Source organism: Pseudophaeobacter sp. C1-32P7 (assembly GCF_041008775.1).
In the GTDB taxonomy this organism is placed as follows: Bacteria; Pseudomonadota; Alphaproteobacteria; order Rhodobacterales; family Rhodobacteraceae; genus Phycobacter; species Phycobacter gallaeciensis_A.
The window spans coordinates 170,173-225,972 of record NZ_JAXGFR010000006.1; the positions used below are offsets into that span (position 1 = coordinate 170,173).

54 protein-coding genes (2 of these 54 cut by a window edge) are annotated in these 55,800 nt (G+C 62.5%); 28 read left to right on the top strand and 26 right to left on the bottom strand.

Translation table 11 applies throughout. From position 1 onward, the window contains the following. From rbbA to carB, 6 genes are all read right to left on the bottom strand, one after another. Positions 1-315 carry the beginning of a ribosome-associated ATPase/putative transporter RbbA gene (gene rbbA, locus SM763_RS10775; protein WP_368998526.1) on the bottom strand. Its footprint begins 2,427 nt before the window's first position, so only the first 315 of its 2,742 coding nucleotides appear in the window; its start codon is at positions 313-315; its stop codon lies off the left edge, out of view. 10 nt (positions 316-325) lie between these two features. Continuing rightward, on the bottom strand, positions 326-1,324 hold the full coding sequence (locus tag SM763_RS10780; protein ID WP_368998527.1) for an HlyD family secretion protein: 999 nt from the start codon (positions 1,322-1,324) through the stop codon (positions 326-328). Beyond that, complete coding sequence (locus SM763_RS10785) at positions 1,314-2,534, bottom strand: acetate/propionate family kinase (RefSeq protein WP_368998529.1); 1,221 nt, start codon at positions 2,532-2,534, stop codon at positions 1,314-1,316. Before SM763_RS10785 ends, SM763_RS10780 begins: the two co-directional genes overlap by 11 nt. Next, positions 2,531-3,898 carry a bifunctional enoyl-CoA hydratase/phosphate acetyltransferase gene (locus SM763_RS10790; RefSeq protein WP_368998531.1) on the bottom strand — a complete coding sequence of 456 codons (1,368 nt, stop codon included), beginning with the start codon at positions 3,896-3,898 and terminating at the stop codon, positions 2,531-2,533. The genes SM763_RS10785 and SM763_RS10790 overlap by 4 nt, the downstream gene beginning before the upstream one ends. Before the next feature lie 91 nt (positions 3,899-3,989). Then, a complete protein-coding gene (locus SM763_RS10795; protein ID WP_368998533.1) occupies positions 3,990-5,810 on the bottom strand; it encodes a PHA/PHB synthase family protein in 1,821 nt (606 codons plus the stop codon). Between the two features lie 281 nt (positions 5,811-6,091). Next, on the bottom strand, positions 6,092-9,454 hold the full coding sequence (carB, locus tag SM763_RS10800; RefSeq protein WP_368998535.1) for a carbamoyl-phosphate synthase large subunit: 3,363 nt from the start codon (positions 9,452-9,454) through the stop codon (positions 6,092-6,094). Positions 9,455-9,657: 203 nt separating this feature from the next. On the opposite strand from carB, the gene SM763_RS10805 reads away from it, so the two are divergent. From SM763_RS10805 to SM763_RS10825, 5 genes are all read left to right on the top strand, one after another. Further along, complete coding sequence (locus SM763_RS10805) at positions 9,658-10,875, top strand: aminodeoxychorismate synthase component I (protein WP_368998537.1); 1,218 nt, start codon at positions 9,658-9,660, stop codon at positions 10,873-10,875. Further along, a complete protein-coding gene (locus SM763_RS10810; protein WP_368998539.1) occupies positions 10,794-11,471 on the top strand; it encodes an aminotransferase class IV family protein in 678 nt (225 codons plus the stop codon). Before SM763_RS10805 ends, SM763_RS10810 begins: the two co-directional genes overlap by 82 nt. Positions 11,472-11,823: 352 nt before the next feature. Next, a complete protein-coding gene (aspS, locus tag SM763_RS10815; protein WP_065273765.1) occupies positions 11,824-13,677 on the top strand; it encodes an aspartate--tRNA ligase in 1,854 nt (617 codons plus the stop codon). Between the two features lie 196 nt (positions 13,678-13,873). Next, on the top strand, positions 13,874-15,259 hold the full coding sequence (locus SM763_RS10820) for a DUF1800 domain-containing protein (RefSeq protein WP_368998541.1): 1,386 nt from the start codon (positions 13,874-13,876) through the stop codon (positions 15,257-15,259). Positions 15,260-15,273: 14 nt separating this feature from the next. Then, the gene (locus SM763_RS10825; protein WP_368998543.1) at positions 15,274-16,485 is read left to right on the top strand and encodes a DUF1501 domain-containing protein; all 1,212 of its coding nucleotides are present in this window, start codon (positions 15,274-15,276) and stop codon (positions 16,483-16,485) included. A gap of 99 nt (positions 16,486-16,584) precedes the next feature. Here SM763_RS10825 and SM763_RS10830 read toward each other — a convergent pair whose 3' ends face one another. Both SM763_RS10830 and SM763_RS10835 read right to left on the bottom strand, forming a co-directional pair. Next, on the bottom strand, positions 16,585-16,725 hold the full coding sequence (locus SM763_RS10830) for a hypothetical protein (protein WP_156767926.1): 141 nt from the start codon (positions 16,723-16,725) through the stop codon (positions 16,585-16,587). Position 16,726: 1 nt separating this feature from the next. Further along, entirely contained in the window at positions 16,727-17,446 is a 720-nt protein-coding gene (locus tag SM763_RS10835; RefSeq protein WP_065272932.1) for a response regulator, read from the bottom strand. Positions 17,447-17,677: 231 nt separating this feature from the next. Between SM763_RS10835 and mce the strand changes: the two genes are divergently transcribed. Both mce and SM763_RS10845 read left to right on the top strand, forming a co-directional pair. Further along, entirely contained in the window at positions 17,678-18,082 is a 405-nt protein-coding gene (gene mce / locus SM763_RS10840) for a methylmalonyl-CoA epimerase (RefSeq protein ID WP_065272933.1), read from the top strand. A 56-nt stretch (positions 18,083-18,138) separates the two neighbouring features. Then, positions 18,139-18,414 carry a DUF1467 family protein gene (locus SM763_RS10845; protein ID WP_065272934.1) on the top strand — a complete coding sequence of 92 codons (276 nt, stop codon included), beginning with the start codon at positions 18,139-18,141 and terminating at the stop codon, positions 18,412-18,414. A 58-nt stretch (positions 18,415-18,472) separates the two neighbouring features. Here the strand turns inward: SM763_RS10845 and SM763_RS10850 are convergent, their stop codons facing one another. From SM763_RS10850 to SM763_RS10860, 3 genes are all read right to left on the bottom strand, one after another. Next, positions 18,473-19,165: an EI24 domain-containing protein gene (locus SM763_RS10850; protein ID WP_368998545.1), complete on the bottom strand. Its 693-nt coding sequence runs from the start codon at positions 19,163-19,165 to the stop codon at positions 18,473-18,475. Continuing rightward, positions 19,162-19,740 (bottom strand): nitroreductase family protein, encoded by a 579-nt coding sequence (locus tag SM763_RS10855; protein WP_368998547.1) that lies wholly within the window; start codon positions 19,738-19,740, stop codon positions 19,162-19,164. Before SM763_RS10855 ends, SM763_RS10850 begins: the two co-directional genes overlap by 4 nt. Before the next feature lie 97 nt (positions 19,741-19,837). Continuing rightward, positions 19,838-20,272 (bottom strand): hypothetical protein, encoded by a 435-nt coding sequence (locus SM763_RS10860; protein WP_368998549.1) that lies wholly within the window; start codon positions 20,270-20,272, stop codon positions 19,838-19,840. Positions 20,273-20,461: 189 nt separating this feature from the next. On the opposite strand from SM763_RS10860, the gene SM763_RS10865 reads away from it, so the two are divergent. Further along, positions 20,462-20,740, top strand: coding sequence for a DUF167 domain-containing protein (locus tag SM763_RS10865; protein ID WP_065272938.1), 279 nt, complete (start codon positions 20,462-20,464; stop codon positions 20,738-20,740). Here SM763_RS10865 and SM763_RS10870 read toward each other — a convergent pair. Next, a complete protein-coding gene (locus tag SM763_RS10870) occupies positions 20,735-21,001 on the bottom strand; it encodes a DUF8831 family protein (protein ID WP_065272939.1) in 267 nt (88 codons plus the stop codon). The genes SM763_RS10865 and SM763_RS10870 overlap by 6 nt on opposite strands. Before the next feature lie 173 nt (positions 21,002-21,174). Here SM763_RS10870 and SM763_RS10875 point away from each other — a divergent pair, with 173 nt between their 5' ends. From SM763_RS10875 to SM763_RS10900, 6 genes are all read left to right on the top strand, one after another. After that, positions 21,175-21,909: a M48 family metalloprotease gene (locus tag SM763_RS10875; protein ID WP_274832938.1), complete on the top strand. Its 735-nt coding sequence runs from the start codon at positions 21,175-21,177 to the stop codon at positions 21,907-21,909. 2 nt (positions 21,910-21,911) lie between these two features. Next, a complete protein-coding gene (locus SM763_RS10880) occupies positions 21,912-22,292 on the top strand; it encodes a YigZ family protein (RefSeq protein ID WP_368998551.1) in 381 nt (126 codons plus the stop codon). A gap of 102 nt (positions 22,293-22,394) precedes the next feature. Next, positions 22,395-22,664 carry a DUF6455 family protein gene (locus tag SM763_RS10885; RefSeq protein ID WP_368998614.1) on the top strand — a complete coding sequence of 90 codons (270 nt, stop codon included), beginning with the start codon at positions 22,395-22,397 and terminating at the stop codon, positions 22,662-22,664. A gap of 28 nt (positions 22,665-22,692) precedes the next feature. Next, a complete protein-coding gene (locus tag SM763_RS10890) occupies positions 22,693-22,965 on the top strand; it encodes a DUF6455 family protein (protein ID WP_368998553.1) in 273 nt (90 codons plus the stop codon). Positions 22,966-23,082: 117 nt separating this feature from the next. Next, a complete protein-coding gene (rimO, locus tag SM763_RS10895) occupies positions 23,083-24,495 on the top strand; it encodes a 30S ribosomal protein S12 methylthiotransferase RimO (protein ID WP_065272943.1) in 1,413 nt (470 codons plus the stop codon). Positions 24,496-24,683: 188 nt separating this feature from the next. Further along, the gene (locus tag SM763_RS10900; RefSeq protein ID WP_368998554.1) at positions 24,684-26,615 is read left to right on the top strand and encodes an AsmA family protein; all 1,932 of its coding nucleotides are present in this window, start codon (positions 24,684-24,686) and stop codon (positions 26,613-26,615) included. Between the two features lie 117 nt (positions 26,616-26,732). Here SM763_RS10900 and SM763_RS10905 read toward each other — a convergent pair whose 3' ends face one another. The 4 genes from SM763_RS10905 to SM763_RS10920 are packed head-to-tail and all read right to left on the bottom strand — an operon-like array spanning position 26,733 to position 31,417. Continuing rightward, positions 26,733-28,229: a phosphomannomutase/phosphoglucomutase gene (locus SM763_RS10905; protein ID WP_368998555.1), complete on the bottom strand. Its 1,497-nt coding sequence runs from the start codon at positions 28,227-28,229 to the stop codon at positions 26,733-26,735. A gap of 18 nt (positions 28,230-28,247) precedes the next feature. Continuing rightward, the gene (gene kdsA, locus SM763_RS10910) at positions 28,248-29,081 is read right to left on the bottom strand and encodes a 3-deoxy-8-phosphooctulonate synthase (protein WP_065272946.1); all 834 of its coding nucleotides are present in this window, start codon (positions 29,079-29,081) and stop codon (positions 28,248-28,250) included. A 4-nt stretch (positions 29,082-29,085) separates the two neighbouring features. Beyond that, complete coding sequence (locus SM763_RS10915; protein WP_368998556.1) at positions 29,086-30,780, bottom strand: KpsE/RkpR family capsule polysaccharide export protein; 1,695 nt, start codon at positions 30,778-30,780, stop codon at positions 29,086-29,088. Further along, on the bottom strand, positions 30,758-31,417 hold the full coding sequence (locus SM763_RS10920; RefSeq protein ID WP_065272948.1) for an ABC transporter ATP-binding protein: 660 nt from the start codon (positions 31,415-31,417) through the stop codon (positions 30,758-30,760). Before SM763_RS10920 ends, SM763_RS10915 begins: the two co-directional genes overlap by 23 nt. A gap of 299 nt (positions 31,418-31,716) precedes the next feature. Between SM763_RS10920 and SM763_RS10925 the strand changes: the two genes are divergently transcribed. After that, the gene (locus tag SM763_RS10925; RefSeq protein WP_368998557.1) at positions 31,717-32,319 is read left to right on the top strand and encodes a uracil-DNA glycosylase family protein; all 603 of its coding nucleotides are present in this window, start codon (positions 31,717-31,719) and stop codon (positions 32,317-32,319) included. Continuing rightward, positions 32,319-33,110: an SseB family protein gene (locus SM763_RS10930; protein ID WP_065272949.1), complete on the top strand. Its 792-nt coding sequence runs from the start codon at positions 32,319-32,321 to the stop codon at positions 33,108-33,110. The genes SM763_RS10925 and SM763_RS10930 overlap by 1 nt, the downstream gene beginning before the upstream one ends. 87 nt (positions 33,111-33,197) lie before the next feature. Here the strand turns inward: SM763_RS10930 and yghU are convergent, their stop codons facing one another. Beyond that, positions 33,198-34,073 (bottom strand): glutathione-dependent disulfide-bond oxidoreductase, encoded by an 876-nt coding sequence (gene yghU, locus SM763_RS10935; protein WP_368998558.1) that lies wholly within the window; start codon positions 34,071-34,073, stop codon positions 33,198-33,200. A gap of 310 nt (positions 34,074-34,383) precedes the next feature. Here yghU and SM763_RS10940 point away from each other — a divergent pair, with 310 nt between their 5' ends. After that, positions 34,384-34,902 carry a YHS domain-containing (seleno)protein gene (locus SM763_RS10940; RefSeq protein WP_274832949.1) on the top strand — a complete coding sequence of 173 codons (519 nt, stop codon included), beginning with the start codon at positions 34,384-34,386 and terminating at the stop codon, positions 34,900-34,902. A gap of 133 nt (positions 34,903-35,035) precedes the next feature. Here SM763_RS10940 and SM763_RS10945 read toward each other — a convergent pair whose 3' ends face one another. Next, the gene (locus SM763_RS10945; RefSeq protein WP_065272952.1) at positions 35,036-35,632 is read right to left on the bottom strand and encodes a GcrA family cell cycle regulator; all 597 of its coding nucleotides are present in this window, start codon (positions 35,630-35,632) and stop codon (positions 35,036-35,038) included. A gap of 188 nt (positions 35,633-35,820) precedes the next feature. Here SM763_RS10945 and SM763_RS10950 point away from each other — a divergent pair, with 188 nt between their 5' ends. Next, positions 35,821-36,639 carry an ABC transporter permease gene (locus tag SM763_RS10950; RefSeq protein WP_368998559.1) on the top strand — a complete coding sequence of 273 codons (819 nt, stop codon included), beginning with the start codon at positions 35,821-35,823 and terminating at the stop codon, positions 36,637-36,639. 9 nt (positions 36,640-36,648) lie between these two features. On the opposite strand, the gene SM763_RS10955 is transcribed toward SM763_RS10950, so the two are convergent. After that, positions 36,649-37,536, bottom strand: coding sequence for a DMT family transporter (locus tag SM763_RS10955; protein ID WP_065272954.1), 888 nt, complete (start codon positions 37,534-37,536; stop codon positions 36,649-36,651). Positions 37,537-37,901: 365 nt separating this feature from the next. Here SM763_RS10955 and SM763_RS10960 point away from each other — a divergent pair, with 365 nt between their 5' ends. Further along, entirely contained in the window at positions 37,902-39,077 is a 1,176-nt protein-coding gene (locus SM763_RS10960; RefSeq protein ID WP_368998560.1) for an aspartate aminotransferase family protein, read from the top strand. A gap of 73 nt (positions 39,078-39,150) precedes the next feature. Further along, positions 39,151-40,077, top strand: a complete 927-nt coding sequence (gene argF, locus SM763_RS10965) for an ornithine carbamoyltransferase (RefSeq protein ID WP_368998561.1) — start codon at positions 39,151-39,153, stop codon at positions 40,075-40,077. A gap of 88 nt (positions 40,078-40,165) precedes the next feature. Here argF and SM763_RS10970 read toward each other — a convergent pair whose 3' ends face one another. Together SM763_RS10970 and SM763_RS10975 are read right to left on the bottom strand one after the other, a co-directional pair. After that, positions 40,166-41,647 (bottom strand): inorganic phosphate transporter, encoded by a 1,482-nt coding sequence (locus tag SM763_RS10970; protein WP_274830100.1) that lies wholly within the window; start codon positions 41,645-41,647, stop codon positions 40,166-40,168. A gap of 118 nt (positions 41,648-41,765) precedes the next feature. Further along, complete coding sequence (locus SM763_RS10975) at positions 41,766-42,224, bottom strand: NUDIX hydrolase (RefSeq protein WP_065272956.1); 459 nt, start codon at positions 42,222-42,224, stop codon at positions 41,766-41,768. A 244-nt stretch (positions 42,225-42,468) separates the two neighbouring features. Here SM763_RS10975 and SM763_RS10980 point away from each other — a divergent pair, with 244 nt between their 5' ends. Then, complete coding sequence (locus SM763_RS10980; protein ID WP_065272957.1) at positions 42,469-43,233, top strand: SDR family NAD(P)-dependent oxidoreductase; 765 nt, start codon at positions 42,469-42,471, stop codon at positions 43,231-43,233. A gap of 137 nt (positions 43,234-43,370) precedes the next feature. Here SM763_RS10980 and hrpB read toward each other — a convergent pair whose 3' ends face one another. Next, a complete protein-coding gene (gene hrpB, locus SM763_RS10985; RefSeq protein ID WP_368998562.1) occupies positions 43,371-45,851 on the bottom strand; it encodes an ATP-dependent helicase HrpB in 2,481 nt (826 codons plus the stop codon). Between the two features lie 158 nt (positions 45,852-46,009). On the opposite strand from hrpB, the gene meaB reads away from it, so the two are divergent. The 4 genes from meaB to SM763_RS11005 all read left to right on the top strand — a co-directional run bounded on the left by meaB (position 46,010) and on the right by SM763_RS11005 (position 48,543). After that, positions 46,010-46,987, top strand: a complete 978-nt coding sequence (meaB, locus tag SM763_RS10990; RefSeq protein ID WP_368998563.1) for a methylmalonyl Co-A mutase-associated GTPase MeaB — start codon at positions 46,010-46,012, stop codon at positions 46,985-46,987. A gap of 254 nt (positions 46,988-47,241) precedes the next feature. Next, a complete protein-coding gene (rpmB, locus tag SM763_RS10995) occupies positions 47,242-47,532 on the top strand; it encodes a 50S ribosomal protein L28 (protein WP_065272959.1) in 291 nt (96 codons plus the stop codon). A gap of 125 nt (positions 47,533-47,657) precedes the next feature. Next, the gene (locus tag SM763_RS11000; protein ID WP_368998564.1) at positions 47,658-48,011 is read left to right on the top strand and encodes a hypothetical protein; all 354 of its coding nucleotides are present in this window, start codon (positions 47,658-47,660) and stop codon (positions 48,009-48,011) included. Positions 48,012-48,066: 55 nt separating this feature from the next. Continuing rightward, on the top strand, positions 48,067-48,543 hold the full coding sequence (locus SM763_RS11005; protein ID WP_368998565.1) for a copper chaperone PCu(A)C: 477 nt from the start codon (positions 48,067-48,069) through the stop codon (positions 48,541-48,543). A gap of 68 nt (positions 48,544-48,611) precedes the next feature. Here the strand turns inward: SM763_RS11005 and SM763_RS11010 are convergent, their stop codons facing one another. Then, on the bottom strand, positions 48,612-49,319 hold the full coding sequence (locus SM763_RS11010; protein ID WP_368998566.1) for an NAD-dependent deacylase: 708 nt from the start codon (positions 49,317-49,319) through the stop codon (positions 48,612-48,614). A gap of 47 nt (positions 49,320-49,366) precedes the next feature. Between SM763_RS11010 and SM763_RS11015 the strand changes: the two genes are divergently transcribed. Continuing rightward, a complete protein-coding gene (locus tag SM763_RS11015; RefSeq protein WP_368998567.1) occupies positions 49,367-49,822 on the top strand; it encodes a low molecular weight protein-tyrosine-phosphatase in 456 nt (151 codons plus the stop codon). Between the two features lie 8 nt (positions 49,823-49,830). Here the strand turns inward: SM763_RS11015 and SM763_RS11020 are convergent, their stop codons facing one another. The 3 genes from SM763_RS11020 to SM763_RS11030 all read right to left on the bottom strand — a co-directional run bounded on the left by SM763_RS11020 (position 49,831) and on the right by SM763_RS11030 (position 52,993). Further along, positions 49,831-50,811 carry a LysR family transcriptional regulator gene (locus tag SM763_RS11020; RefSeq protein WP_368998568.1) on the bottom strand — a complete coding sequence of 327 codons (981 nt, stop codon included), beginning with the start codon at positions 50,809-50,811 and terminating at the stop codon, positions 49,831-49,833. Between the two features lie 206 nt (positions 50,812-51,017). Next, positions 51,018-51,329, bottom strand: a complete 312-nt coding sequence (locus tag SM763_RS11025) for a hypothetical protein (protein ID WP_065273772.1) — start codon at positions 51,327-51,329, stop codon at positions 51,018-51,020. A gap of 227 nt (positions 51,330-51,556) precedes the next feature. After that, entirely contained in the window at positions 51,557-52,993 is a 1,437-nt protein-coding gene (locus tag SM763_RS11030; RefSeq protein WP_274839715.1) for a hypothetical protein, read from the bottom strand. Between the two features lie 95 nt (positions 52,994-53,088). Here SM763_RS11030 and lepA point away from each other — a divergent pair, with 95 nt between their 5' ends. Both lepA and SM763_RS11040 read left to right on the top strand, forming a co-directional pair. Further along, positions 53,089-54,888 (top strand): translation elongation factor 4, encoded by a 1,800-nt coding sequence (gene lepA / locus SM763_RS11035; protein ID WP_368998569.1) that lies wholly within the window; start codon positions 53,089-53,091, stop codon positions 54,886-54,888. A gap of 493 nt (positions 54,889-55,381) precedes the next feature. Next, positions 55,382-55,800 carry the 5' portion of an MmcB family DNA repair protein gene (locus SM763_RS11040; RefSeq protein ID WP_490363281.1) on the top strand. Its footprint extends 25 nt past the window's final position, so the window shows 419 of its 444 coding nt (coding positions 1-419); its start codon is at positions 55,382-55,384; the stop codon falls past the right edge of the window.

Consider the following 55,800-nt stretch of genomic DNA (forward strand, 5'->3'; position numbering starts at 1 on the left):
GTTCTCCTGAACGCTCAGGTCCTGATACAGGTTCTTGCCCAGCCCTTGCGGCATATAGGCAAGGCGCGGACCGATCCGCTGCCGGTGGCCCGCCTTACGCATTTCGCCGCCCAGCACCTGCAGCATGCCGGTCTGCATGACCCGCGCACCGGCGATCAGGTCCAGCAGCGTCGATTTTCCAACCCCGTCCGGCCCGATCAGGCCAACCACCTTGCCAGCCGGGATGTCGAGCGTCACATCCGCAAGTGCGACCACGTCCTTGTAGCGCTGCATCAGATTGGCAGCGCGGACGACGGGCTGGCTGTGATCCTCCATGGCCGGGCCCTTACTCTTGCGCGGTCAGTTCGGGGGGGATGTTGTTCAGAAACTCCGGCCAATCCGGCAGGGCCTCGCTGGCCAGACGCACATAGGCCACGCCGCGGATCCCGGTCTTCACAAGGTCGATGTTCGCTTCGACCAGCGGTTGTGGCACCCGGACCCGCACCCGGAACATCAGATCTTGCCGTTCGCTGGCGGTTTCGACCTGTTTGGGCGTGAATTGCGACACTGGTGAGACAAAACTGACCTTGGCCGGGATCACCACATCGGCGATATCAAGCCGGATGCGGGCCTCGCTGCCGATGGACAGAAGATGCGCCTCGGTGGCGGGCAGGAAAAACTCCAAATAGACCTCGGTGAGATCGACCATGGTCAGGACGCGTCCGCCTGCGCCGATGACCTCTCCGGGCTCGGTCAGCCGGTAGAGTACCCGTCCCAGGGTCGGTGCCGTCAGGCGGGCATCGTCGAGGTAGGTCTGCACTTCCTCAATGGCGAAACGCGCCGCATCCACCGCGCGCTGCTGCGACAGAAGCGATGCCTTGGCCACAGTGAGGTTGGCCTCGGCAACCTTGTGATCGCTGAGACGTACGTCGAGGGTTTCGGCAGTTGCGACCCCGCGGGACACCAGCTCGCGGGTGCGTTCCAGCTCCTGATCGGCCAGCAGCAACCGCGCCTCGGCTTGCGCAATGGCGGCCTCGGCTGCTGCGACCTGGCTTTCCACCGATGCGTATTCCGCCTGTGCCCGCGACAGTTGCGCCTCCAACTCGCGGGTTTCAATGGTGGCGACCAGTTGGCCGGTCTCGACCAGATCACCCTCTTTCACCTCGACCGTGGCGACCCGCCCGGCGATCCGGCTGGAAATATCGACCTGAACCGCCTCGATGCGACCATTGCCCGAGGTAATGCCATCGGGCAGCTCACCATTGCCGTTGGCAGTGTAGTAATACAGCCCGGCGCCGGCCGCCAGGACCGCGATACCGGCTATGATCCATCTGCTAGAAAACATCTTTCATCCCCGGCTGTGCTGCATGTCCACAGGCGTCGGCGCCAGCCTGTGCGTCCGACAGAAATGTGCGGACATGGTCCGCGATAACGCGCTCTTCATTGGTGGCGATGACATAGGCGCCGACCGTGCTGTCCCCACCGTGAATGCGGGTGTCGTTGCGGGCGTTGGCCTCTGTATCAAGGGTGGCCCCCAGCCAGCCGCAGCCCTCAACGATCCGGGCACGGATCTCGGCTGCGTTTTCGCCCATGCCACCGGTAAAGACCAAGGCATCGATACCCTGCGCTGCGGCCGCCAGCGCGCCGATCTGCTTGCAGGCGCGATAGACAAAAAGATCCACCGCCTCCTTTGCGGCGGGGCTATCGCTCTCCAGCAAATCGCGCATGTCATCGCTGAGACCCGAGACACCGAGCAGCCCCGATTGCCCACCAAGCAGAGCCTCGACCTCCTCTAGGCTCATGCCCTTTTCGCGCATCAGGTAGAGCGGCACGCCGGGGTCCAGCTCGCCGCAGCGTTTGCCCATCACCAGCCCGTCCAGCGCTGTGAACCCCATGGTGGTGGCGATGCTTTTGCGGTTTTTCATCGCGCAGATGCTGGCGCCATGGCCCAGATGCAGCACCAGAACCCGGCCATCGGCACGCTTCCCAAGGTGGGTGGGCAGCTGCGAAGCGATGAATTCGTAGGAAAGCCCGTGAAACCCATAGCGCAGCACCCCCGCATCTGTGAGCGCGCGGGGCAGGGCAAAGATCTGCCCGATCCGCGGCGTGGTGCGGTGAAAGGCGGTGTCGAAACACGCGATCTGCGGGATGCCGGGCCAGGCCCGTTGCAAGGCGTCGATTCCGGCAAGGTTATGCGGCTGATGCGCCGGAACCAATGGTGCCAGCCGCTCCAACTCACCCCGCACGTCGGCGGTGACCCTTGTGGCATCCGCAAAACGCTGACCGCCATGGACCACCCGGTGCCCGGCGGCGATGACCTTCAATCCCGCACTTTGCTCCTGCAGGTGGCGGACCAGCCAATCCAGCACCTGCTCGTGATCGGCGTCGGCAGGCAGGGAGAGCGGCTCTGAGATGCCATCGACATGATGAACCGGGCCAAGGCCGATCCGGTCGATATGGCCCTTGGTGAAGGCAGCGCCGTCGCCCACAGCAGCGTAGAGCGCGTATTTGACCGAGGAGGAGCCGACGTTGAGGGTGAGGATTGCTTCGCTCATGGTGCGATCCTTGCCTGTTGATGGCGCACAAACAGCTGCGCCAGAGCTGCCGAGGCGACCCGAGCCAGTGCGCCATCCGCCCGGCTGGTCAGCATGATCGGCACCCGCGCGCCTAGAACCAGACCCGCGGCTTCGGCGCCGGCGAGGTACTGCAATTGCTTGGAAATCATATTGCCGGCCTCCAGATCAGGGGCGAGCAGGATATCCGCGTCCCCGGCGACATCCGATGTAATCCCCTTGGCCTGCGCCGCCGCGCGGGAAATCGCGTTGTCAAAGGCCAGCGGCCCGTCAAGGATGCCGCCGGTGATCTGGCCGCGCTCTGCCATCTTGCACAGGCCGGCTGCCTCGACCGTCGAGGGGATCTTGGGGGTGATGGTTTCAACCGCCGACAGGATGGCAACCTTTGGCGCGGCAACACCAAGCGCCTGCGCCAGATCGATGGCGTTCTGTAGGATATCCGCCTTGGTCAGCAGGTCGGGAAAGATATTGATGGCCGCATCGGTAATCATCAACGGCTTGGGGTAGCTTGGCACATCCAGAACAAAAACATGGCTCATCCTGCGTTCGGTGCGCAGACCAGTGGCCTTGTTGACCACTGCCGACATGACCTCATCGGTGTGAAGCGCGCCTTTCATCAGGGCCTCGGCCTTGCCCGTGCGCACCAGTGAGACCGCCATGTCAGCTGCAGCGTGGCTGTGCGGGGCATCCACGATCTCGATCCCCGCCAGATCCAGACCAGCCTCGGAGGCGGCCGCCTTTATGCGCGGGGTCGGACCGATCAGAACCGGCGTGATCAGCGCCTTGTCCCGTGCCTCCAACGCGCCCTCCAGAGAGGCGACATCGCAGGGGTGCACCACAGCGGTCACGATCGGATCAAGGGGCTGCGTGGCGGCAATCAGCGCATCAAACCCTGCGCCGGGCTTGCTCAGCTGGCCCGAGGGGCGACCGGAGCGTGGCACGCGCAGGGGCTTGTCCGGTGCGATCACCTCTGCCGTGCCTTCGACAAGGGCGGCATCGGCGCTATCGGTGCAGAGGCAATCGAGCATCACATGCCGGGTTTCGGGATCGGTTTCGCGCACCGTGATGCGCGTGGTGATCATCTCGCCAAGGCGGGCCGGGGCAAGGAAGCGCAGCGATTGAGACAGGCAGACCGTGCCGGGACCGGGCAATTCGGTGGACAGCAATTCGGAAATCAGCGCACTGCCCCAGGCGCCCACCGCAATCCCATCGTCCGGCGCAGCCGCGTTACTGCCTTCAGGCAGGTCGACACAGGGGCCGATATCGTCATCACGCAGAGCGCGAGTCAGCTCGGCGCTGTCGCCGGGGGTGATCTGATCAAAGGTCTTGCTCTCGAAATACTGCATCAGTGCCTCGTGATATCAATTATCCGCTACAATCGGGCAAAGCGCGCCGTGCCGCAATATCTCCCCGCTAACCCGGTCGGGGGCGGTGGCGTCACTCCATGAGCACGTAGGTGCCTGGCGCCGGGCAAAGCGCCTCTCCCATCGCGGGGGGCGCAGTGGGGTCTCCTGACCGGGTTTCAAGCCAGGCCACCCATTCCGGCCACCAGGAACCTTCCTTGCGCTCGGCAACCTCGCGCCACTCGTCTGGGGGCAGATAGCGGTCCCGGTCGCAGCTGGTGTGAACGTGATAGTGGCGCCGGGGGTGACCGGGTTCGGAAACCACACCGGCATTATGCCCGCCTTTGGTCAGTACGAATGTGACCGGGGAACTGGTTAGCGCGTCGATTTTGAACGCCGATTTCCACGGCGCCACATGATCGGTTTCGGTGCCGACGGCAAAGATCGGCAACCGCAGATCATCAAGCGACACCGGATGGCCGCCGACCTCGTATTTTCCGGTGGCCAGTTCGTTGTTCAGAAACAGCTTGCGCAGATATTCCGAATGCATCCGGTAAGGCATCCGTGTCGCATCGGCGTTCCAGGCCATCATGTCATTGAGCTTGGGCCGCTCCCCCATCAGGTAATCCTTCTGAAGCCGCGACCAGACCAGATCGTTCGAGCGCAGCAGTTGAAAGGCGCCGGACATCTGACCCGCATCCAGGTATCCCTGCTGCCACATCATGTCCTCCAGAAAGGCGACCTGGCTTTCGTTGATGAACAGCATCAGCTCACCCGCTTCGGTGAAATCCACCTGGGTCGCAAAGAGCGTCATGCTGGCCAGCCGGTCGTCGTCATCGCGCGCCATGGCCGCAGCGGTGAGGCTGAGCAGGGTGCCGCCCAGACAATAGCCCGCCGCGTGGATCTTCTCGGCGCCAGTGATGTCCTGAATCGCATCCAGCGCCGCCATCGGTCCCTTCTTGCGGTAATCGTCCAGTCCGAGATCAGCATCTTCGGATCCTGGATTGCGCCAGGAGATCATGAATACCGTGTAGCCCTGTTCGGTCAGGTATTTCACCATCGAGTTCTCGGGCGACAGATCAAGGATGTAGTATTTCATGATCCAGGCCGGAACGATCAGCAGGGGTTCGGGCTTCACCTTGTCGGTGGTGGGGTCGTATTGGATCAGCTCGATCAGATGGTTGCGGAAAACCACTTTGCCCGGGGTCACCGCCACGTTTTCCCCCACATGGAAATCCGTTTCCGGGCGGAGAGGTTTGCCGAGCAACAGTTCCTGCATGTCGTCGCGCAGATTTTCCATGCCGCGCAACAGGTTCATGCCGTTTTCGTCTTTGGTCTTTTGCAGCACTTCGGGATTGGTCAGCGGAAAATTGGCAGGCGAGACTGCGTCAAGCATCTGGCGCGCGATGAAGGACACGGCGCGTTCATCCTCGCAGCTGACGCCGCGAACGCCGGTGGTCGCCTCCTGCCACCACTCTTGCTGCAAAAGGAACGCCTGCTGAAATGCGTTGAAGGGTTGCTTCTGCCAGGCGTCATGGCTGAAGCGCCGGTCGCGACGTGCAGGCGGGATGCAGGGTTTGACCGCGTCAGAACCAAGAGAGTTTTCAAACAAGTAGCGACCATTGTCCGCTGCCCCTGATACGGCCTTGTTCCACAGGTTCATCTGCTTGCCCGGGGACACAGCAAGATGGATCGACCAATCGCCGACAACCCGCATGATTGCTGCCGGAGAAAGGCCCCCAGTCAGCTTTGCCAGTTTGGAGCGCGCTTCCTTGTCGAGCAAGTCGCCAATCTCGGCGGCGGGATCGTGCTCCGGTTTCTGTGAAACCTCAGCGGGCATGGTCTCGGGCAGGGGAGCGGGGCGGTTCGGAATGCCCGTTTCCTGGCCATCGACCGCCTTGTTTTCTGTGTTCATCGCAGACACCTCAGCCGCTGACTCCAAAGAACGCGCCGGATCGCTCCGGTCATTGCTGGCACAGGGTACGCTGCGATGCAGCAAAGGCTATGATCTGAATCAACACGGCCGCCCTGATTGCGCGGGATTTTCGGGCCGTGCTTAGCGGGGTGGCAGGATCGCCCGGCAAATCAGCCCTGCACAAACAGGCGGGAGAGCACTTGTGGCACCGATGTCCGGGATGGAACGAAAAAGCCCCGGGAAAACCCGGGGCTTTGACAATTCTCTATCTGATCGCGGGATTATCCCTGCAGGCTTTTGACCTGAACGTCCCCTTCGGCCTGCGCCTTGATCGCCAGCGCGGCGGCATGGGCACCGGCGGCGGTGGTGAAGTAGGGAATCTTGTCATACAGCGCGACCGAGCGCATTTCCTTGCTGTCCTCGACCGCCTGAGCGCCTTCGGTCGTGTTCATCAACAGCTGCACGTGGCCGTCTTTCAGCAGGTCCACCACGTGCGGGCGTCCCTCGTAGACCTTGTTCACCGCCTCGCAGGCCACACCGTGCCCGTCCAGCCATGCCTTGGTGCCGCCGGTGGCGACCAGGGTGAAGCCTTGTTCGATCAGGGTGCGCGCGGCCTCCAGCATTGTGGCGCCCTTGTCGGCATCCTTGATCGAGATGAAGGCACGGCCTTCTGACGGCAGCACCATCCCGGCACCCATCTGCGCCTTGAGGAAGGCGCCGGCAAAGGAGCGGTCCCAGCCCATGACCTCGCCGGTGGAGCGCATTTCCGGACCAAGCAGCGTGTCGACACCCGGGAAACGGGCAAAGGGCAGAACGGCCTCTTTGACCGAGAACCAGGGCATGTCGGGATCGGCCAGAGTCATCGGATCGGCCATCGGCACATCGACATCATAGCCTGCATCGGGTTCATAAGGCGCCCGCTGCGGGAAGGCCGAGAGCTTCTCGCCCGCCATGACGCGCGCCGCGATCGAGGCGATGGCGCTGTCGGTGGCCTTGGCGACGAAGGGTACCGTGCGGCTGGCACGCGGGTTCACTTCGATCAGGAAGATCTCACCGTCCTTGATGGCGAACTGGATGTTCATCAGGCCGACCACGTTCAGAGCCTTCGCCAGGGCGTAGGTCTGGGTCTTGATCTCTTCGATGATGTCCTTGGACAGGGAGTAGGGCGGCAGGGAGCAGGCACTGTCACCTGAGTGAACGCCAGCCTCTTCGATGTGCTGCATGATGCCGGCCACATGCACGTCGGTGCCGTCGCAGATCGCATCCACATCAAGTTCCACCGCGCCGGCCAGATAGCTGTCGAGCAGCACCGGGCTGTCGCCGGACACTACCACCGCCTCGGCGATGTAGCGTTTCAGCTGATCCATGTCGCGCACGATCTCCATCGCGCGCCCGCCCAGCACGTAAGACGGACGGATCACCAGCGGGAAGCCAATTCCCTCTGCGATCTCAAGCGCCTGTGCGTCGGTGGAGGCAATGCCGTTATGCGGCTGTTTCAGGCCCAGCTTGTTGACCAGATCCTGGAACCGTTCGCGGTCTTCGGCCAGGTCGATGGCGTCGGGCGTGGTGCCGAGGATCGGAATGCCTTCGTCCTGCAGTGCATTGGCCAGTTTCAGCGGGGTCTGGCCACCGAACTGCACGATGACACCATGCAGGGTGCCGTTCTCTTGCTCGGCGCGCAGGATTTCCATCACGTGCTCGAAGGTGAGCGGTTCGAAATACAGCCGGTCCGAGGTGTCATAGTCGGTGGACACGGTTTCCGGGTTGCAGTTGATCATGATGGTTTCATAACCAACATCGGTCAGCGCAAAACAGGCGTGACAGCAGCAGTAGTCGAACTCGATACCCTGACCGATTCGGTTCGGACCGCCGCCAAGGATGACCACCTTCTTGCGATCCGACGGGCGGGATTCGCATTCGATCTCGCCCATCATCGGCGCTTCGTAGGTGGAGTACATATAGGGGGTCTGCGCCTCGAATTCGGCGGCGCAGGTGTCGATCCGCTTGAAGACGGCGGTGACGCCCAGATTATGACGGGCGCGGCGCACATTGTCCTCGTCCCGGCCGGTCAGCGCGCCAAGGCGGGCATCGGTAAAGCCGAGCATCTTCAGCGCCCGCAACTGGTCCTCGCGCATCGGCAGGCCGTTTTTGCGCACCTCGCGCTCGGCGTCGACGATCTCGCGGATGCGGGACAGGAACCAGGGGTCAAACTTGGTGACGTTCTGGATCTCGTCATCGCTCAGCCCGTGGCGCATCGCCTGGGCGATGGTGCGCAGCCGATCTGGGGTCTGCTGGCTGATTGCCTTGATCACGGCAGCCTTGTCGTCGCCGCTGGCTTCGTCCCACTGGCCGACGGTCATGCCGGGGATGGCAACCTCGTCAAAACCGGTGAGGCCCGATTCCATCGACGCCAGCGCCTTTTGCATGCTTTCGTGGATGGTACGGCCGATGGCCATGGTTTCACCCACGGATTTCATCGCGGTGGTGAGGTAGGGCTCGGAGCCGGGGAACTTCTCGAAGGCGAATTTCGGGATCTTGGTGACGACATAGTCGATGGAGGGCTCAAAGGAGGCCGGCGTCACCTTGGTGATGTCGTTGTCCAACTCGTCCAGCGTGTAGCCCACCGCCAGTTTCGCGGCGATCTTTGCAATCGGGAAGCCGGTCGCCTTGGAAGCCAGCGCTGAGGAGCGCGACACCCGCGGGTTCATTTCGATCACCACCATGCGGCCATCGTCGGGGTTCACGGCCCATTGCACGTTGGAGCCGCCGGTTTCGACGCCGATCTCGCGCAGTACCTCGATCGAGGCGGTGCGCATCATCTGGTATTCCTTGTCGGTCAGAGTCAGCGCCGGGGCCACGGTGATCGAATCACCGGTGTGCACGCCCATGGGGTCGATGTTCTCAATCGAGCAGACGATGATCGCGTTGTCCGCCTTGTCGCGGACGACCTCCATCTCGTACTCTTTCCAGCCCAGAAGGCTTTCATCGACGAGGATCTGATTGACCGGCGAAGCATCCATGCCCGAGCGGCAGTAGTGGATGTAATCTTCGCGGTTGTAGGCGACGCCGCCGCCGGTGCCGCCCAGGGTAAAGGCAGGGCGGATGATGGCGGGCAGGCCGACCTCATCGAGCGCCTCAAGCGCCAGCTGTACGCCTGCTTCCAGATCGGCCGAGCCGTTGTCGCGGGTGGGGGCGGTGATGATCGTGGCGCGCGGGTTTTCCAGACCCAGCCGGTCCATCGCTTCGCGGAACAGCTTGCGGTCTTCTGCCATTTCAATGGCTTCGCGCTTGGCGCCGATCATTTCGACGCCGTATTTCTCAAGCACGCCCATCTCTTCGAGCGCCAGAGAGGTGTTGAGACCCGTCTGTCCGCCCATGGTCGGAAGCAGCGCATCGGGGCGTTCTTTTTCGATGATCTTGGCCACCACTTCGGGCGTGATTGGTTCGATATAGGTCGCATCGGCGAGGCCCGGATCGGTCATGATGGTGGCCGGGTTCGAGTTCACCAGGATGACCCGGTAGCCCTCTTCACGCAGCGCCTTGCAGGCCTGTGCGCCGGAATAATCGAATTCGCAGGCCTGGCCGATGATGATCGGTCCCGCACCAATGATCATGATCGACTGGATGTCGGTTCTTTTTGGCATGGCCTAGCTTCCTTTGATTGTGGGTGCGGAATATGGGTCGAGTCACCGGGCGCCCCCATGCGCCCAAATTGTCCTGCGTTATAGGGACCGCGCCGAAAGGTTCAAGGGGGATCGGAAACGGATCGGAAAATGCCGCATCCACCCCCTTTGTGCGCATTGCGAACGCGTATATGAGGAGGCGATAGCTTTAGGAGACAGACCCGGTGCGGATTCGCTTTGATCAGGGGCCCATGGGGGCCGGGACATGTTTCGACCAACCGCTGCGTGTGATCCGCGCGGATGCAGCAGGCCAGGTGCCCGCAGCTCTGGCGGCGCTCGACGCGGCGCGGCAGGCCGGGCATTGGCTGGCGGGTTATGCCACGTATGAGCTGGGCTATGCGCTTGAGCCAAAGCTGGCGTCCCGGATGCCGGACGGGCGGCGGCTGCCGCTGATCTGCTTTGGGGTCTATGAGGAGCCGCGGTGTCAGAACGCTGAGAGCAGCGCCCGTCCGCGGGCGGAAAGCGAAGCGCCCGCCCGGGGGGGCGGACGGGCGCTGCCGGGCGGGGCTGGGCTTGGGGATATCACGCCACGCTGGAGCTATGATCGCTACGCCGAGGCCTTCGGCGAGGTGAACCGCAATATCGGCAAGGGCGATATCTATCAGGCCAACCTGACCTTTCCGATCGATGCACAGGCGCATGGCAGCGCAGAGGCGCTTTATGCCGCGCTGCAGGCAAGGCAGGCGGTCGGCCATGGCGTGCTGGTCGAACAGGACGGGCTGCCGGACCTTCTGTCGCGCTCGCCTGAGCTGTTCTTCCGAACCGACGCGTCAAGCCTCATCGAAACGCGCCCGATGAAAGGCACCCAGCCGCGCAGCGACGATCCGGTGGATGACGCGCGCCGCCGCGATTTCCTGTGTCAGGACGAAAAGAACCGGGCCGAGAACCTGATGATCGTCGATCTTCTGCGCAATGACATCAGCCGCGTGGCGGAGACCGGATCGGTCCATGTGCCGGAGCTGTTCGCGGTCGAGAGCTATGCCACCGTGCATCAGATGGTGTCGCTGGTACGGGCGCGATTGCGGCCGGATGTCGGGCTGGCCGAGATCTTTGCGGCGTTGTTCCCCTGCGGGTCGATCACCGGCGCCCCCAAGATCCGCGCGATGGAGATCCTTGCGGATCTGGAACCCTGGCCGCGTGACATCTACTGCGGCACCATCGGTTGGGCCGCCCCGGATGGCGCCTCGTCGTTCAATGTTGCAATCCGTACGGTGATGCTGGAGGACGGCCGCGCAACACTGAACGTGGGCGGCGGCGTGGTCTGGGACAGCACCGCCACATCAGAATATGAGGAAGCGCTATGGAAAGCACGGTTCGCCCAGATGACGCAACCTGCGACACCATCAGTGACACCATCAAGGGTGATCCCGCTTTCCGCCTGATCGAAACGCTGGGCTGGCATCCGGGCGAGGGTGGGCGGCGCCAGCCGCGCCATCTGGCCCGGATGAGGCGCAGCGCGGCGGCATTTGGGATTCCCTTCGACCCCGGGCCGTCCGAGGCGATGTTGGCAGAAATCGCCAGTGATACACCGCTGCGTTGCCGCCTGACGCTCGACGTGGAGGGGCGATTTGACATGACCACTGCGCCACTGGGGGAACCCCCAGCAGAGTGGCGGCTGGGCATCGCAGACATCCGGCTTGATGCCGACGACCCGTGGCTACGGCACAAGACCACCCGCCGCGCGCTTTATGACAGCGCCCGGGCAGCTCTGTCGGCAGGCATCGACGAGCTGGTTTTCCTCAATCAGCGCGCTGAGGTTTGCGAAGGCACGATTACCAATATCTTTGTGACGCTTGCAGGTGGGCAGGTGGTGACGCCGCCGCTCGGCTGCGGCCTTCTGCCCGGCATCCTGCGGCAGGAAATGCTGGAGCGCGGCCAATGCGCCGAGGCGGTGCTGCACCTTGCTGACCTGAAGGGGGCGCAGGCCATTCATATGGGCAATTCCTTGCGCGGGCTGATCCCGGCAAAGCTGGTCTGAAACTGATCTGAAAAGGGCGGGGGCGCGCCCGCGGACAAGGGCCCCGGGCGGCGCGCTGCGGTGGCACCACAGCGCCGCCCGCGCCGCGCCGAAGGCGGGGCGCCACGCCCAACACGTCTGGCCGGATCGCGCAGCGATGGGGCGCAGAGGGGGCGGGAGCCTTTGCGCCGACGTGGCGAGAGGGCAAAAACGGGCATCTGACGGGGCGAATGCGCCCTGTTTGCTTGACAAGAGAGCCGCAACCTAGTGTACCAGCCCGGACGAATTCCGCGCCGCTTTGGCGCATATCCCGATTGATGGTCCGCCCGGACAGATGCCCCGAGAGACGACCCGCGACACGAAAGGTCAGCCAATGCACGCATACCGCAGCCATACCTGCGCCGAACTGAACAAATCCAACGTGGGCGATACCGTGCGCCTGTCTGGCTGGGTCCACCGGGTCCGCGACCACGGCGGCCTGCTGTTCATCGACCTGCGCGACCACTATGGCATCACCCAGGTCATGGCTGACCCCGATAGCCCGGTCTTTGCGGAGATCGAAAAGGTGCGTTCGGAATGGTGTATCCGCATCGATGGCAATGTGCTGGCGCGCGACGAAAGCCTGGTGAACCCGAAGATCCCGACAGGCGAGATCGAAGTCTTCATCCGCGATATCGAGGTTCTCGGCAAAGCCGAGGAACTGCCGCTGATGGTCTTTGGCGAGCAGGAATACCCCGAGGAAACTCGCCTGCGCTATCGCTACCTCGACCTGCGCCGCGAGAAGATGCAGAACAACATGGTTCTGCGCTCGAACATGATCCAGTCGATCCGCAAGCGCATGTGGGACAAGGGGTTCAACGAATACCAGACCCCGATCATCACCGCGTCGTCGCCCGAAGGCGCGCGCGACTTCCTGGTGCCCTCCCGTCTGCACCCCGGCAAGTTCTACGCCCTGCCGCAGGCGCCGCAGCAGTTCAAGCAGCTGATGATGGTCTCGGGCTTTGACAAATACTTCCAGATCGCGCCCTGTTTCCGGGACGAGGATCCGCGGGCTGACCGCTCGCCCACCGATTTCTACCAGCTCGACATGGAAATGTCCTTTGTCACCCAGCAGGATGTCTTTGACACCATTCAGCCGGTGATGCAGGGCGTGTTCGAGGAATTCGGCGGTGGCCGCAAGGTCGACAGCGAATGGCCGCAGATCTCCTACAAGGATGCCGCCAAGTGGTACGGCACCGACAAGCCGGACCTGCGCAACCCGATCAAGATGCAGGATTGCTCGGAACATTTCCGCGGCTCCGGATTTGCCATCTTCGCCAAACTGCTGGAGCAGGAAGGCACCGAAGTGCGCGCCATCCCGGCGCCCACAGGCGGTAGCCGCAAGTTCTGCGACCGCATGAACAAATTCGCCCAGCAGGAAGGTCTGCCGGGCATGGGCTATATCTTCTGGCGCAAGCAGTCGGCGGATTCCATCGCGCAGGAGCAGGGCATTTCCGTCAAGGAAGTCAACGCCAAGATCAAGGCGGGCGAGATCGTTCTGGGCAATGAGGCCGCCGGTCCGCTGGCCAAGAACATCGGCCCCGAGCGCACCGAGGCGATCCGCCAGCAGCTGGGTCTCGACGTGGGCGATGCGGCCTTCTTCCTGGGCGGCAAGCCCAAGTCCTTTGAAAGCGTTGCAGGCCGCGCCCGCACCGTCATCGGCGAAGAACTGGGTCTCATCGACAAGGACCGTTTCGCCTTTGCCTGGATCGTTGACTTTCCGATCTACGAGGCAGACGAGGAAACTGGCAAGATCGACTTCGAGCACAACCCCTTCTCCATGCCGCAAGGCGGGATGGAAGCACTGGAGGGCGACCCGCTCAAGGTGCTCGGCTATCAGTATGACCTCGCCTGCAACGGTTACGAGCTGGTTTCGGGCGCGATCCGGAACCATAAGCCGGAAATCATGTTCAAGGCCTTCGAAATTGCCGGCTATGGCAAGGAAGAGGTCGAGAAGCGCTTTGGCGGCATGGTCAACGCCTTCCAATATGGTGCCCCGCCGCACGGTGGCTGCGCTGCCGGTATCGACCGCATGGTGATGCTGCTGGCGGATGAGGCCAACATTCGCGAGGTCATCATGTTCCCGATGAACCAACGCGCTGAAGATCTGATGATGTCGGCCCCGTCCGAGCCGATGTCGGAGCAGCTGATGGAACTGGGACTGCGCGTCATTCCGCAGGATCAGTAAGGCCTAAGGGCCTTGACCAAGACAATTCAAAAAGCTCGGAGCATGGTCTCCGGGCTTTTTTGTTCCTGCTGCGCCGGAACCGGCAAATCCTCGCGTATCAGTAAGTGATGGGTGTGGGTGCCACGGAGGTTCTGGCCTACTGTGGAGATCGAGACCTGTTGATCCCGAAATGAAAATGGGGCCGGAGCAATGACAGATGCGGTTTGATCCTGAACTGGCCGAGATCCGGTTTGGCTGCGGGTTGTCACCCCGGCTGGCACCGCCGCAATCGCCCGAGGCGATGTTGCAGCGCCTGACCGGCGCCGATGAGATGGCGCGCGCCTATCCGGTGCAGGATTTTGATGCGGCCTTTGCCGATTCAGTGACGTTTCAGGCGCTCGCAAGAGAACGGCGCAAGCTGCGCGGTCAGCCGGAGTATGAGGCGGCGGACGCGCGTTACCGCACCTTTCGGCAGCAGAAACGAACGGACCGTTTGCAAAATTTTGCCCAGCGTCTGCTGCGTTACGCCGATACGTCTGACGGCCTGCGGGAGCGGCTGACCCTGTTCTGGTCGGATCATTTCACCGCCAAGGGGCGGCGTAATGCCTTTCAGCATCTGGCAACCCCCTATGCCGAGACCGCGATCCGCCCTCATGTTGCGGGCCGGTTCGAAGATCTGCTGATCGCGGTGGTGACCAGCCCGCTGATGCTGCATTATCTGGATCAGAATAGTTCGGTCGGGCCGAACAGTCCTGTCGCGCAGCGGCGCAATCGTAGTGCCGGTCTCAATGAAAACCTCGCCCGCGAGGTGCTGGAATTGCACACGCTGGGGGTGGATGGTCCCTATAGTCAGACGGATGTGCGGCAATTGGCGGAGCTCTTTACCGGGCTCAGTTTCAATCGCAAAGAAGGGTTTAACTTCCGCCCCGGCCTGGCAGAGCCCGGCAGCGAGCAGGTCCTTGGCCGCTCCTATGGCGCAGAGAAAGGGCGGTTGGAGCCGGTTTTGCAGGCGCTGCGCGATCTCGCGCGTCATCCGGCCACGGCCCGGCACATTGCCCGCAAACTGGCGGTGCATTTCACCTCGGACCAGCCGGACGCGGATCTGGTTGAGCATGTGGCAGAGCGGTTCCGTCAGTCTGGTGGTTACCTGCCGGATGTCTACGCCGCCTTGCTGGAGCATCCCGCCGCCTGGGCGCCGGAGCTGCGCAATGTAAAGCCGCCCTTTGATTTCGTGGCGTCGGCCTGCCGGGCGCTGCCGGTGGACGCAGACCGGGTGACGGGGTTCAAGCGCGGGCAGCTCAATCGGATTTTTGCGGCGCCGCTGACGCTGATGGGACAGAAATGGGAAGATCCTGCCGGGCCGGATGGCTGGAGCGAGGATGATGCCGCCTGGATCACGCCGCAGGGCCTGTCGGCCCGCCTGCGCTGGGCTTTTGCGGCGCCGCAGCGGCTAGTGGCCGATCTTCCCGATCCACGCGGATTTGCCGGAACGACCCTGGGCAGTTTTGCCGATGGCAAGGTGCTGTTTGCCGCCTCGGCAGCCGAAACCCGGGCCGAAGGGGTCGCTCTGGTGCTGAGCGCCCCGGCCTTTCAGCGCCGCTAGCAGGAGGATTGATCATGAGACATTCCCGGAGAAGCGTCCTTGCACGCGGTGCAGCGCTTGGCTGTTCGTTGGCCGCCAGCCCGCTGCTGACGCCGGTCAGCTTTGCCTCGGCCCCCTGGGACCGGCGGCTGGTGGTGATCATCCTGCGCGGCGGCATGGACGCGCTGGACGTGGTGCAGCCCTATGGCGATCCGGCCTATGCCGCTCTGCGGCAGAAACTGCGCGGCGGCCCGGACCATGGAGGTTTGGACTTGGATGGGTTCTTTGCCCTGCATCCGGCCCTGTCGCCGCTGATGCCGCTGTGGCGGTCCGAGGAGTTGGCCTTTGTTCACGCGGTTTCGACACCTTACCGGGACAAGCGCAGCCATTTCGACGGTCAGGACCTGCTGGAGGCGGGTACGCCGGGGCTGGAACAGGCGCGCGATGGCTGGCTGAACCGCTTGTTGCAGCAGCAAAGCGGGATCGAGGCGCGCACCGCTTTTGCCTTGGGGCAGGGGGAGATGAAGCTGCTGAATGGTGCGGCGCCTGTGGCAGACTGGTCTCCGGATGCCGCTCTGATGATGAGCCCGCAGGCCGAACGTCTGGCCGGGCTGCTGATGGAGGATGATGCGCTGTTTCACCGTGCCTTGTCCGAGGCGCTAGACTTGTCACGCGAGGCGCCGGGGCTGCCGCTGTCTGGCGAAGACATGCAGGACGGGGAAATGACCATGCCGGTACCGACCCGGGGCAAGGCACATCTGAAGATCGCGGCCTATGCGGCGCAGCAATTGCGCGCGGACACTCGCATTGCGGCCTTTTCGATCAATGGGTGGGATACCCACAACCGGCAGGACAGGGCGTTGAAATCGGCGCTGGGCCGGTTGTCCGACACCGTGCTGGAGTTGAAGGCCGGTGTCGGCGCCGATGTCTGGGACAAGACGGCGGTGGTCGCGATGACGGAATTTGGTCGCACAGCGCGGGAGAACGGCACCGGTGGCACCGATCACGGAACCGGTGGCGCGATGCTGCTGGCGGGAGGGGCGATCCGCGGCGGCCGGATCTACGGGCGCTGGCCGGGGTTGGAGGAAGCCGCGCTCTATGACCGGCGTGACCTGATGCCGACGGCGGACGTGCGTGCACCCGCGGCCTGGATCCTGCGCGGCCTGACCGGGGTAGGGGTGGCCGATTTGGAGCAAACCGTGTTTCCGGGGCTGCGGATGGAGGATGATCTTGGCCTGCTGCGGTGACCCTGAAGGGGGCGCCGCGCTGGTCGGGTCAAAAGGATAGAACCGCTTCAGGCGGCGATAGCGGCCCCGAGGTCCGGGGCCTGTTTCGCCGTGCAGAGGTCAATGCTCGTGGCGGTAGATAACCATCGGTTCCCGCGTGTTGCGATCGCGGTTCTGGCGGATTTCGCGGGCGGCCTGGCGCGCCTGCAGATAGAGCACGATGGCCAGCGTGGCCGAGCCGATCAGAATCACTTCGAGCATGTCAGATCGCGATTTTCCGTTCGAGACGTTCCTGCACCATTCCCGCCAGCATTGCCGTGTCCGGGCCGATGGGGCGGCCAGCCATGCGGGCCTGGGCAAGGCTTGCCGCGGCATTGGCGAGCGGCTTGTCGCCTGCACTGCGTGCGACACCGCCAATGAACTGCGTCAGATAGTCCAGCGTGTTGCCTTCATGGTCTTCGTTCAGAACATCTGCCGCATGGGCCATATCGTCCTGAAAGGCGAGGAAATCCGGCTCGATGGTTTCATCCGACAGGTCCTGCAGGCTGGCGGGCTGCCGGTCGGCGGGCAGGCGCGACAGAATCGCATGTTGGAATGCGGCAAGTGAGGTGATCGGCTTGGCGAGGAAGCCGTCGGCGCCAGCCTTGAGCGTCTCTTCTTCAAGGCTTTCGTCGCCGGAAATGCCAAGGATGACGGAAACCCGCGGTGATCCCTGATTGATCTCGGCGATCAGTTCCGTGCCGGAGCCATCCGGTAGTCCCACATCGGCAATCACGACGGAAGGGCGGTATTCCTTCAGGTGTCGGCGGGCGGATTTCAGGCAATCGGCGCGCCGGATACGGGCGCCGCTGCGCAAACAGAGCAGGCGCAGCGCTTCGCAGGCAAAGCGACTGTCCTCGACCACCAGAATGGTCAGACCAAGAAGAGGGCGCCGTTTCGTCGGGAGACGGTGGGCGGCTGCAAACAGTTCCGAATCGTCCATTACTCATACTCCTTGCGGGATACTGACTGACGCTATGGATTTGAGGCTAATTAGAGGTTAACGCGATGCAGGAGATGCCAAGGCTGCGGGTTTTCCCCATGATTGCCTGCGGTTGCCCGGCATTCTCTGCAGCCGCCCGGTAGCGCGCGCCGTGCGCATTGGCGCACTTGCCCCCATTGGCTGGTCTCAGCATAAGGAAGTCGAACAGGATTTGAGAGGAGAATACACATCATGATCGGTCGTTTGAACCATGTCGCGATTGCCGTGCCCGACCTTGAGGCGGCCTCGGCTCAGTACCGTGATGCGTTGGGCGCCAAGGTCGGCGCACCGCAGGATGAGCCCGATCATGGTGTCACAGTTGTCTTCATCGAGCTGCCCAACACCAAGATTGAGCTGCTTTACCCGCTGGGGGATGACTCGCCCATCAATGGCTTCCTGGAAAAGAACCCCGCTGGTGGCATTCACCACGTCTGCTACGAGGTTGAGGACATTCTGGCTGCGCGGGATCACCTGAAGGCGCAGGGCGCGCGGGTTCTGGGCTCTGGCGAGCCGAAGATCGGTGCCCATGGCAAGCCAGTTCTTTTCCTGCACCCCAAAGATTTCAACGGTTGCCTGGTGGAACTGGAGCAGGTTTGAGGCTACCTGAGGCCAGCGCCGGACGTCGGCGCGCGGATATACAATAAAGGTGCGCTATGGGAATTACATCGGGACTGGTGCTTTATGCGGTGATCTGGTTCATGACCTTCCTGATCGTCATTCCGATCCGGCTTGAGACACAAGGTGACAAGGGGGAGATCGTGCCCGGCACCCATGCCGGCGCGCCCGAAAACCATTATCTGAAGCAGAAGGCGGTGATCACCACCATCGCGGCCTTTGTGATCTGGGCCATCGTGGCAGGAATAATCCTGTCCGGAGTGATCAGCGTGAATGATTTCGACTGGTTCGACCGGCTGCCCGATCCAAAATAGCGCCTCTTGAGAAAACGCGGTCCGGGGGGATGCCCCCGGACCGTTGATCTGTTCGCCGTCAGACCCTGCGCCACAGGCCGTGGAATATATGGGTGAAGGTGGCCGCGCCCAGGATCGGAATCACTAGGTTCACCAGCGGCACTGACAGCGGCATCGCCATCAACGTGCCTGCGATCCAGATGGTTCCCATGTGCTTGCGCCGCATCTTGCGGGCCTCTGGCATTCCGATGCGTCTGGCGGCGGCCAGGGTGAAGTATTCCCGGCCCAGAAAGAACCCGTTCAGCCCCCAGAAAATGAACATCGCGATGGGCGGGAACATCAGATAAAGCACCAGCGCCAGCAGGTTCGCGGCGATCAGCACGCCAAGGAAATTGACCGTGTCGCGCAGCGCCTCCACGATCGTTGGATCAGAGGCAGAGGGGAGCTGAGGGAAATGCTTGTCCTCAACCGCCTGTGCCACCTGATCCAGAAACATCGAAGTGATGGCCGAGGCGACCGGGACCATCAGAAAGACCGACAGTCCCATCATCAGAAGGATCGACCCGAAGGACAGGATATCGTCCAGCCACGTCACCTCCCCGAACAGGGGCAGGGTGACCTGCGGGCCGACCAGCCACTGCACCAGAAAGAAGAACATCACATATGTGGCGATCAGTAGCGCAAAGGTCAGCCCGACACCCAGCAAAAGAACCCTGCGAAAGCGTGGATCCCCAGTCTGGGCCAGGGACTTGAAAAAGGCGTCAAAGATCATGCGTCGATCCAGCTGGTGATGCGCTCCAGATCCGGGCGCGGGCGTTCCGGCGGCTTGGTACCTTCGGTGGCAATATGGATGAAGCCGGCGATGCGTTCGTGCGGCGCCAGCGACAGGGCCTCTTCGCAGAACTGGCGGTCGTGGCTGACCCAGCCAGAGAGCCAATTCGCCCCCCATCCTGCCGCCAGCGCCGCATTGAGCAGCGCAAGGCAGACAGCACCCGCGGAATAGGTTTGTTCGATGGCCGGGATCTTGGGGCTGTCGGTCTGCACCTCAATCACCGCGACGGCCAGTTGGCCAAGCTCGAACTGGCTGCGCCCCTTGGCGATATCCTCGGGCGATTTTCCCAGCCGCTCACCTGCGGCTGTGGTTAGCTCTGCAAGCCGTACCATGGCGGGTTTTTCGATGACGATGAAGCGCCAGGGCTCCAGCTTGCCGTGATCGGGCGTGCGGGCGGCGGCGGTCAGCAAAACCTGCAACTCGTCCCGGCTGGGGACCGGTGCGACCAACGTCTTCGCGGGGCGGGAGCGGCGATTCAGAAGGAAATCAAGGGCGGCAGCATTCTGTTCTGGCATATGTGAAACCTTTTTACATCAAGGTTTTATATGCTGGCTGGCGCGTGTTTTTCAAGGGGCGGTTCGGTGATTATCGCGGCGCGCGGTGCGGCAGCAATTATTCCCAGACCATGCGCTGGCCGCTGAGGCAGGCATGCAACGAGCCGGGCGGGATCAAACCAAGGTCCTGGAAGAAGGTGAAGTAATCCATGTGACCGATGTATTCAGCAATCCGGTCCCCTTCAAACCGCGCCATGAGACAATCGTAGGCGACAATCATTTCCGCGGTCGAAAGGCACTTGGCTGAAATGCGAATGCGCATCGAGATCCAGTCGTCCTGTTCGATCGCATTCATAACCTCAAAGGAGGACGGTCCGACCAAGCCCTGTACAACGAGTTTGAATTCGACCCATTCCATCATCGGAATGATCTTACCTCCGGTGACAGGTCCGCAAAAGGTCGCCTCCTCGGTGAAATACCGACCCAAATCGAAGTCACCGGGATCTCCGAGGGCGGCATTCAGGAAATCAAGAATGATCGATTTTTTGCCCATAGGAGGTAACACCGAATACACAGGAGCCGCGCAGGCCCAACCAAACACATCTCAGGCGGTGCGAACCGCGTAACTTAACCTCACGTATTTTGAAGCGATCGTGGCTTGCTGTACAGCAGCTTGTTTCGGACCGTTGCAGCATTGCAATTGGTGCTGGTGTTTTGAGGGGCGGCAGGGCATCAAATCGACATGGGAAAACCAAAGAAGAAAGATCTACCGGACCTTGCGGACCTGGCCGTTGCGGGGCTGGAGATCCAGGTGCGGGCCACGCCAAAGGCGGCGCGCAACGCGATCACCCGGACCGAGGCGGGGCTGAAGGTCTCGGTCACCGTGGCGCCGGAAAACGGCAAGGCCAATGCCGCAGTCGCGGATTTACTGGCTCGGGCCATGGGCGTTGCGCCCTCTGCTCTGGAGCTGCGCCGGGGCGCCACATCACGGGACAAGGTTTTTGTCTATCGCGGCTCATGAACCAGATGCGGGATCCTGCGGCGTGGCCTCATCCGGAACCAGGCGATAAACGCCTTCGGGCAGGTCCAGCGCAGCGGCCAGATCGCGCAGCTGGCTGTATGAGAGGGTGATCTTCTCTACCCTGTCGGTGCGAGGATCGAATTGCTCCACAGTCACGCATTCCGCAAAGGCGTTGATAGTCACATCTTCCAGCAAAGGGCGCTCGCCCTCATCCACCAGGGTAACGACGGTCGAGTCGAATTCGTGTTCGATGGTAAACATATCCCGATGTTGCCACCTTGGTGCTGTGATTGGCAAGTGTTTGCGCGCGCACCAGAAATGTGACGCGAACCTCCGCTGACGGCTGCAAGACTGGCTGCAGAATCCGGCTGTCTGCGATTGAACCTCGGTTGGGTCCCGGCCTATGATCGGGCGATGACGTCAAGGACAGGCCGATGCGCTCCATTCTGAAAACAGTCTCGCTTTGCGCACTCAGTGTTTTGAGCGCCTGCGGCGTTCCCGGTGCCCCGCCGCCCGGCGGCGGAGCGGTTGCTCCGGCAACATCCGGGGCGCGGGTGTCTGGCCTTTCGCCAGCCGAAGCTCGGGCAACCTTTGCCACCGTCGCCAGCCGGGTTGAACCGGTGGCCGAACGCACCTGCCGGACGCAGACCAGTGGTATGAATTGCGACTATCTGATCCGGATCGATCCCGACGCCAAGGCGCCGCCGAATGCCTACCAGAGCCTGTCGCAGTCCGGCCGCCCGGTAATCACCTTCACCCGCTCTATGCTGGGGCAGATCGCCAACGCGGATGAGCTGGCCTTTGTCATGTCGCACGAGGCCGCGCACCATATCCGCGCGCATCTGGCCCGCCAGCAGCAGAACGCAGTGGCGGGTTCCGTGTTGCTGGCCGGGCTTGCCACCCTTGCCGGAGGCAGCGCGGCGGATATCTCCAACGCGCAGGATCTGGGCGCCATCGTCGGCGCGCGGGGATATTCCAAGGAATTCGAACTGGAGGCGGATCAGCTCGGCACCATCATTACGCATCAGGCCGGATACCGGCCCAGCGTTGGCGTACAGTTCTTCTATCGCCTGCCGGATCCTGGCGACAAATTTCTTGGCAGCCATCCGGCCAATCCGGACCGGGTGCGCGTGGTGCAGCAGACCATCACCCGCTACGGGCTGAACTGATCATGGCTGACAATCGTGCAGATGCAGCGCCCGAGATGAAAAAACTGGGCGTGGTCCTGACCGACCGGGGGTCACGCTATGCGGTGACCGGCGCCCGGGTTACGTCGCGCGCCGAAGTCGACGCGGTGCTGGCGGCACTGAAAACCGACCGCGCCTACGCCAAGGCCACCCATAACACCTGGGCGGCGATGCTGCCGACGGGCGCGCTCAAGGCCGACGACGGAGAGAGCGGCGCCGGGATGGTGATCCTGCGGATGATGGAGCGGGAAGGGCTGCAAGATCACCTGATCATCGTCACCCGCTGGTATGGCGGCAAGAAACTGGGCGGCGACCGCTTTCGCCGGGTTCAGGACGCGGTGCGCGCCTATCTGAACCCCGCCTAGGCCCGCGTCACGCGATTGACCTGCATCAAGGTCCGGGGCCGGGCCTGTGGTATTTTCTGGCGTGACACGCAGCCAGGAGAACGCGCGATGGATGATTGCGGGATCAAGGACAAAGCTAAGCTGAAGACGCACGCGGCCCTTTTTGATGAAATGGGGCAGGCGGTTGGGCTGGATCTTCAGGAAGAGGCCATCGCCGGGCGGCTGAATTTCGATGAAATCGCCGAAGCGGTGCTGCGCTGCACCCGCTGCGCCCATCCGGAGACCTGCCAGAAATGGTTGCAATCGCCTGCGCGTGCAGATGCGGCGGCAGACACTCCTGATTATTGCCGCAACCGCGATCTGCTGGGATATCTGCGCGAACCGGTTGCCTGATCTGGCAGCCTTTGGGGAGGATCAAGACATGCATCCATTGGGGGACGCGCTGTATCACCTGAGGCTTCTGGGGCTGATGGGCAAAACCACCGAGGCCGATCTGGTCGAGGCCTTTGAGGCAGGCCGCATCAGTTCCGAGGACTGGGCGGATATGGTCAACCGCTGCCGGGCCTGCGAGGGTATCGGGACTTGCGAACGCTGGCTCGCTGCCCATGACAAAGCCGAAGAGGCACCCGGCTGCTGCAAGAATGCCAAGGTCCTGCTGCGCCTGCGGGCCGAGAAGGAAAAAGCAGAGGCCTGAGGCCGCAGACAAGGCTGGAGAATGCCTGTGGGCGCTCACTGGTCAAGGCCAAAGAGGCGGTGCTCCCGCTGAAAACATCCATTCCCAAAGCCACACGCGCGTACTATATGCGCAGCCATGACCAGCAATCCGCCAGACCTCCGCCCCGACCTCGCCCCGAAAGCCCAGTTCGGTGATGCCCCGCGCAAAGACCAGCCGACCCTTGGCATGGTGTCGCTCGGCTGCCCCAAGGCGTTGGTGGACAGTGAGCGCATCCTGACCCGGCTGCGCGCCGAAGGATACGGCATCTCTGCCGATTACGCGGGCGCCGATGCGGTGATCGTCAATACCTGCGGGTTCCTCGACAGTGCCAAGGCCGAAAGTCTGGACGCCATCGGTGAGGCGCTGAAGGAAAATGGCAAGGTCATCGTCACTGGCTGCCTTGGCGCCGAGCCGGATTATATCCGCGAACATCATCCGCGCATTCTGGCCGTCACCGGTCCACACCAGTATGAACAGGTGCTGGATGCCGTACACGCCGCGGTGCCGCCTGCGCCCGATCCCTTTGTCGACCTGCTGCCTGCCACCGGCGTCAGCCTGACGCCCCGGCACTTCAGCTATCTGAAGATCTCGGAAGGCTGCAATCACAAGTGCAAGTTCTGCATCATCCCGGACATGCGCGGGCGGCTGGCCTCGCGCCCCGCCCACGCCGTGCTGCGCGAGGCGGAAAAGCTGGTGGACGCAGGCGTGCGCGAACTTCTAGTGATCAGTCAGGATACCTCGGCTTATGGGCTCGACCGCAAATACGATGTGAACCCCTGGAAAGAGGGCGAGATCCGCAGCCATATCACCGATCTGTCCCGCGCGCTGGGGCAGTTGGCGCCTGCATCGGACCTTTGGGTGCGGCTGCATTATGTCTACCCGTATCCGCACGTGCGCGAATTGATCCCGCTGATGGCGGACCCGGACAACGCGCTTCTGCCCTATCTGGACATCCCCTTTCAGCACGCCCACCCGGATGTGCTGAAACGCATGGCACGCCCCGCAGCGGCGGCGAAAACGCTGGACGAAATCCGCGCCTGGCGCGAGATCTGCCCGGAGATCACCCTGCGCTCCACCTTCATCGTCGGCTACCCGGGGGAGACGGAGGCCGAGTTCCAGCATCTTCTCGACTGGATGGATGAGGCGCAACTCGACCGGGTTGGCTGTTTCAAATACGAAAACGTCGACGGCGCGCGCTCCAACGATCTGCCGGATCACGTGGCCGAAGAGGTAAAGCAGGAGCGCTGGGAACGCTTCATGGAAAAGGCGCAGGCGATTTCCGAGGCCAAGCTGGCGGCCAAGGTCGGCCAGACCATGCAAGTCATCGTGGACGACATCGACGAAGACGGCATCGCCACCTGCCGCACCAAGGCCGACGCGCCTGAGATCGACGGCAACCTGTTCATCGACGAGGGCACCGAAGGTCTGAAGGTGGGCGATCTGGTCACCGTCGAAGTTGACGAGGCCGGGGAATATGACCTTTGGGGGGCACTGGTCGCTGGCTGGTAAGCTCCGCTCACATCTGAAGGCTGTTTCTTGGTTCAATAGGCTCCGTGGCTTGTGCCGGGGGCTGTCCGCTGATGAAATTTCCGATGCGGCAATGGTGAAGTCTGTCCGCGACACTGTCCGGGCCAACCGACTATTGCGCCTTGCGGGGCGCACTGTATCCTCGGGGGAAACAGGCAGCGGAGGGTGCTATGCGGCTGATCATTCGGGTTCTTTCGGCAATATTGCTGACGCTTGCCGTGTTGATCGGGGTGGTCTTCATGCTGCCGGGAGAGAAAGTCGCGGCGCTGGCGGCGCAGCAGCTGGAGGCGCAGACCGGCCGCAAGCTTGAGTTTCAGGGCGAGGTGGGCTTCAGCCTCTGGCCGGTGCTTGGGGTCAGAACCGAAGGCGTGACCCTGTCGAATGCCGATTGGGCGGGACCCGAGCCGATGCTGCGGGCGGCGCGGATGTCCATCGGGATCGCTGCCGCCGATCTGCTGCGCGGCAAGGTGCGGGTGACCGAAGTGACCGCCTTGCTGCCGCATCTGAACCTGTCGACCCGCGCTGATGGCACCGGGAACTGGGTGATGTCGCCCAAGGCAACCCCAGGTGCGGAGACTGACGCCTCCCCGCAGGAGAGCAGCGATCTGGCGGTTCAGATCGAAAAGTTGACCCTGACCGGGGCCTCGCTGCGCTATGCGCCGCATGGAGGTACGCCGGTTGAGATGAAGGCCATCGATCTGGCGCTCAGCTGGCTGGATCCCGGCGGTACCGTGGATATGGAGATGACGTTGCGCCCGGTCGAGGCGCCGGTTCAGGTGAAGGCAGAGATCGGCACATTTGCGGAATTCCTCACCGGGCGGGTGTCTTCGGTCGGAGGGACTGTCAGCGGGCCCGGCGGCGTGCTGCTGTTCGACGGCCGGGCCGGGATCGATGGCGCAGGATCAGGGCGGGTGACGCTGAAAACTTCGGATAGTGCCGGTTTCATTGCGGCGCTGGGCGGTGGTGAGGTCTCTCTCCCCAAGGGGCTGGGGCAGGCTGCTGTGGTCGGCGCCGATGCCACCTATACGCCGGATGGGCGTCTGGCGCTGCGCGATCTGTCACTGGATCTGGATGGCAACACCCTGCAGGGGGCTGCGGATCTTGTCATGGCGGATGTGCCAGAGGTGACGGCGCAGCTGTCGGCTGGTGCGCTGTCCTTTCCGGGGCTGGACTCGCCCGTCGAGAGCAGTGGATCGGGCGCGGGCAGTGCGCCCGATGGTTGGCCCAAGGAACAGATTGATGCCTCGGCCCTGTCAGCCTTCAACGGCATCGCTGTCCTGACCTTCCAGAGCCTTTCGGCGGCGGGGTATAACCTTGGCGAAAGTAAGCTGACATTCAGTTTGGACCGCGCCCGCGCGGTGCTGAAGGCCCAGCCTGCCACCATGTTCGGCGGGCAGGTGACCGGGCAGGTTGTGGCCAACAACCGCAACGGCCTGTCGGTGGGCGGCAAGCTGTCCTTCAACGATATCCAGCTGGAACAGGCGCTTGGGCAGACGGCGGGTTACGACCGCTTGCATGGCGCCGCGCTGGGGGAGATCGAATACCTGGGCGTTGGCAATTCGGTGGATGCGATCATGCGCTCGCTCAACGGCAAGGGCTGGTTGGAGGCAGGCAAAGGCTTTTTCACCGGTTTCGACCTTGAGGACCTGATGCGCTCCGGCTCGGGCAATGGCGGCAGCACGGTGTTCGAACAGTTGACTGGCAGCTACACGATCGCAAACGGCAACCTGCAGAACGAGGATCTATTGGTCATCATCAAGGGGCTCAGGGCCGAAGGTGCAGGCCGGATCGGTTTGGGCGCGCGGGATCTGGATTACCGTTTCACGCCCACCCTGCAGGGAGCGGATGGCGGCGCCGGGCTGTCGATCCCTGTTGCTATCACCGGACCGTGGAGCGCGCCAAAGATCCGGCCCGATCTGAAATCCGCCCTGCAGCCGCAGATCGACGAGATCGAGCAGGAAGCCAAGGACCGCGTGCGCGAAAAGCTGAGCGAGGAGCTGGAAACCGAGATCGCGCCGGAGCAGGACCTGAACGAGGTGATCAAGGACCGGATTGAGCAGGAAGCCAAGGACCAGCTGCTGCGGCTGTTGCAGGGTAACTGAGCCGGGCCGGAAGGCGCTTCTGTGCAGAAATGAAAAAGCCGCGCCCACCAAAGCTGGGCGCGGCGGTCGTCCGGGCCATGGCCCGGGCGAAAGACCTTCAGTCAGTCAACAACTTGATCAGATCGTCTGATCGTAGTCCCCGACCAGCGGTTCGGTGCGGATCACCGCATCGATATCGGCAAAGATCGCGCGCAGCTCTTCTTCGCTGTCGCTGCTTTCGCAAACCACCACCAGGTTCGGCGTGTTGGAGGAGGCGCGCACCAGCCCCCAGGATCCATTGTCCAGGATCAGGCGGGCGCCGTTGACGGTGACTACTTCCTTGATGGCGCGACCTGCGATTTTCTCGCCAGCCTCGGCCTTGGCCACCAGTTTGGCAACAAGGCGCTCCAACACGTCGTATTTCTCGGTATCGGCGCAATAGGGGGACATGGTTGGGGTCGACCAGGTCTTGGGCAGCGCCTTGCGGAGATCCGACATTTTCATGTCTGGGTTGCGGTTCATCAGTTTGCAGATCTCGACCGCCACGCGCATGCCGCAGTCATAGCCGCGGCCCACCGGTTCGGCGAGGAAGTAGTGGCCGGATTTTTCAAACCCCGCCAGCGCGCCGATTTCCTTCACGCGCCGTTTCATGTGGCTGTGGCCAGTCTTCCAGTAATCGGCTTTGACGCCGTTTTTCTGCAGCTCGGGGTCCGAGGCAAACAGACCGGTGGATTTCACATCAGCGACAAAGGTCGCGTTCGGATAGATCTTGCTGAGGTCTCGCGCCATGATGACGCCAACCTTGTCGGCAAAGATCTCTTCGCCTTCGTCATCCACCACGCCGCAGCGGTCGCCATCGCCATCAAATCCGAGCGCGAAATCCGCACCCGAGGCTTTGACGCTGTCGGACATGTCGTGCAGCATTTCCATGGCTTCGGGGTTGGGGTTGTAGTTGGGGAAGGTGTAGTCCAGCTCGTTGTGGCTGGGTACCACCTCGACGCCGATCCGCTCGAACAGCTCGGGGCCAAAGGCCGAGGCGGTGCCGTTGCCGGTGGCGCAGACCACCTTCAGCTTGCGGGTCATCTTGAAGTCGCCGACCAGATCATCGAGGTAGGCTTCCTTGACGCCATCGACGAATTCATACGAGCCGCCATCGCGGGCCACGCCTTCGCCGTTGAGGACGATATCACGCAGCTCGGCCATTTCATCCGGGCCGTGGGTCAGCGGGCGCTCAAAGCCCATCTTTACGCCGGTCCAGCCATTCGGGTTGTGACTGGCGGTGACCATGGCGACGGCAGGCACATCCAGATGGAACTGCGCGAAATAGGCCATGGGAGAGACCGCCGGGCCGATGTCCTTGACGCGGATGCCGGCCTGCATCAGGCCCAGGATCAGCGCCTGCTTGATCGCCAGAGAATAGTCGCGGTAGTCATTGCCGACCGCGATCACCGGCTCAATCCCGCGTTTGTGGATCTGGGTGCCAAGGCCAAGGCCAAGGGCCGTCATGCCGGGCAGGTTGATTTCCTCGGGGTATTTCCAGCGGGCGTCATATTCGCGAAAACCGGTCGGCGTGATCATCGGATCGCGCAGGAAGGACCAGGTGTTCGGGGTGACGGGGGAGATCGGTTTAGTCATTAAATTCACTTTCGGGCATCAAATCGAAATCGGGTTTGCCTTGGCGAGCTGGTCAAAGGCCATCAACGTCTCGATCAGTTTCGGCATCTGGTCGAGATAGATCATATTGGGGCCATCCGAGGGGGCGCTATCGGGATCTTCGTGGGTCTCGATGAAAACCGCACCGATGCCCAGGGAAACGGCAGCCCGGGCCATGACAGGCGCGAATTCACGCTTGCCACCCGAAGAGCCGCCCTGTCCACCGGGTTGCTGCACCGCGTGGGTCGCATCCATCACCACGGGATAGCCGGTCTGCGCCATGATCGGTAGCGAGCGCATATCCGCCACCAGCGCGTTGTAGCCAAAGGAGGCGCCCCGTTCAGTCAGCAGGATGTTCTCATTGCCGGTGCTTTCCACCTTGGCCACCACATTGGCCATGTCCCAGGGCGCCAGAAACTGCCCCTTCTTGATGTTGACGGCCTTGCCGGTCTTGCCCGCTGCCAGCAGCATATCGGTCTGGCGGCACAGGAAGGCGGGGATCTGCAGGATATCCACGGCTTCGGCGGCTACGGCGCATTGTTCCTCGGTGTGCACATCGGTCAGCACCGGCACGTCGAATTCACGGCGGATATCGCTGAGAACCTTCAGCCCCTCGTCAAGACCAAGGCCGCGCTTTCCTGACAGAGAGGTCCGGTTGGCCTTGTCGTAGGAGGCCTTGAACACATATTGCGCCCCGGCGGCCGCGCAGGCCTCTTTCATTTTGCCTGCAATCATGCGGGCGTGGTCGGCGGTTTCCAGCTGGCAAGGACCGGCAATCACTGTCAGGGGACAGTCATTGCCGATCGTCAGCCCGGCGATTTTGATGTGTTTCATAGCGTTAAGAGGATACCTGTTCCCGGAGAATGGATGCTGTAAGCGAGCACATCAGGTAAATACCGGAAAAGATCAGGAAAGCCAAAATCGTATTTTCGAACTTGCGCGGATAGGAGGGTTCCTCGCTGGGAACCGGTTCAACCGCGGTAGTCAGGTAACGGACCTGACGGTTGGCCTCCATGCGGGTGGTTTCCACTTGCTGCAAGGCCGATTGCAGCATCAGATCGCGGGTCGCAAGGTCGGCCTGAGCCATCTGGATCTGCACGCTGAGGCTGGCGAGCGAGTTTTCGCCAGCAGCGGCATCGGTCATCCGGTCGTTGAGCCGCTGAATCAACGCCTCCAGACGGGAGATATCAGCCTCTGCACCGGCCACCTTGGCCTGGTTGGGGCGGGTGTTGTCCATCAGTGCGGCCAGTTCCAGCTCCTTCTCCTGCAGCTGGACCTCAAAGGTGGAGATCTGCGAACGCAGGGACAGGATCACGCCTTCGGGGTCCAGAACCGCGCCTTTTTGCTGCAGCCGCACCAGATGTTCCTGAGCCTGACGGCGTTTCGTCTCTGCCAGTTCGAGCGCGGCCTCTGCCTCGCCCACCTGATCGGAGCGTTTCTGTTCGGACAGGTGGTTTACCTTTTCCTGCGCATAGGAGATCAGCCGGTCCGAGAATTCCGCAGAGACCACCGGATCAGCCGCGGTGACTTCCATCCGGATCACGCCCTCGGTCGGATCATAGCCGATTTTGACGTTGCGCGAGTAGATCTTGTAAGCCTGTTCGTTGCTTGCGGCTGGGTCCAGACGTTGAATCGGGTCGATCCAGTCCTGGGTGAAATGCGCCTTGAAGCCGACTTCTTCATCCAGCCGCAGCATGGCTTCCTTGGATTGCAGAAAGCTTTGTACCGCGGTGGAATCCTGGCTGGTGGCAAATTGCGTGCCCGACAACAGACCGCTCATCGACCCGGCGCTGTCGGCCTTGAGCACCAGAAATTCGGACTTGGCCGAATACATCGGCGTTGCCACGGCATAGAAATAGTATCCGGTGATCAGCGTCGGCAGCATCACGAAAAAGCTGAGCCGCCCCAAAAGCAGCCACAGCTTGCGACGCCGCCGCTTGGCGATATCGCGCTGGATTTCCTGGATTTCTTTGTTGCGCCGCTCTGCCGGGCTCAGCTCGGTCGAGGGCAGGGTCGTCTTGGCGGCGGGCACGGTCTGCGGCAGCTGGATCGCGCCGGGGTCCGGAGCGCCCTCTGGCCGGGCCTTGTTCTGCGGGACCACCAGTTCCAGCATGTTGGAACGCTTGAAGGGATCAATCCCTTTCAGGCGGAGCAGGCGGACGGCTTCGAAATCCGAGGTAACCGGCAGATTGTGCTGCTGCGCCACGCGCCGTGCCATGCGCAGCTGACGGCCGGTCAGCCCTTCGCGGCGGATCTCGTCGATATCCGTGGAGGTCTTGGTCTCACGCGCGCTGCTGACCTGGCCGGACATAGCCTGCCCGGTTGCGGCGCTGGGTTTCGCGTCTTTTTGCCCTGCTGAAGCCGTGGCCTGAGTGGATTTGACCTCAGACGCGCTAGCCTGCGTTGTTGCTCCTGCGGCTTTGGCGCTGCTGTCGGGGCCTGGGGCCTCGACAGGGCGCGCTGCAGCGGCAGCGGCGCCGCCGCTCGATGTGCGGCGGATGCGGAATTTCTTAGCCTTGGGTTTGGTAGTCATAGAGCTGCTTTGCCTCTTCCAAGGTTTCAAACATATGCAATTGCCCGTCCATCAGAACGGCTGCGGAGCGAGCGAATTTTTCCAGCGTTTTAGGCTGGTGGGACACGATCACGATGGTGGTCGTCTGCAGGCGCTCCTGCAAAATCGAGCCGGCCTTGCGGTTGAATTCCACATCGGTCGTGCTGGGCATGCCTTCGTCGATCAGATAGATATCGAAATCCAGCGCCAGCATCAGCGAAAAACTGAACCGTGCCCGCATGCCCGAGGAATAGGTGCCAAGGGGTTGGTCGAAGTATTCGCCAAGCCCGCAAAGCCAGCGGCAGTAGGCTTCGACATAATCCGGGTCCAGCCCATAGAGTTTGGCGATGTAACGGCTGTTTTCCATGCCGGACAGGCGGTTGATGACGCCGCCCATGAACCCCAGCGGAAAGGAAATCTTGCAGCCTCGCCGGATTTCGCCCTCGTCCGGTTTCTCAAGACCCGCCATCATGTTGATCAGAGTGGTCTTGCCGGTGCCGTTCGGGGCCAGAATGCCCATGGATTTGCCCAGCTCCACGCGAAAAGACACCCGGTCAAGGATCACCTTGCGCTGGGTGCCGGTCCAGAAGGACTTGCTGACATTTTCAAACTCAAGCATGGCTTGTTCCGGTCTTGCCTGTCTGGTCCGTTGTCCGGCCTCTTGCCTCGGATGGCCCTAAAAAAGGACCGCTGCACTGTGCCACGGTTCTGATCGCGGCGATTTGATCAGGTTTGGTTACCTGAATTATATTAACGTCCTACGCGTGAAATCGGGCTTTGTTATGTCAAATTGTGACATAAATTCTGAACCGCTGCTTTACTCTTCGTCCATGGACAGGGCAGCAAGCGGTCGATGCAGCTGGGCGAGGACAATTTGGGCCATTCTATAGCGATTTTGTTTCCAAAAGGGAAACGATGATGAGGCAAAGTTTCCATGACTGCGCGGCGCTGACGCAGGAGATTTCCGGTTGCCGCCTTTGTGCGCAGCGGTTTGCCGCCACGGCCACGCGGCATGCGCCCCGCCCGGTGGTCTGGTTCCGCCCCTCAGCACGGATCCTGATCGCGGGGCAGGCGCCGGGTCTGCGGGTCCATGACAGCGGACGCCCCTATACGGATGCCTCCGGCGACCGGTTGCGCCAGTGGCTGGGGGTTTCCGAGGATGTTTTCTATGACCGGGACCAGATCGCCATCGTCCCGATGGCCTTTTGTTTTCCGGGGTATAACGCGAAAAAGGCGGATCTGCCGCCGCCGCCGGAATGCGCCCGCACCTGGCAGCACAGGGTGATGTCCGTCCTTCCCGAGGTTGAGCTGACGGTGCTTGTGGGAGGCTATGCGCAGCAGCATCATCTGGGGAAAAAGGCCCGGGTTAGCGATACGGTGGCCGATTGGCGCGCGCATGCGCCGCGCGTCTTTCCCTTGCCTCATCCGTCCTGGCGCAATACCGCATGGCTGAAACGCCACCCCTGGTTTGAAACAGATCTGCTGCCCGCGCTGCGGCACCGGGTCAAGGAGCTTTTGTGATGACAATGCCAACGCCGCTGGATCAGGCCCACGCACAGATGGAGGCAGAGCCCGCGTCGGATGCCGCGCGTCTGCGGTTCTACGAACGGCTATCGGATGCCGAACTCTTTCTGATGCTGGAAAAGGAAGTCGAGAACGACAAGCTGGAGCCGGCCCTGTTCGACACGCCCGAGGGGCGCTTCGTCCTGGTTTTCGACCGCGAAGAGCGGCTCGCCCAGTTCGCCGGGCGCGCGGTGCCCTATGCGGCGCTGGCCGGGCGGGGAATCGTGCAGATGCTGTCGGGGCAGGGGATCGGTCTGGGCGTCAATCTTGAGGTCGCCCCCTCTGCCATGCTGATCCCGGCCGAGGCGATTGGCTGGCTTGAAGAAACTCTGGGTCATGCGCCGGATCAGGTAGAGGCGGCCATCGAAAGCTTCCTGCCGCCCGCCGGTCTTCCGGATCTTCTGCTGACGGCGCTGGATACCAAACTGGCGACTGCGGCTGGGCTGGCGCAATCGGCCTATCTGGTAGCAGTGCGTTACCAGGGTGGCGGGCAGGGGCATCTGCTGGGCTTTGTCGATGCCAAGGACGCCGCGCGGGATGCCCTGGCCAAGGCGGTGGGCGAGGCGCTGACCTTTTCCGGGATCGAGGCCGGGGCGCTGGATGTCGGGTTTTTCCAGGCGTCGGATAGGGCTGCGGCCAGCCTGTCACGGGTAGGGCTGCGGTTTGATCTGCCGCAGCCAGAGGCGCCGCAGGTCTATCAGCCGGTCGCGCCCGGCAGCGATCCGGACAAACCACCGCGTTTGAAATAATCAGTTCGCGTGGCACGGCGGCGACCCGCCGTGCCTTTCATGCAGGGGCGGACGGGGCAGGGCGCCCACGTCCGCTGACTGTCAGTCTCAGCTGTCTTCGGTTTCCAGCTTGTCTTGGGTGCGGGTGTCGAAATCACCGGCGTCATGGCGCTCGCGCAGCTGGGTGTGCAATTCGCCAAAGGCGCGGTTGACCATGCGGCCACGGCTGACCGCGGGGCGCGCGTCGATGTCCTTGGCCCAGCGCACGACATTGGTGTAGCTCGCTACGTCGAGGAACTCTGCCGCATCGTACAGGCGGCCCAGCACCAGCTGGCCGTACCAGGCCCAGATCGCCATGTCGGCGATGCTGTAGTCATCCCCGGCGATGAACGCGTTGCCATCAAGCTGGCGTTCCAGAACGTCTAGCTGACGCTTGGTTTCCATGGCGAAACGGTCGATCGGATACTGCCATTTTTCCGGCGCATAGGCGTAGAAATGGCCAAAACCGCCGCCCAGATAAGGCGCGCTGCCCATCTGCCAGAACAGCCAGTTCATCACTTCGGTGCGCTCCGGCCCGGACTTGGGCAGGAACTCGCCGAATTTCTCGGCCAGGTGCACTAGGATCGAGCCGGATTCAAACACTCGAACCGGGGTGTCGCCGCTGCGGTCCATCAGGGCAGGGATTTTTGAGTTAGGGTTGATGTCGACAAAGCCCGATCCGAATTGATCGCCTTCGCCGATGTTGATCAGCCAGGCGTCGTATTCGGCGCCGGAGTGGCCCTTTGCCAGCAGCTCTTCGAACATCACGGTGACCTTGACGCCATTGGGGGTGGCCAGCGAGTAGAGCTGGAAGGGATGCTTTCCGACCGGCAGTTCCTTGTCGTGGGTGGCGCCTGCGATGGGACGGTTGATCGAGGCGAAGCGTCCGCCGCTTTCCTGTTCCCAAGTCCAGACTTTCGGCGGGGTATAGCTCGTATCACTCATGTGGATGGGCCCTGTTCTGTATGTGGTGGCGGGCGGCGCGGGGCGCGGCCCGGTTCGGATTGACGTCTCTGACGTAGGATACTCGTCAAAAATTCCAATGACTGGAAGGTGTGGGTGCGATCTTTTTCGTGCAACCGTGCAGGGGGCGGCCTGCGGTCACGCAGAGACACAGCTGTGTGAGCGCCCCTTCGCAAAGGGTCTGCGCCGGATATTGTAGATGCAGTTGTAGTGGACCGGCAGACCGGTGGAGCAGGACCCCCTGTGTCACGTCATGTCCCGGATCGGTGCCGAATGAGGAAAGGATCAAGACATGAAACGTTTTGCACTGGCTGCCATCGCGGCCCTGACAATTGGAAGCTCTGCCTTTGCAGGGGAGCAATATATTGACGGCACCGGTTTTGCGGTCTCTGGCTATGACGTGGTTGCCTATCGCAGCCTCACCCAGGTGCCGGTGGGCGAGGTGCAGCCTGCCGCAGTGCCGGGCCGTGCGGATATCGTGGCCGAGTACAACGGTGCCCGCTTTGCCTTTGCCAGCGAAGAGAACCGCGAGATGTTCCTGAAGAACCCGGAATACTACGCGCCGCAGTATGACGGGCACTGCGCCTATGGGGTATCCAAGGGCGGCAAGGTGCCGGCCAACCCGAACCTGTGGCGGATCGTGGATGACAAGCTGTACCTCAACATCACCAAGAACGTGGTGGGCTTCTGGGAAGAGGACATCCCCGGCAATATCAACATCGCCGAAGGCAACTGGCCGGGTATCGAGCCGGATGAAGCCTCGGAACGGGTTATCCCTAATTTCGAGTCCTCTGCGCCTGAGGGGAACTGAGCAGCAGCGGGGCTGCCCCTTTTCAGGCACCCCACGAAATTCCATGTGACAATAAAAAGCCCCGCACGGGAACGGCGGGGCTTTTTTGATTGGGAAAAAAGGTCCAAAATGCGAGCAGTGGGCCCGGAGCCGATTACCGTTTGCGGTCGCGGCGGGCGCTCATCGGCTGGAAGGCGACGCCGACGTGGGCTTCGCAATAGGGTTTGCCTTGCTGAACGGGCAGACCGCAGAACCAGAAATCCTCGGTCGCGGGGTCGCCCACCGGCCATTTGCAGGTGCGTTCGGTCAGCTCCATCAGCGTCAGCTTCTTGGCCTTCTTTTCGATCTCGTTGACCTTGGCCAGGGCTTCGGGGCTGATCTCATTGGCAGAAGGCTGCGGCGGCAGCGGCTGACCAGCCGGAATGATCTGCTTGCGGGCCGGAATGGCGGCCTTGGTTTCAGGCGCGCTGGCAGCGGCCGCAGGCGGCGGAGTTGCCGGACGGGCCGGTTCCGTCTTTGGCTGTGGCTTTGGCTTTGGCGCCGGTTTGGCAGCGGCAGCAGCTGCCGGTTTTTCCTTGGGCTCGGCGGCTTTGGCGCCACCGGCTGCGCGGTTGGACAGGCCGAGGCGGTGCACCTTGCCAATCACGGCGTTGCGGGTGACCCCGCCCAGCTCCTTGGCGATCTGGCTGGCCGACTGACCTTCGCCCCACATTTTCTTGAGCAATTCGACGCGCTCGTCTGTCCAGGACATATGTTGCCTTTCCAAGCTGAAAGCGGCCCCAGAATCCTGCGGCCGCCATCGAGTTCCGATATAAACGCCTATTTTAATCACTGCGGCCCGAGTTACAAGGCGTCTTGCACCTGCGGATGCAGCAGGTATGCAGATGGGGCACGGGCGGCACGCCGGAGCACGCATAAGACTGGAACGAGGAAAGCACCATGGCAGAGACGGAAACAGAATACCGGGTCGGAATGGGAGAGCGCCGGTTCGGTCGGGTGAACTGGCTGGGGCTGCAGACGCTGGCGATGCGCGAGATCAAGCGCTTCTCGGTGGTCTGGACACAGACGCTGCTGGCGCCGCTGATGACGGCGGCGCTGTTCCTGATGATCTTCAACATCGCGATCGGACCGAAGCGTGGCGATGTGATGGGGGTGCCCTTCCTGACCTTCCTGGCGCCGGGGATCATGATGATGACTGTGATCCAGAACGCTTTTGCCAATACCTCTTCCTCGATCGTGATTTCCAAGGTGCAGGGCAATATCGTCGATACGCTGATGCCGCCGTTGTCGGGGCTTGAGATGCTGCTGGGTTACCTTGCCGGGGCCATCGCGCGCGGTGTGGTGGTGGCGCTGGCCATCGGGCTGGGTCTGATGCTGGCGCTTCAGATCGTGCCCGCGCATCCGCTGGTCGCGCTGTTCTTCATCGTGATGGGAGCGGCCTTCCTTGGTGGGCTGGGCATCGTCGCCGGTGTTTTCGCGGACAAGTTCGACCAGATGGCCGCGATCACCAACTTCATCGTGACGCCGCTGGCCTTTCTGTCGGGCACTTTCTATTCGGTCGAGTCGCTGCCGCCGGTGCTGGAGGCGATTTCCCATGCCAACCCGGTGTTCTACCTGATCGACGGCGTGCGCTATGGGGTGATCGGCACCTCCGACAGCTCGCCGCTGCTGGGCGCGACGGTTTGCGTTGGCGCCACGGTCGCCATCAGCCTGCTGGCCTGGTCGATGCTGCGCCGGGGCTATCGCCTGAAGGCATAAAGGGCGGCCTCAGGCCGGTTTTGCCTGGCGTCCCTCGCGCCAGGCCAGAATGGCGGCGCCTGTCAGGATGACGCAGGCGCCAAGAACGGTCACCCCGTCCGGTACTACGCCAAAGCCGAGGAAGTCGTAGCACGCGGCAAAGATCAGCGTAGCATAGCTGAAGGGCGCCACGAAAGAGGCATCCCCCCGCGCCATTCCGTTGATGAAACAGGCCTGCGCGCAGGCCATCAGCGCGCCCAGTGCCGCCAGCGCGCCCCATTGCATCGGCGTTGGCATCTGCCAGACCGGCAGCACAGCCAGACTGGCGATGAGAACACCAATGCCGTTGTTGAACCACAGGATCTGCAAGGGCGCCTCGCGCCCCGACAGTTTCTTGATGAAGATCAGCTCCAGCCCCATCACCGCTGCCGCGCCAAGTGCCAGAAGGGCCGCTGGCTGAAAGCTCTCGGGTGCCGGGCGGAGCAGGATCATCGCGCCGATAAAGGCGATCCCCGCCGCGCCCCAGCGCCAGGGGCCGACGCGCTCGCCCAGAAGGGGGATCGCCAGCAGCATGCAGAACACCGGGTTGAGAAAGGTGATCGCCGTGGCATCGGCCAGCGGGATATAGGCAACAGCGGCAAACATCAGCGTCACACCGCCCCAGCCAAAGGCGGTACGTCCGATATGCAACCCCCAGTGCGGCCGGGTCAGCCGGGGTCGCACCAGCGCCAACACCGATGAGATCACCACGAAGGCAAAGATAAACCGCCCGTGCGAGATCTGCAGCGGGTGCAGCGCAGGCCCGAGAGCGTCGGTGCCCAGCGATTTCGCCATCAGCGTTGTTGCCGCGATAAAGGCGGTTGCCAATAGGATCAGCGCGGCGGCCAGCATCGGATTTTGCGGTGTCGGAGTTTTCATGCGCAATCGGTGCGCCCGTGCCCGCAGAGATGCAAGGATAAAAAGCGCGGCCGCCAGCGAAGGATTAGCGGCGCGTCGGAAAAGCGCGGCCAGCGCATGCTGCCGAATTGTTCAGGGGGGCTGCACAAAAGGGGTTCCTTTTTGCTCAAAGCTCCCTTATGGACCCATTCCATGATCAAACGTACACATAACTCTGCGCTTCGACGCCGACGCCGGACTGCGTAAACCGCAGCCTCAGTGCCCCTGTGGCGCCTTTGATCCCTTGGTGCCGCGATGATGGTACAACCCCCCTCCGACTACAGTATTGACCCTCCGGCCCGGCTATGCACAGCTTTGGCCTCAATGTTTCAAAAAGGATGATCCTGATGATCCCGTCCGTTCTGCCGACTTACAATCGTGCTCCGCTTCAGTTCGTCAAAGGCGAAGGCGCCTGGCTGATCGAGGCCGACGGGCGCCGATTCCTGGATCTGGGCGCCGGGATCGCGGTGAATGCGTTGGGCCATGCCCATCCGGCCCTGGTTGAGGCGCTGACCTCCCAGGCGCAGAACCTGTGGCATGTGTCCAACCTTTATCAGATCCCGCAACAGCAGGCGCTGGCGGACAAGCTGGTCGAAACGACCTTTGCCGATACGGTCTTTTTCACCAATTCGGGCACCGAAAGCTGCGAATTGGCGGTGAAGATGGCGCGCAAGTATTTCTACGACAAGGGCCAGCCCGACCGGGTCGAGATCATCACCTTCGAAGGGTCCTTCCACGGCCGGTCCTCTGCGGGTATCGCGGCGGCGGGCTCGGAAAAGATGACCAAGGGCTTTGGTCCGCTGCTGCCGGGCTTTGTGCACTTGCCGTGGAATGATCACGACGCGGTGGCGGCGGCGATCAATGACAAGACCGCTGCGATCCTGATCGAGCCGGTACAGGGGGAGGGCGGTATTCGCCCGCTGCCCGATACCTGCATGAAAGGTCTGCGGGATCTTTGCGACGAACACGGCATTCTGCTGATCCTTGACGAGGTTCAGTGCGGCGTGGGCCGGACTGGCAAACTCTTTGCCCATGAATGGGCGGGCATTACTCCTGACATCATGATGGTGGCCAAGGGCATCGGCGGCGGCTTCCCGCTGGGGGCGGTGCTTGCGACCGAGGATGCGGCCAGCGGCATGACCGCGGGCACCCATGGCTCCACCTACGGCGGCAACCCGCTGGGCTGCGCGGTGGGCTGCGCGGTGATGGATGCGGTCGCCGATCCGGATTTCCTGGCCGAGGTGAACCGCAAGGCGGGCCTGCTGCGCCAGAAGCTGGAGGGGCTGGTGGCCAGCCATCCCGAGGTCTTCGAAGAAGTACGCGGATCGGGGCTGATGCTGGGGCTCAAGTGTAAGGCGGTGAACATCGATGTGGTCAACGCGGGCTATGATAACGAGGTCGTCATCGTTCCGGCGGCTGACAATGTGATCCGCCTTCTGCCCCCCCTGAACTTGACCGACGAGGATATCGCCGAGGCGCTGCAGCGTCTTGAGAAGGCCGCCAAACAAGTCGCCGCGGCCTGAGCGGACCCTACAGATCCAATTGCGAAGGCGGGGGATGCGCCCCCGGCTTCACCCTGACAAAAAGTGACAAGACATGAACCATTTTCTCGACATCCACAAAACCGATGCAGCGGCCCTGCGGGGCATCATCGATCAGGCAGGCGTGATGAAACAGGCGCGCCTGGGCCGCCCAAAGGGCGCCCCCGATGATGAACAGCCGCTCGATGGGCGCATGGTGGCGCTGATCTTTGAAAAGCCATCGACCCGGACCCGCGTTTCCTTTGATGTTGGCGTGCGCCAGATGGGCGGGCAAACCATGGTTCTGTCGGGCAACGACATGCAGCTGGGCCACGGTGAAACCATCGCCGACACCGCCCGCGTGCTGTCGCGCTATGTGGATCTGATCATGATCCGGACCTTTGATGAATCGGTGCTGATCGAAATGTCGGAATATGCCGATGTGCCGGTGATCAATGGTCTGACCGACCGCACGCACCCCTGTCAGATCATGGCCGATATCCTGACCTATGAAGAGCACCGCGGCCCGATCAAAGGCAAGAAGGTGGTCTGGACCGGCGACGGCAACAATGTCTGCGCCTCCTTCCTGCATGCGGCGGGACAATTCGGGTTTGACCTGACCTTTACCGGCCCGGCGCAGCTGGACCCCGAGGATGAATTCGTCGGTCTGGCGCGCAAGGCAGGATCGAAGGTTGTGATCGAACGCGACCCGGTCAAGGCCGTGGAAGGCGCCGATCTGGTTGTGGCGGACACCTGGGTTTCCATGCATGACAGCCAGTCCTCGAAAGAGCGGCGTCACAACATGCTGCGCCCCTATCAGGTGAATGACGCGCTGATGGCCCATGCCAAGGACGACGCGCTGTTCATGCACTGTCTGCCGGCCCACCGTGAAGAGGAAGTGACCTCTGCCGTGATGGATGGTCCGCAATCGGTGATCTTTGATGAGGCCGAGAACCGCCTGCACGCACAAAAGGCAGTGATGCGTTGGTGCCTCGGCGTCTGAGCCGTCACCTAGCCTCTGCAATGTAAAACCCCTCGCCGCAGACCTGCGGCGAGGGGTTTTCTTTTTCGAGTTCGTGCCTGGCTGAGGCTTAGCGAATGATCGTCGTCAGCAGCCAGAAGGTAACACCGGACAGCAGTGCCGCGGCGGGCACGGTGATCACCCAGGCGGCTACGATGGTCATGAAATGGCTGCGGCGCACCAGCTTGCGGCGGCGGCGCTCCTCGGGGGCGATGCGCAGTTCCTCCGGACGCTGCAGCGAGAATTTGCGCAGGCGGTTCTCGGCGTGCCATTCGCGAAAGAAGCCAACGCCAAAGACTGCGCCGACCGCGATATGGGTCGAAGACACCGGCAGGCCAAGCCAGCTGGCGACGATCACCGTGATGGCTGCCGAAAGCGACACGCAATAGGCGCGCATCGGGTTCAGCTTGGTGATTTGGCTGCCGACCATACGGATCAGTTTCGGGCCAAACAGGAAAAGACCAAAGGAAATGCCGAAGGCCCCGATCACCATCACCCAGGTCGGGATAGCCACCTTGGCGGCGAAATCCCCGAACTCTGCCGCATGCACAATCGCCGCGAGCGGACCCACGGCATTGGCCACATCGTTGGCGCCATGGGCAAAGGACAGCAGCGCGGCGGAAATCACCAGCGGGATGCGGAACAGGATTTTCAGGGATTTGTTACGGTTCTCAAGTCCCACGGACTGGCGCGCGATTAGCGGCTTGGTGATCAGATAGCTTGCCACGGCAAAGCCAAGACCGATCAAAAGGGCGATTTCCAGATCGATCTTGATGATCCGTTTCAGACCTTTCAGCGCCAGATAGGCGGCAAAAGCACCGGCCATGATGGCGACAAGGATCGGAACCCAGCGCCGCGCAGCGGCGATCTTGTCGTCCTGATAGATCACCTTGGCCTTGATCACCGCCAGAAACAGCGCCGCGATGACGCCGCCCAGAACCGGCGAGATGACCCAGCTGGCCGCGATCTTGCCCATGGTGGCCCAATTGACCGCGGACATGCCTGCGGCAGCAATGCCCGCGCCCATGACGCCGCCGACCACCGAATGGGTGGTGGAGACCGGCGCGCCGATCCAGGTGGCCAGATTGACCCAGAGCGCCGAGGACACCAGCGCGGCCATCATCGCCCATATGAACACATCCGCCGTGGCCACGGTGGCCGGGTCGATGATGCCCTTTGAGATTGTGGAGACCACGTCGCCCCCGGCCAGCAAGGCGCCGGCGCTTTCGGCGATGGCAGCGATCAGGATAGCACCGCCCATGGTGAGGGCGTTGGCACCCACCGCCGGTCCCATGTTGTTGGCTACATCGTTGGCGCCAATGTTGAGCGCCATATAGGCACCAAAGATCGCAGCAGCGATGACGATGAAATTGCCGGGCGTGCCGCCGAGGAAAACGGCAGCCGCAGCACCAGCCAGTACGATGAAGGCCAGCGAGATGCCGGGACCGACCAAGGGGCGGGAGACATAGGCGGTTGCCAACTCCAGCTGAGAGATCCGGTTGAGGTCCCTGTCGAGGGTTTCCCAGTGCTTGCTATCGGGTTTTTCGCTCATGTCGCCGTTCCCCATGCCAAATGCCCAGCCAGACGGCTGTGCCGAAAAGAGTCGGCCACCGGGTAGCGTCGCGTCACCATTGGCGCAAGGCCGGTGTCACGATTCCATCATAAAACTGTTACAATTGTCGCAGGATCGACTGCAAATCTGGTTCCCGGACGAGGTTTGCCGCGTCTTGCGCGGGCATCCAGACACGTTTGCGTTGATCGGATTCCGGGTAGTCATCCTTGATGCGCTGGACCTCGGCGATATAGACCAGCGTTTCCACTGGCTGCCGGGTGCCGTTGTCGCGTTCCTTGACGTAGTGATAGCTGCCCTGCGGGGCAGAGGTGATCCGGGCATCGGCAACGCCGGCCTCTTCCCATGCCTCTTGCAGGGCGGACTCGGGGCCGTTCTTGCCTTTGATGGGCCAGCCCTTGGGGATGATCCAGCGGCCGGTGCCGCGGCTGGTGATCATCAGCACGTCTTTTCCGGATTTGGTGGTACGATAGCACAGGGCTGCCACCTGAATCCGCTTTGGGCGGAAAATAAGGGGGCGCAATACCTCTTCCCAAGCCTTGGCGAGGAGTGTTGTCATGCCTGAACTGCTTTCGTTTCTTGTTATGCTTTTGCCCCGGGCCGGAAACCGGACGGGGAGATGGTAGTAAATTTGGGGTTGACCACAACATATGTCCCAAAGGCGAATTTACAATGGTGTCTTGAGTTCGTCTCTGAATTGTGAACTTTTTCCGCAACAGCCGGGCAGGCGGCAAAGACGCGCCAGGGTTCGACATGATACCGGCTGCAAGGCCATCAGAGCAAGAAAGCGGGAGGGGAGAAGGATGAAAGCTGCATTAGTGACCGGCGGGGCACGCGGGATCGGGCTGGCGACGGCGAAGGGGCTGCTGGCTGAGGGGTGGCAGGTGGCGATCCTGGACCGCGACAGCGAAGCGCTGGAGGCGGCCGGGAAAGAGGTGGCAGGCCTTACCCTGATCAATGCGGATGTTTCGCGCCCCGAGGATGTAGAGCGGGCTGTCGCGGAGATCACGGCAGCCTTCGGGCGGCTCGACGGGTTGGTGAACAACGCGGGCGTCGCCGATTTCGGCCCGATCCGCGAGACTACCTTTGAACGGTGGCGCCGGGTGATGGAGACCAATCTGGATGGTCCCTTCCTGATGACCCAGGCCTTTACCGATCTTCTGGCCGCGGATGGCGGCGGGGCGGTGGTGAATATCACTTCGATTTCGGGCTTGCGCGCCAGCACCCTGCGGGTGGCCTATGGTACCTCCAAGGCGGCATTGGCGCAGCTGACGCTGCAACAGGCGGCAGAGCTGGGCGAGATCGGGATTCGCGTCAACGCGGTGGCGCCGGGACCGGTGGCGACCAAGCTGGCGATGGCGGTGCACAGCCCAGAGATCATCGCCGCCTATCATGATGCGCTGCCGCTGAACCGGTATGGCAAGGAAGAGGAGATCGCAGCGGCGATCAATTTCCTGCTGTCAGAGAAGGCGAGTTTCATCACAGGTCAGGTGCTGGCCGCAGACGGTGGGTTCGAAGCCACCGGGATCGGCCTGCCTGCGCTGCGCGCCGACGCGGCAAAGGACTGAGCTGGCCGGTGCTCTAGCAGAGGGGGGGGCTCCCGCCCGCGATCTGCCGCATCAAAGATGCGGCCTCCGCCGTTGGGCATAGCAGCGCGCAGGGGCGCGCTGCTCCGGCGCGATGACTTTTTCGCCCAGGGGCCTCGTCAGGATTTGCGCCGGTTGGCCCGCAGGGTTGGGTCGGCAGCGGTCGGATCTTCGGGCCAGGGATGTTTGGGATATTGGGCGCGCATGTCCTTGCGCACGTCCGCATAGGACCCGGCCCAGAACCCTGGCAGATCGCGGGTGATCTGGATCGGGCGCTGTGCGGGGGACAGCAGCGTCACCTTCAGCGGCACGCCGCCCACCGCGGGATGGCGGGTCACACCGAACATTTCTTGCAGACGGACCGCGATTTCCGGCACCTCCTGCCCGTAGTCGATCGGGATCTTGCGGCCCAGCGGCGTGACGAAATGGCCTGGCGCTTCGCGGTCCAGAAGCTGCGTCTGCTCCCAGCTGAGAGCGGCCCGCAGGGCGGGCAGAAGGTCGAACTGTTTCCAGTCCTGCGCGGTTTTCACCCCGGTCAGCATCGGCAGCAACCAATCGTCCAGCGTTGCCATCAGCCCATCGTCGGAGAAATCTGGCAGATCATGCCCATCGGCGCGCAGCAGCTCGACCCGCGCCACCAGCCGCGCGGCGGCACCAGTCAGGCGCAGACCCAGATCGCGCACCCCGTCGAGCATGGCTTCGGCGATCGCCTCGGGCGGGACATCCTTCCAGATGCGATCATCCAGAACCACACTGCCGAGGCGCTCCTGGCTGCGGGCCACGACGCGGCGGTCGCGTTTGGACCAGGCGCAGCTGTCCTGCCAGGTGATCTGATCGGCAAACAGCGCGCGAATATCGGCAAGGGCGATCTGCACCGCCATGCGGATCTTTGCTTCGCGCGGGTTACCATCGGTGTCCAGCGCCACGATGAAGGGCGTGGCGGCCAGCGTGTCCTCGGGCGACAGCACCGCCCCCTTGCCCCCTGACAGGACATAGCGCGGCGTATCGCCCTTGCGGCGCTGGCCGATGCGGTCGGGATAGGCGAGCGCGGCCAGCCCGGCTGCTGACAGGTCTGATACCACCGGCGCGTCAGAGCGGGCCTTGCGCTGTTGCTGTTGCAGCCTGCGGGCCTCTGCGCGGATCCGGTCGACCACTGGCAGGGCCAGTTGATAGGGGCGTTTGCGCTGGAACGCCTTGGGATCCTTCAGCGCCTCCAGCCGCAGCATCAGGTCGGCAGGGGCGCCGCGCAGGGGATCACGCTCGGCCAGCAGCGCGGCCAGCGTGGCGGCTGGGGCGGCCTGATCAGGGCCCGCACGTAGCAGCATATGGCCAAGGCGCGGATGCAGGGGCAGCGCCGACAGCGCCTTGCCGTGGGTGGTGATGCGGCCCTGTGCATCCAGCGCGCCCAAGAGGGTCAGAAGGTTGCGGGCCTCCTGCAAGGCGCCCTCGGGCGGTGGTGTCAGAAAGGCGAGATCCTCGGCGCCAGCGCCCCAGAGCGCCAGTTCCAGCGCCAGACCGGCCAGATCGGCGGATGCGATTTCCGCCGGGGGAAAGGCGGCAAGCGCGCCTTCCTCGCCTTTGGTCCAGAGGCGGTAACAGATGCCTTCGCTGACGCGTCCTGCGCGGCCCTGCCGCTGGGTTGCCTCGGCGCGTGTGACCTTTTCTGTGACCAGCCGCGACATGCCGGACCCCGGATCGAAGCGGGCGCGGCGAGATTGTCCCATGTCGACCACCACACGAACCCCGTCGATGGTAAGCGAGGTTTCCGCGATTGAGGTCGCCAGCACCACCTTGCGCCCTGATTTCGCGGGCTGGATGGCAGCGCGCTGCTGGGCAAAGGGCAGGGCGCCAAACAGGGGATGCACCGTGCAGTCCCCAGGCAGTCGGTTTTCGAGCGCGGCAGCGGCACGGCGGATTTCGCCTTCACCGGGCAGGAACACGAGGATACCGCCGCCTTCCTTGTGGGTTTCTGCCTCGGCGCGGGTAACCAGATCCACTAGCGCATCGGTGCGGCGGGCCTCGGGGCCAAGCGGGGTATCCAGCCAGCGGGTTTCCACCGGGAAACTGCGCCCCTCGGAGGTGATGAGCGGCGTCTCCATCAGGGCGCTGACGGGGGCGGCATCCAGCGTTGCGGACATCGCCAGCAGGATCAGATCGTCGCGCAGGGCGCCCGCGACCTCAAGACAGAGCGCGAGGCCGAGATCAGCATTCAGCGAGCGTTCGTGGAATTCGTCGAAGATCACTGCTCCGACGCCGGGCAGGTCGGGGTCCGATTGCAGCATCCGTGTCAGAATGCCTTCGGTGACGACCTCGATCCGGGTGGATTTGCTGACCTTCGCCTCGCCGCGAATGCGGTAGCCCACGGTTTCGCCTGGGCGCTCGCCCAGGGTTTCGGCCATGCGTTCGGCGGCGGCGCGGGCGGCCAGGCGGCGTGGCTCCAGCATGACGATGCGCCCGTCGCAGAGACCGGCCTCGAGCATGGCAAGCGGTACCTTGGTTGTCTTGCCGGCGCCGGGCGGTGCCTGCAGCACGGCGCGGCCGCCCGTGCGCAGGGCGGCGATCAGATCGGGCAGGGCGTCATCAATGGGCAGGCGTGTCATGGCAGCCTTATCGCCAAAGACCCGTGCCGGGTCCAGAGGCGCGGCGGCTGCGGCTGAATGCGCCTGCCTCGGCACTGGACAATCCGGGCCTGCCTGCGTCAAGTAGGCGGAACTTTCGGACACAGGCCCGGCAAAGGGCGCGGAACAGGGGCTTTGGCATGGATATTGCGCAGCTGAGTGACAAGATTTTGCAGGGCGACCGGCGCGCGTTGGCGCGGGCGATTACCCTGGTCGAAAGCGGGCGCGACGATCACCGGGAGCAAGCGCTGGCGCTGCTGGAGCGGCTGGCCAAAGCGGAACGGCAGGCCTTGCGGATCGGCCTGTCGGGCACGCCTGGGGTCGGCAAATCCACCTTCATCGAGGCCTTCGGCATGATGCTGGTCGAACGCGGCCTGCGGGTGGCGGTGCTGGCGGTCGATCCCAGCTCGACCCGCTCGGGCGGTTCCATTCTGGGCGACAAGACCCGGATGGAGCATCTCAGCCGCCAGAAATCCGCCTTCATCCGCCCGTCGCCCAGCCAGACCACGCTGGGCGGTGTCGCCCGCCGCACCCGGGAGGCGGTGTCCCTGTGCGAGGCCGCTGGTTTTGACGTGGTACTGGTCGAAACCGTCGGGGTGGGGCAATCCGAAACCGTGGTGGCGCAGATGTCGGATCTGTTCCTGCTCTTGCTGGCCCCGGCGGGCGGCGATGAGTTGCAGGGTGTCAAGCGCGGTATCATGGAAATGGCGGATATGATTCTGGTCAACAAGGCAGACGGCGATCTGAAACCCGCCGCTACCCGCACGTGCGCCGATTACGCCGGGGCCTTGCGGCTGCTGCGCAAGCGTCCGCAGGATCCCGAAGGATTTCCCAAGGCGATGATGGTTTCGGCGCTGGCACGGGAGGGGCTGGAGGCCGCTTGGGCCGATATCGAGCATCTGTCGGGCTGGCGGCGCGAGACGGGACATTGGGCGCGGACCCGGGCAGATCAGGCGCGTTACTGGTTTGCCGAAGATGTGCGCCAGGCCATGCTGGCAAGGCTGGAAACGCCTTGGGCGCAGGGCCGGATGGCGGAACTGTCGGATGCGGTCGCTGCGGGAGAGCAGACCCCTGCCGCAGCCGCGCGGGACATGCTGAAGGGGCTGGGGCTGGAATAAACCCGCTGGCCAGATGCGGTAGGGGGACCTTTCAGGCCCGGCGCGCGGCCGGGTTTGGTCCGGTTTGGGCGGGGCTGTGCCACTTTCCGGCGGAGTGGGTGATAAAACCCTGCCATATGGCTTGACCCTGTCAGCGATTCCTCCTAAACGCATCCAACCAGTTTTCGGGCGCAGCCAATGGCCGCGCCCTTGTGATTTGGCGGCAGATTCGGAGTTTTGTCCGGCAGGCCGCCCCAGATACGAAGGATGAACCTATGTCGCGCCGTTGCGAACTGACCGGAAAAGGCCCGATGACTGGCAACAATGTCAGCCACGCCAAGAACCGCACTCGTCGTCGGTTTCTGCCGAACCTGAACGATGTCACCCTGCAGTCCGAGACTCTGGGCCGTGGCGTCAAGCTAAAGATTTCCGCCGCAGCCCTGCGCTCGGTTGATCACCGCGGTGGTCTGGACGCATTCCTGGCAAAAGCCAAGGACGAAGAGCTGTCCGCAACCGCTCTGAAAGTGAAAAAAGAGATCGCCAAGGCACAAGCTGCCGAGGCCTGATCCGCTTCAGACCGATCTGATTTCGTAAGACGCCGTGCTGGACATTCCAGCGCGGCGTTTTGCCATTCTTGGCGTGACCGAATGCCGCTTGCGGTTGGCGCTGTGCGGGGGCATATCTGCCACTGATGATGCGACGTTTGCGGATATATATCGGGATCTTCCTGTCCCTTGCTGTGGTGCTGACCGCCCATAGCGCTGCCGCGATGCGTGGGGCACGGGATGCCTCGGGGCAGATCGTGATCTGCACGGGCACCGGCCCGGTGGCGATCTATGTGGACAGCGACGGCCAGCCGGTCCCGGCGCCGCATTATTGTCCCGACTGCGTGATGCATCTCTTGGATGCTGGGCTGCCGGTGCAGCAAGCGCTGCCAATCCCGGCACGCCCGGTTCGGCAGGATCTGACACCCGATCGCACAGTCCTGATCCCCGTCTCCTGCGGGCAATACGCCCTGGCACGTGGCCCGCCGATCTCTGCCTGATTTCCAATCTATCCTACCCTGAAAATCAGACAGACTTTGTAACAGGAGACTCAAGATGTCTTTAAAATCCTTCGTTTTCGCCGCCACCAGCGCAGCCGCACTCACCCTTGCCGGGGTCGCCATGGCGGGCGGTATGATGGTCGAGGACGCCTATGCACGCGTGTCGACCAAGATGTCCGCCAGCGGCGCGGCATTCATGCAGATCATGAACGATACCGGCGCTGATGACCGGCTGATCGATGCGCATTCTGACGTGGCAGAGCGGGTCGAACTGCACACCCACCAGGGCGATGCCAACGGTGTCATGAAGATGGTGCACGTGGAAGAAGGCTTTGCCATTCCGGCGGGTGAGGTGCACATGCTGAAGCGGGGCGGCGACCACGTCATGTTTTTGGGGCTGACCCAGACCCTTCATCACGGCGATGTGGTACCGCTGACGCTGGTCTTTGAAAAAGCCGGTGAAATCAACGTTGAGGTGCCGGTGGATCTGGAGCGCAAGCCCGGTCACGGCGGCATGAAGCACAACAACTGATCAGCGCCAATCGCGCCGAGACATTGCGGCCAGTCCTTTTCCGGGGGCTGGCCGTTTTCTTTGGAGGCTCAGGCGCGGGCCAGAATGTCGCCGGTCCAGTGGGGCACGATCTCGCTGGCGCGCCCCAGGCGGCTTTCGGCAAAGCTGGATGCGCCGGCCGAGGGCTCAAGATTGAGTTCAACCGTATGGGCGCCCGCCATCTGCGCTTCCTGCACAAAGGCAGCGGCCGGGTAGACCTGACCGGAGGTTCCGATTGAGGCGAAGATATCCGCTTCGGCCAGATGGTCGTAGATGGCTTCCATGAAATAGGGCATTTCGCCAAACCAGACGATATCGGGGCGCGTGCGGGGCTGGGCGCAGGCGGGGCAGAGGTCGGTGGGTGACATGCTGGCGGGGGCGGGCCAGCGGTGATCGCAGGCTGCGCAGAGGGCACCGTTAAGCGTACCGTGCATATGCAGCACATCTTCTGCGCCGCCCTGTTCGTGCAGCCCGTCTACATTCTGGGTGATGATCACAACCTCACCGGGCCAGGACCTTTGCAGCTCACCCAAGGCCGTGTGGGCGGCATTCGGGCTGGCCTCGGCCGATTGGGCACGGCGGGCATTGTAGAAGGCGTGCACAAGATCGGGATCGCGGGTAAATCCTTCGGGCGTTGCTACATCTTCGATCCGGTGCTTTGCCCAGAGCCCGTCTTCGTCACGAAAGGTGCCGAGCCCGCTTTCGGCGGAAATGCCGGCGCCAGTCAGGATGACGATCTTCTCCGCACTCTTTTCCATCGCCGCAAAGCCTCTTATTGCTGTCTTGCCAAAAGGAGTGTGCCCCGATGACTAAACGCATTTTGTTCGTCTGCCTAGGAAACATTTGCCGCTCGCCCGCAGCTGAAGGGGTGTTCCGCGACCTTTTTAAGCAGGCCGAGACGGATAGCGCGGGCACGGCGGGTTATCACGTGGGAGAGCCGCCCTACGGGCCTATGGAGGCAGCGGCGCGGGCGCGGGGGCTGGATCTGTCGGATTTGCGGGCGCGGCAGTTCGAACCGCAGGATTTTGCGCGTTTTGATCTGATCGTGGCGATGGACGGTGACAACCTGCGCAATATCGAGGCGCAAAGGCCTGCAGGCCAGATCACGCCCGCGGTGCTGTTCACCGACTTTGCTGCGGGCAGCAGCGCGGATCATGTGCCCGATCCCTATTATACGCGGGATTTCGACGGCTGCCTCGACCTGATCGAGCAGGCGGCGCGGGGGCTGGTCTCCCATCTGGAGGCAGGGCACGCCCTCTGACGTCGGCCTTAGCTGTCGATGACCTTGAACGCCCCTGCCAGCCAAGGAAGCCGGACCAGCGCCGGATCGATCATCTGTGTCTGGATCAGGTGCCGCATGGTCTTGGCCACGTCGCGGGGGACCTGATCCGCCCAGTCGTTGCCGCTGAACAGGGAAATGGTCCGACCGGCGGCACCAAAGGGCAGGGCGTAGGCTTCGATCTGATCGTGGAACCGCACCGCCCGCATATACCCCAGCGGCGTCGTGATCGCCCAGCCGATCCGGCGCGCCACCATGGCCATCAGGGCAAGGTGCGAACCAATCTCAAACCGGCTTTCAAAGGCAAGGTTTTGACGGGTCAGATGGGCGTCGATTTGCTGTGAAATCAATTGGTCCCGTGCATAGCGCAGGAATGGCAGGGTATTCAGCTCGCTCACGCTGACCTTCGGAAGGCCGGTATCCGAGGAGCCGATGAACCCCTTTGGGGCCACCAGAATAAAGGGGTCCTGCACCAGTGGCAGTTCCACCAGCCCTTCGTGCAGGGCGCCGGTGGTCGCGGCTACGGCTATGTGCAGCTCGCGCTCTTCCATGGCGCGGATGATGTCGTGGCTGGAGGCGGTGATCATCTTGAACCGGCATTTGGTCAGGCTCTCGGCAAGGATGGTCACCAGCCGCGGGGTCAGATCATTGTCGAAATCGTCGATCAGACCGATCGACAGTTCGGGCAGGTGGCTGAGATCGACAACCGTCAGCTCGCTTTGCGCTAGTCGCAACTCTGCAAGCACCGCCTCGGTGCGGGCCAGAAATGTACGCCCTGCCGGGGTGACTACCATCGGGCGGCGGCTGTGGTCCACCAGGTCGCAGGACAATGATTTTTCCAGATTCCGCAATTGCTGGCTGACTGCGGGTTGGCTGAGCCCGGTCATTTCCGCAGCCTGCGCCACGGATCCGGTTCTTGCCAGTGCGGCAAAGACTTCCAGCCCTCTTAGGGTAACACCCTTCGTCAACATGAATATGCTCCAAATATGCATCTTCTTTCTCAACGACAGAAAGATGCGGGGTCAAGGGTTGTATTGGAGCGGATTTCCCCTGTGCGGCACTGCAGCATCTGCGCCGGGCCGTGGGCCGCGCAAAATCGGGGGCGCGTCACGGAGGCATGAGAGGGGTGTGACCGTCGTAACGCTGATCTGAATAGACGCCTTTCAGAGGGGCTGTATCAGCCGCAGACGCGCGCGGCGTTGGCGCCAAATTCCTTGTAGCGTTCCCAAAGCTGTTCATCGCCGCGATGGCTGGACTGGCGTACGACCTGCGCCTGATGCGGATCGGCAAACCACTTTGACACCTTGGAGCGCTCCGAACGGGTCAGGCTCTTGTTGGCGACTTTCTGAATGCAGCTGCACAGCCCGGCCTTTGCATAGCCGCGTTCCGACTGACGACAGGCCCTTTCGATGACGCCCGCGTCGACAGAGGGTACGCTGAACGCAGTCGTCAGGGCTGCGGCACAGAGAAAAGAGCTCACAAAACGCATCGTCATGTCCTGTCCAGTGGTCATTCGAGAAAGGCCGCTGGCAGGCGGCTGGCGCGACTATGCCGCAGGTTTGGCTGGCTTTCAATTGGGGTTAATAATCCATAAATCATGCGCGGGAATCTGCCACAGGCCCTGCGAATAGGGTCTAGCCCGGACCAAAGGCCGGGCAGCGCCTGCCTGCCCCCCGGCAGGCGCTATGCGCCCGCCCAGTCAGGCGCTGCCCTTGGTTAGAGGACGCCTAATATCCGCAAGCCGATCTGGACCAGATTGAAAAGAATAGCGCCGACGCCGCCGATTGTTGTCACGGTTAGCCCGGCCAAACGAATGGTTTTCACAAGATCGCTGTCAAAGGTCTGCGCGCCTGTCTTTGCCAGCTTCTTTGCGTGGTCGACAAGCAGGGCCATCTTGGAGACCCGGCTGAAGATCCGTGTGGTTGCATCGGCGCCGGGCAGGGCGGGGGCGCCTGTGGGCAGGGGGCGGGCCGCGTCATTAATCAGTTCGGGGATATCCTCGGCAAAATCTTCGGCCATGGCGCCTTCGCTGATCGCGGTGAGCAGCGGCTGGGCCTGTTCCAGCACCTGTTTGTCCTCTGCCGAGAGCTCACCCAGGGCCTGCTGGGCGAGTTGTTCACGGTTTGCGGCGACCTCGGGGTGGTTGGCCCGGATCCCGCGCACGCCGTCCTTAACCGCGTCCAGCAGGGCAAGGTTGTCTTCGTTATCCGGCAGCTCACGGCTGTCGTGGATCTGTCGGCTCAGGCTTTTGGCGACGGAGGTCAGCGTCAGTTCGGCCTGCTGGGGATCGTTGCCATAGCGGGTGATCACCCGGTTGAGCCTGCGAATATCGCCCGAGCGTTCGGTCAGCCCGTTGTGGCCCTGCAATGCATCTTCGGTGGCATCCGCTATTTGGGTCAGCAACGCTGACATCAGCGGCGCATTCTCCACCGGAATAGGCACCGCGCGGAACTTAGAGGTTTCCGGGTTCACCTCAATGGTTTCGGCAAGAGGGAGTTTCTCGGCCATATTAGCGGCCTTGATCCGTTCGATCTCTTCCGCAACGGCCTCGGGGCCAGCGTCCCAGATGTCATCGTCGATCTGGGCTACGCGGCGTTGGAGTTCCCAGTCTAACGGTTTTCCTTCAAGGAAACCTTGGTACCAGTGGCACCAAAAACACCACGGACTGTGCGATTTGAATTCGCGTTCAAAGCTTTGCCACATGTCCAGAAATTCCACTATGCCTGTTGTGCCATGCCAGAGGGGCTGCTGGAAAAGGTACGTTGGAACGTGCCCGCCCCAATCAGGGCGCTGGGCTAGTGTGGCATCTAAGAAGCTTGCTGCAGGGAAGAGGGAATCGAGAACGGACTCTAGGACTGCGAGTGCTGTCTCGTCTGCCCTAATAAGGCGGCCCAATTCGCTGTCTTCATCCAGTGCATACTTTTTCTCGGCTTCCCGAGGGGGAAGGGTGCTTAATTCGGCATTGGTGATTGCTGCACGAAAAGATGACAAAAGCGCAATTTGAGCAGACGAGTTTTCGCGGTGAGCATCTACTTGGTGCATCAATTCTGGCAGACTGCGTATCGCTGCGCGTACTCCGATCGCGAAGCAGACCTGCCAATCCTGTGTATCCAGCCACTCTTTCAGCTGCTCTTCGGTCTCAATCTGCGGCAATTGCGCCTCTCCTGCCATGCACCCTTAAAAATATCGCTGGGTGGCCTCACGCGCGCGCTTGACCAAACTTAAAATCCGCACCATATCCCCAGACCATGACAGAGCTCTCAAAGATCCGCAATTTCTCCATCGTCGCCCATATCGACCATGGCAAATCCACCCTCGCTGACCGGCTCATCCAGGAGACCGGGACGGTGGAGTCGCGCGATATGAAAGAGCAGCTTCTGGACGCGATGGATATCGAGCGTGAGCGTGGCATCACCATCAAGGCCAACACGGTCCGGATCGACTACAAGGCCGACGATGGCGAGACCTATGTTCTCAACCTTATCGACACCCCCGGCCACGTCGACTTTGCCTATGAGGTCTCCCGCTCCATGCGCGCGGTTGAAGGCTCGCTGCTGGTTGTGGACAGCACGCAAGGGGTCGAGGCGCAGACGCTGGCCAATGTCTATCAGGCAATCGACGCGGATCACGAGATCGTCCCGGTGCTGAACAAGATCGACCTGCCCGCATCTGATTGCGATCGCGTGGCTGAGCAGATCGAGGATGTGATCGGCATCGACGCAAGCGAGGCAATTCAGGTCTCGGCCAAGACCGGGCAGGGCATTCACGAGACGCTGGAAGCGATCGTACAGCATCTGCCCGCTCCCGCAGGCACCCGCGATGCGCCGCTCAAAGCCATGCTGGTGGACAGCTGGTACGACGCTTACCTGGGCGTGATCGTGCTGGTGCGCATCATGGACGGCGTCCTGAAGAAAGGCATGCGGGTCAAGTTCATGTCGAACGACACCCTGCACCATGTGGACCGGATCGGCGTCTTCCGCCCTGCCATGCAGGTGGTGGATGAACTCGGCCCGGGTGAGATCGGCTTCCTGACCGCCTCGATCAAGCAGGTACGCGACACCCGCGTCGGCGACACCATCACCAATGACCGGAACGGCTGCGAGGTGGCTCTGCCGGGCTTCAAACCGGCGCAGCCGGTGGTGTTCTGCGGTCTCTTCCCGGTGGATAGCGCCGAATTCGAAGACCTGCGCGACGCCATCGACAAGCTGGCTCTCAACGACGCCTCCTTCAGCTTTGAGATGGAGACCTCGGCGGCGCTGGGCTTTGGTTTCCGCTGCGGTTTCCTGGGCCTGTTGCACCTTGAGGTGATCCGCGACCGGATCGAGCGGGAATACAATATCGAGCTGATCACCACGGCGCCGTCGGTGATCTATCACGTCTACATGAAGGACGGCGAGAAGATCGACCTGCACAACCCGGCCGACATGCCTGACATGTCCAAGGTGGATCACATCGAGGAACCGCGGATCAAGGCGACGATCCTTGTGCCGGATGAATACCTCGGCGATGTGCTGAAACTCTGCCAGGACCGCCGCGGCATTCAGGAAGACCTGACCTATGCCGGTTCCCGCGCCATGGTGGTCTACGATCTACCGCTGAACGAGGTGGTTTTTGACTTCTACGACCGGCTGAAATCGGTGACCAAGGGCTATGCCTCCTTCGACTATCACCTGACCGGCTACCGTGAGGACAACCTGGTGAAGATGTCGGTGCTGGTGAATGACGAGCCGGTCGATGCGCTGTCGATGATGGTGCACCGGGACCGTGCCGAAATGCGCGGTCGTGCCATGTGCGAAAAGCTGAAGGACCTGATCCCGCGCCACATGTTCAAGATCCCGATTCAGGCGGCCATCGGCGGCAAGGTGATCGCGCGCGAAACCCTGTCGGCGCTGCGCAAGGACGTGACCGCGAAATGCTATGGCGGCGATGCCTCGCGTAAACGCAAGCTGCTGGACAAGCAGAAAGCGGGTAAGAAGAAGATGCGCCAGTTCGGCAAGGTCGACATCCCGCAGGAGGCCTTCATCTCGGCATTGAAAATGGATAGCTGAGGCCGTCTGGCGAAAAATCCGTGTAGATCAAGGGCGCCATTCCTTTAGCGGGAGTGGCGCCTTTTTTGTCTCTGCAGCAGGTGCGGGACCTGTATTGGCGTGTGAATGCCGGGGAGTTAGACGTTATGGGGCGCCAATTGGCTGGCGTAGGCTGACAGTATGTGCGTCTGCGTCAGGTGGAGGCAGCCCCCGGGCCTTTGGTCGATACTGTGGAAATGTGGCGGGACCACCAGGCAACCGTGCGGTTTTGATTCCCGAGGACCTGTATGTACAGGTGGGCGCCAGGTAAACGGACCAGGATCCGAACAGAGCCAGCTCCCTCGGAATTGCTTAAGGCCACTGGAATGCTACCTGTCACAAGAAGGGCAGAACCCGCCACGGCCCTAGGTAGTGTGCGGGCGCTGCGGCGGCAAGGGGCAAGTGGTAAGAGTTTTTGCCTTTACCGTCCTCGGGCTTGCATTTTGTTCCCTAATTGTTCACTTCTGGTGCCATGGTGGATGAGAATGATCTGGAGCGGTTTCAGCCTGGTCAGCGGCTGGCGCGCGGGGTGGCGCGGTATTTGCGCTCGCTTGGCTTTGTGTCGGTCGAGGAATTCGTGCCCACACGCGGCCTGCGCGTTGATCTGATGGCGCTGGGCCCAAAGGGCGAGATCTGGGTGATCGAATGCAAATCCAGCCGCGCCGATTTCCAGTCAGACAGCAAATGGCAAGGGTATCTCGAGTGGTGTGACCGCTATTTCTGGGCGGTAGACACCGAGTTCCCGGTCGAAATCCTGCCGGATGAGACCGGGCTGATCGTCGCCGATGCCTATTATGGCGAGATTGTGCGTATGGGGCCGGAAGCGAAGCTGCCCGCAGCGCGGCGCAAGAAGATGACGCACAAGCTGGCGATGGACGCCGCACGGCGGCTGCA

Coding starts and splice junctions, on each gene's coding strand:
- SM763_RS10980 (WP_065272957.1), top strand. CDS start 42,469: ATGAAAGCTGCATTAGTGACCGGCGGGGCACGCGGGATCGGGCTGGCG.
- SM763_RS10845 (WP_065272934.1), top strand. CDS start 18,139: ATGGGAATTACATCGGGACTGGTGCTTTATGCGGTGATCTGGTTCATG.
- SM763_RS10940 (WP_274832949.1), top strand. CDS start 34,384: ATGAAACGTTTTGCACTGGCTGCCATCGCGGCCCTGACAATTGGAAGC.
- SM763_RS10850 (WP_368998545.1), bottom strand. CDS start 19,165: ATGATCTTTGACGCCTTTTTCAAGTCCCTGGCCCAGACTGGGGATCCA.
- SM763_RS11000 (WP_368998564.1), top strand. CDS start 47,658: ATGATGCGACGTTTGCGGATATATATCGGGATCTTCCTGTCCCTTGCT.
- SM763_RS10925 (WP_368998557.1), top strand. CDS start 31,717: ATGAGGCAAAGTTTCCATGACTGCGCGGCGCTGACGCAGGAGATTTCC.
- hrpB (WP_368998562.1), bottom strand. CDS start 45,851: ATGACACGCCTGCCCATTGATGACGCCCTGCCCGATCTGATCGCCGCC.
- SM763_RS10860 (WP_368998549.1), bottom strand. CDS start 20,272: ATGGGCAAAAAATCGATCATTCTTGATTTCCTGAATGCCGCCCTCGGA.
- SM763_RS10820 (WP_368998541.1), top strand. CDS start 13,874: ATGCGGTTTGATCCTGAACTGGCCGAGATCCGGTTTGGCTGCGGGTTG.
- kdsA (WP_065272946.1), bottom strand. CDS start 29,081: ATGAAACACATCAAAATCGCCGGGCTGACGATCGGCAATGACTGTCCC.
- carB (WP_368998535.1), bottom strand. CDS start 9,454: ATGCCAAAAAGAACCGACATCCAGTCGATCATGATCATTGGTGCGGGA.
- SM763_RS10855 (WP_368998547.1), bottom strand. CDS start 19,740: ATGCCAGAACAGAATGCTGCCGCCCTTGATTTCCTTCTGAATCGCCGC.
- SM763_RS10785 (WP_368998529.1), bottom strand. CDS start 2,534: ATGAGCGAAGCAATCCTCACCCTCAACGTCGGCTCCTCCTCGGTCAAA.
- SM763_RS10825 (WP_368998543.1), top strand. CDS start 15,274: ATGAGACATTCCCGGAGAAGCGTCCTTGCACGCGGTGCAGCGCTTGGC.
- SM763_RS10795 (WP_368998533.1), bottom strand. CDS start 5,810: ATGAACACAGAAAACAAGGCGGTCGATGGCCAGGAAACGGGCATTCCG.
- SM763_RS10905 (WP_368998555.1), bottom strand. CDS start 28,229: ATGACTAAACCGATCTCCCCCGTCACCCCGAACACCTGGTCCTTCCTG.
- SM763_RS10915 (WP_368998556.1), bottom strand. CDS start 30,780: ATGACTACCAAACCCAAGGCTAAGAAATTCCGCATCCGCCGCACATCG.
- SM763_RS10950 (WP_368998559.1), top strand. CDS start 35,821: ATGGCAGAGACGGAAACAGAATACCGGGTCGGAATGGGAGAGCGCCGG.
- SM763_RS10945 (WP_065272952.1), bottom strand. CDS start 35,632: ATGTCCTGGACAGACGAGCGCGTCGAATTGCTCAAGAAAATGTGGGGC.
- rpmB (WP_065272959.1), top strand. CDS start 47,242: ATGTCGCGCCGTTGCGAACTGACCGGAAAAGGCCCGATGACTGGCAAC.
- SM763_RS10955 (WP_065272954.1), bottom strand. CDS start 37,536: ATGAAAACTCCGACACCGCAAAATCCGATGCTGGCCGCCGCGCTGATC.
- rimO (WP_065272943.1), top strand. CDS start 23,083: ATGACCAGCAATCCGCCAGACCTCCGCCCCGACCTCGCCCCGAAAGCC.
- SM763_RS10790 (WP_368998531.1), bottom strand. CDS start 3,898: ATGCAGTATTTCGAGAGCAAGACCTTTGATCAGATCACCCCCGGCGAC.
- lepA (WP_368998569.1), top strand. CDS start 53,089: ATGACAGAGCTCTCAAAGATCCGCAATTTCTCCATCGTCGCCCATATC.
- mce (WP_065272933.1), top strand. CDS start 17,678: ATGATCGGTCGTTTGAACCATGTCGCGATTGCCGTGCCCGACCTTGAG.
- SM763_RS10830 (WP_156767926.1), bottom strand. CDS start 16,725: ATGCTCGAAGTGATTCTGATCGGCTCGGCCACGCTGGCCATCGTGCTC.
- aspS (WP_065273765.1), top strand. CDS start 11,824: ATGCACGCATACCGCAGCCATACCTGCGCCGAACTGAACAAATCCAAC.
- SM763_RS11015 (WP_368998567.1), top strand. CDS start 49,367: ATGACTAAACGCATTTTGTTCGTCTGCCTAGGAAACATTTGCCGCTCG.
- SM763_RS10875 (WP_274832938.1), top strand. CDS start 21,175: ATGCGCTCCATTCTGAAAACAGTCTCGCTTTGCGCACTCAGTGTTTTG.
- yghU (WP_368998558.1), bottom strand. CDS start 34,073: ATGAGTGATACGAGCTATACCCCGCCGAAAGTCTGGACTTGGGAACAG.
- SM763_RS10975 (WP_065272956.1), bottom strand. CDS start 42,224: ATGACAACACTCCTCGCCAAGGCTTGGGAAGAGGTATTGCGCCCCCTT.
- meaB (WP_368998563.1), top strand. CDS start 46,010: ATGGATATTGCGCAGCTGAGTGACAAGATTTTGCAGGGCGACCGGCGC.
- SM763_RS11005 (WP_368998565.1), top strand. CDS start 48,067: ATGTCTTTAAAATCCTTCGTTTTCGCCGCCACCAGCGCAGCCGCACTC.
- SM763_RS10920 (WP_065272948.1), bottom strand. CDS start 31,417: ATGCTTGAGTTTGAAAATGTCAGCAAGTCCTTCTGGACCGGCACCCAG.
- SM763_RS10960 (WP_368998560.1), top strand. CDS start 37,902: ATGATCCCGTCCGTTCTGCCGACTTACAATCGTGCTCCGCTTCAGTTC.
- SM763_RS10970 (WP_274830100.1), bottom strand. CDS start 41,647: ATGAGCGAAAAACCCGATAGCAAGCACTGGGAAACCCTCGACAGGGAC.
- SM763_RS11020 (WP_368998568.1), bottom strand. CDS start 50,811: ATGTTGACGAAGGGTGTTACCCTAAGAGGGCTGGAAGTCTTTGCCGCA.
- argF (WP_368998561.1), top strand. CDS start 39,151: ATGAACCATTTTCTCGACATCCACAAAACCGATGCAGCGGCCCTGCGG.
- SM763_RS10870 (WP_065272939.1), bottom strand. CDS start 21,001: ATGTTTACCATCGAACACGAATTCGACTCGACCGTCGTTACCCTGGTG.
- SM763_RS10930 (WP_065272949.1), top strand. CDS start 32,319: ATGACAATGCCAACGCCGCTGGATCAGGCCCACGCACAGATGGAGGCA.
- SM763_RS10890 (WP_368998553.1), top strand. CDS start 22,693: ATGCATCCATTGGGGGACGCGCTGTATCACCTGAGGCTTCTGGGGCTG.
- SM763_RS11025 (WP_065273772.1), bottom strand. CDS start 51,329: ATGCGTTTTGTGAGCTCTTTTCTCTGTGCCGCAGCCCTGACGACTGCG.
- SM763_RS10880 (WP_368998551.1), top strand. CDS start 21,912: ATGGCTGACAATCGTGCAGATGCAGCGCCCGAGATGAAAAAACTGGGC.
- SM763_RS10780 (WP_368998527.1), bottom strand. CDS start 1,324: ATGTTTTCTAGCAGATGGATCATAGCCGGTATCGCGGTCCTGGCGGCC.
- SM763_RS10865 (WP_065272938.1), top strand. CDS start 20,462: ATGGGAAAACCAAAGAAGAAAGATCTACCGGACCTTGCGGACCTGGCC.
- SM763_RS10900 (WP_368998554.1), top strand. CDS start 24,684: ATGCGGCTGATCATTCGGGTTCTTTCGGCAATATTGCTGACGCTTGCC.
- SM763_RS10835 (WP_065272932.1), bottom strand. CDS start 17,446: ATGGACGATTCGGAACTGTTTGCAGCCGCCCACCGTCTCCCGACGAAA.
- SM763_RS11010 (WP_368998566.1), bottom strand. CDS start 49,319: ATGGAAAAGAGTGCGGAGAAGATCGTCATCCTGACTGGCGCCGGCATT.
- SM763_RS10810 (WP_368998539.1), top strand. CDS start 10,794: ATGGAAAGCACGGTTCGCCCAGATGACGCAACCTGCGACACCATCAGT.